We start from the raw sequence: 54,601 nt of genomic DNA, 5'->3' as shown, positions 1-54,601 counted from the left end.
TATAAATGAAATTTTCTGCAAATATACGATTTTTATCTTTTATAAAGGATGAAAATCCTAAATATTTTGCTTTTATCTTCTATAAAAGATAAAAAATGGCGTTTTATTCTCATTTTATGATAATCATAAAGTGATTATTTATCTTCCTTAAGATACCAGCCTTTGATGTATCCGGAATAATGCTTGGCAAACTCCTCCTCAGAGTGTGAGCTTCTGGTTGTTGCAATCATGCTGCTAACCATTCCCATACTTAATATTGCTGCTAAAAACAATGTTCTTTTCTTCATAATTATATTTGTTATATCCTTGATAATATTGCGCAAAATTACAAAATAATTCTGTTACAGACAAAGCCGCTTTCAAAAATCATCATTTTTAGGTATTCCCTAGTTCGGTTTTCCGTAGGTAATCTTCTTGGTGTCCCACTTATCCTTTGGCTGCTCCGGCTCGTCAGGATAACCGATGATGATGCCATTCAGCGGAATCAGATTGCCAGGCAAATTCAATGTTCTGGAAATGCCATTCACTTTCTTCTGGATAGGATAGATGGTTGTCCAGCAGGCTCCCAATCCCATGGCATGAGCTGCCAGGAGAATATTCTCGGAAACTGCCGACAAATCCTGTACCCAGAGTTCCTTGCCCTGTCCCTCTGCCATACGGGTGGTATCAGTGCAGACAAAGATGAAGAGAGGTGTCTTCTTGATATCTTCTGCATGATACTTATTGGATTCTGCATATTTTTGATTTTTGAAAGTTCATACCAAGCAAAAACCGGCCGTCAGAATGCATCGTTTATCATGCGTTCTAATGACCGGTTTGTTTTTATTTCTTTTTCTTTAAAATAGAATATTGACTGTATTTCAAGAGCGAACCTGTAGGACAGACAAAGCGACAGTATGGTCGCATGATTACCGTTGAGAGTGCCACGAAGGTTATGGCAATGGCAATGACCACCCATGATGCCGATTGGAATACAAAGGCAGAGAAGGGTTCATAATCAATCCAGTCGAACCATATACCCGTCCACAAGCACAGCATGAGTATGGCCCAGAGAATCTGGCGGAACATATCCAGGCGTCTGGCTGTCGTTGGTTTCATTCTGACTTTATATCCAACGCATTTTCCTGCAAGTTCCTGCAAAGAACCGAAGGGACACACATGCGTACAATAGTATGATTTCTTGCCGAAGAGAGGATATACGAATGCCGTGATTAGCATGATGACCGGCACTATTAATGCCACTACGTTCATGCCATTTGACATATAGCTGATGATTGATGTATAGTTCAGAAAAGAACCGCACCAGAATCCAAGCACTATGACATTCAGGATTTGCTGAGCTATCCTATATCGTCTGTTCTTGATGAAAAGCGGTACGATGGCTGCCATGAGCACAACAATTAGTCCGGCTATAGCCTTGGCAGAGAAATCAAACTCTGACCATACTGATGTCTTTACAGGATTCTTGGCTGCATACTGAAGACCTCGCTGCACGTTTCCGATGATTGCCTTTGAAGAGAACGTCGCACCAGACACGGCGTCCACCTTCATCTTTTGTGCATCTTCTATAGTCTGCCCATTCCATTTAGTAAGAAGGGCAGAAGCCTCAGTAAAGAAATCGGGAGTCTCAGAATTGGCAAGTGCTCTGATACTCTTTACCCTGCCATCCTGCAAGGTAATCTCCAATGGCACTATGCCTCCGTAGCCTACAATGTCTTTTCCAAGTTCTGTAGTATTCAATTGCACAGAACCATCTTCAAGCACAGCCATGGGCTCAGTCTTTGGTGCAACTGTCTGTTGCTGATTCACATAGCATCCGGTCACCTTGCCGTCTCTTCGGATACTGACAGCCGCAATCATCAGCACACATGCCAGCAGGCAAAGTAGTTGTTGCAGTTTCTCTAAATAATTTCTCATAAAATTTTTCATCGGATTTTCTCCTGTTATTCTTATTATTAATTTATATACCCAATAAGTATGACACAAAAATGGAATTAATTCGACACGAAGTGAGTCATGGTTTCTACCAAAACCATCATTTGGACTTCTAAAATCCGAGATGGTTTATTGTATTAACGGTATTTAACAGCAAAAAAGAATGACATTGTTTTGCAAAAGTAATAAAAACAGGAGCCCACATAGGATAAAGGGTGAAAATATGGATTAGTTTTTCTGCTAATGAAGGAAATTGTTTGATAATGAGATGGTTATGGTTTGATGTGCGAGATAAAAAAGTGGATGTAAAATAGTGGAAAAAGGTAAAATATTATTATTAAGTTTTGGCGTTATCTGAAAAAATGATAATATTTGCATCGGCATTCTGAAAAGAAGTCCAAAAGTTGAAAATGATTTTAAAAAAAATCAAACCTATATACAAATTCTTAAAGCGTAACAAATAATGAAGAATAGATGGTTCTTACTGATATGCTTGTTGCTGTTGACGCATATAGCCAATGCTGCAAAGTATAATTTAGATTCTCTTTATCTATGTCTGTATGAAGCCATCCTGCAGTCGCCTCGTTATGTGGCAGTGCGTGAGGGACGTATAGCCAAACTTGCAAGTCAACTGAATCTCCTACTACCAAAACACGTTGTGCTTTCTGGGTATTGATGGGAAGCACTTGGTTCTTGTTCTGGAGCAGTACGATGCCTTCTTCGGCAATCTGTCTGGCTGCTGCATAGTGGCTGTCAGAACAGAGGAAACCATGAGGACGGTTCGGATTCATGGTGGTGCGATAGAAGAGGCGCAATACGCGGCGCACCTTTTCATCCAATTCCTTGGTGGTGTATTTACCTTCCTGGATACCTTTTATATATGGTACGGCAAGGTAGTAATTATCGTAGGCATTGCTGGCACCCATGGTCAATCCGTTCGTCCATGTGCCGAACTCTATGTCGAGCCCGTTCTTCACGGCTTGGTCGGTATCGTGTGCGCCTCCCCAGTCGCTTACCACTACGCCGTCATATTTCCAGTCGCCCTTCAGAATCTTGTTCAGTGTCCACTAGTTGTGGCAGTTGTGTTCGTTCTTGTAGAGATTATAAGCACCCATGATTACCCAAGTCTTTCCTTTCTCTACAGCAGCCTTGAAGGCTGGGAGATAGATTTCATGGAGGGCACGGTCGCTCACGATGACGTTTACCTGATGACGGTATTCCTCGTCGTTATTGAGGCAGTAATGCTTTACGCAGGCTGATACTCCTTTAGACAGTAATCCTTGGATATAAGGTACAACCATGATGCTTGCCAGGTAAGGATCTTCACCCATATATTCGAAGTTGCGTCCGTTCAATGGGATGCGATAGATGTTCACGCCAGGACCTAGAATCATGTCTTTTCCCCGATACAGTGCCTCTTCGCCTAATGCTTCTCCATAGATTCTGCTCATCTGTGGGTTCCAGGATGCTGCCAGGCAGGTGAGGGCAGGAAAGGCTACGCAGGAGTCATTGGTCTGGCCAGCCTGCTCCCATTCGTCCCACAGTACATCAGGGCGAACACCATGAGGACCGTCATCTGTCCAGAAGTCTGGAAATCCCAAACGGGGAACTCCTGCAGAGGAAAACTTACTCTGTGCATGAATGATGAGAATCTTCTCTTGAAGTGTCATTCGGACAATGGCATCGTCGATGCGTTGTTCTACAGGTTTGGTGTTGTCGAGATAGACGGGCAACTGACCTATTTGTTGTGCGCTGGAGATGGCTATAGCCGCCATCGACAGTGCGCAGGATAGAATGAAGTGTTTCATGTTTCTTGTGAATATTATTTCTTATGAAAATTAAATTGTGAGTTATGAAAATGCGTATCTGTCATTTGCGGATGCAAAGTTACTAAATAATAAGGTATAAACCAAGTGCTTGCAAAGGAAAAGTGGAAAAATATCATCTGTGATTTTTATAAGTGCCTGATAAATAGTGTTGTATGTTTATTCCATCCACTTTCAATGGTATGGAAGATTATGAAAACCTTTTGTTAATGAGGCTGTTATTGCGTTCTAGGGTTGTTTTCGTTCCATTATTCTATTAATGGGGTTAGGAAAGTTCGAAAAAAACTATTAAATTTGCAATCGCAAAAATGCCAACTACAAGACCAATTCTCAGGCTTATGTCATCACCAAGAAGACTGTGACCAGCAAGTCTGTCTTGAAGTTGAACTCTGTTGCAGATGGCGGATTTGCAATTAGCATTCTTGCACAATAAAATGCAGAATTTTGAGTTATTATGAAAGAAAGTTTTTTTGAATAAATAATGTTGCTTATGAAAAGAATGAATAAAATGCTGTTGGCTGCTGCTCTGGCGGCAACCACACTTTCTGTTCAGGCAGAACAGAAGAAGGGACCGGCTTGGTTGAGTGATGCACTTTTCTATCAGATTTATCCATCTTCCTATATGGATACTGATGGCAACGGTATTGGCGATCTGCCGGGTATCACTTCCAAGTTGGATTACATCAAGTCTCTGGGTGTGAACGCCCTCTGGCTCAATCCAATCTTTGAGTCGGGATGGTTTGATGGTGGTTATGATGTCATCGATTTCTACAAGGTGGATCCTCGATTCGGTACCAATACCGATTTGGTTACTTTGGTCAATGAGGCCCATAAGCGTGGCATCAAGGTTTGTCTCGACCTGGTGGCAGGACATTCCAGCACCAAGTGTTCGTGGTTTAAGGAGTCTTCCGAGAAAGATCCTAACCAGCGTTACAGCGACTATTATATCTGGATGAATGATATCCCTGAGAGTGAGAAGAAAGAAATAGAAGCTCGTCATCAGGAGGCAAGTCCGGAGTCTAGTACCCGAGGCAGATATGTGGAGGCTAATGCTCCTCGTGCCAAGTATTATGAGAAGAATTTCTTCGAATGCCAGCCGGCCTTGAACTATGGTTTTGCTCATCCAGATCCAAATCATCCTTGGGAGCAGGGCGTAGATGCTCCAGGACCACAGGCTGTCCGCAGGGAAATACGTAACATTATGGCTTTCTGGTTTGATAAGGGTGTGGATGGCTTCCGTGTAGATATGGCGTCATCGCTTATCAAGAACGACCCCAACAAGAAGGAGGTTTCCAAGCTCTGGAAGGAGATGCGTGCCTGGAAGGATAAGTATTATCCAGAGACCGTCTTGATTTCTGAGTGGGCTAATCCGCAGCAAGCCATTCCTGCCGGCTTCAACATCGATTTCTACATCCATTTCGGTCTCAAGGGATATGCCTCTCTGTTCTTCGACCGCAAGACTCCATGGGGCAAGTGGGAGCAGAGTTACCAGAACTGCTATTTCGACAAGCAGGGCAAGGGTTCGCTTAAGGAATTTAGCGAGAACTATACCAAGGCATATAATGCCACCAAGAATCTCGGCTACATCGCTGTTCCATCTGCCAACCACGATTACCAGCGTCCTAACATCGGTACCCGCAACACGCCAGACCAGCTGAAGGTAGCGATGACCTTCTTCCTCACCATGCCAGGTATTCCGTTTATCTATTATGGTGATGAGATTGGTATGAAGTATCAGATGAATCTCCCTAACAAGGAGGGTAGCAATGAGCGTTCGGGTACCCGTACTCCGATGCAGTGGACCAAGGGCAAGAATGCCGGATTCTCTACGAGTGCACCCGATAAGCTTTACTTTCCTGTAGATACGGAAAACGGAAAGTTGACCGTTGAAGCTCAGCAGGGAGATCAGAATTCTCTGTTGTCATATACCCGTAAGTTGACCGCTTTGCGTCATTCTGCAAAGGCTCTTGACAATGAGGGTGATTGGAAGCTTCTGAACCAGAAGGGGCAGGAATATCCGATGGTATATGAGCGTACTTTGGGTGAGGAGAAGTATGTTGTTGTCGTGAATCCTGGTGTCAAGGCAGCCTCTCTCAGTATCAGCTCCGTAGGTGGTAAGTCTGTTTCTGTTCTTTCCACAGGAAAGGTTGTGTATAAATCAGGAAGAAAGACTGATGTGATTAAAGCTTCAGGCATAAGTGCCGCCATATTCAAGGTGGAAAGATAGAGCTTTTATAAAAACAGAAATGCGTCCGTATTGTGCGGGCGCATTTTTGTTTTACGGTCACGAATCATCTTCATCATGCAGCTTTTACTACACGTCGTTAACCTACTAATACGATGATAGTCTCCTTGCCAAGATACCTTTCTATCAATCTTCCTTCAGATACCAGTCCTTGATATATCCGGAATAATGCTTGGCAAACTCCTCGGCTTGTCCGGGAGCGCAGGTCTTCACTTTCCTGGCTGGAATACCCGCCCAAATCTCATGTGCAGGAACCTTGGTGCCATGGGTAACTACAGCACCTGCTGCAATGATAGCTCCTTCGCCAATATCAGCCTTATCTAGCACGGTAGCATTCATGCCGATGAGTGCCCCTTTTCTAACTGTAGCTCCGTGGACGATGGCCCCATGTCCCACAGATACATCATCCTCCAGAATGCAAGGCATCGTACCGGTTTGATGGATGCATGCACAATCCTGCACATTCACTCTGTTTCCACATCTGATGGCATCCACGTCAGAGCGCAATACTGCACTATACCAGATGCTACAGTCATCGCCAAGAATGCAGTCACCGGTCAGCACTGCGTTCTCTGCGATAAAACAATTCTTTCCCCAACGGGGAGTCTTTCCCTCTACTGTCTTTATAATAGCCATATTGAATATATATTTAAATTTGGGTGCAAAGGTCGCAAAAAATATAGGAATCACCTTATACTATTTCAGATACTTCTTCAGCCACAAATCGAAGAACTGGTCATATACCACGTAGGCATCATCCTGCTGGGTGATGAAATCCTTCTCCAGCAATCCCTTCAGAGCGGAATTTACGGAGCTTGGCGACGGGAGATGATATTTCTTTGCGAAGGCTCCGCTCTTTACGCTTCTGGCTTCGCCCTCTGCAGAGATGGCGATGAAGACATTGCGCTGCTTTTCCGGCATCTGGCGCAGAAGGGTCTCGTAGGTGTCTGATGCCATGTTGAGATTGTAGTTGATGGCGTCATCTACCATATCCAGAGTACAGGTACCCTGCTCGGGAGTCTTGAGGAAGAGAACATTCATTACTCGCTGGATGTATGAAGTGACACCACCGAAACGGGCGAAGAGTTCTCCGATAATGGCAGTATCTAGATGTTTGTTGCGCTCCTCGAACTTGGCTGTGGCAAACTCCTTGTATTTCTCCACATCCAGAGGCTTCAGGTTCATCAGCGTCACGCTCTGATAGAATGGGCGGGCAGGAGATGTGAACATTTCTGCCATCAGATGGCGGTGAGAACCCGAGAAGATGAAGTGGGCATTGGTGCAACGCTGAATGTAGGTACGGAGTAAAGCTTCTATGCGGTTGTCGGCATAGTTGGTGATTTGCTGAAACTCGTCGATGGCAACAAGACATGGCTTGTCGGCTTGGTTGAGATAAGAGAATATCTCATCAAGCGTAATTTCGGGATTTACTATGTTGCCGATGCCTATTCCCCAAACTGGAGCCCCGTTGATATCGAAAGAGATTTCTGAACGGAGAGAAGAGAGTGCCATCAGGAATTTCTCCCAAGCACTTCTGCCTTTAGGGCGAAGTGCGTCTATGATGGCTTTGCCGAACATATTGACCAGGTCGCTGACGGAATTGGTTGAATAGATGTCTATGATAAAAGTATAATAATCTTTTTGGATGACTGGCTGGGCAAAGCAATGGTGAATCAGCTCTGTCTTTCCGATGCGTCGAGGGGAAATCAGAGCCATATTATTCTCATTGGTCAGCATCTCTGTGATGTGCTGGGTTTCTTCCACACGGTCGCAGAAGTATTCCGGACCGGCGTAACCATTTGTTACAAAAGGATTCTTCATTACCATATTTATACCTTATTATATATTCAACGTTTGCAATTCTTTTGCAAAGATAATGCAAACGAGCGCAATGTAAGCTTGCTTACAAATTGCCGAGTGTAGCTTATCTTCTGCAAAGATACAACTTTTATTCCGATTATCATAAAGTGATTATCATAAAATGATAATGAAATAAGGAATTTTATCATTTGATGATTATCATAAATTGATAATTATGACATGGAGACTCCTCTAATGTCAATAGAAAAAGGGTTGCAATCCTCGAAAAGATGGATTGCAACCCTTTATACCTTATTATATATAAGAGTTAAGATAACTCTATCAAATATTCATTTGTGGAAGCTGATTACAGCTGAGCCAACTCTACAACCTTATCTACTGCAGCGCTCAAGCCGTCCTTGTTCTTACCGCCAGCCTGAGCATAGTGAGGCTGACCGCCACCGCCACCCTGAATCAACTTGGCAGCTTCGCGAATCATCTTGCCAGCGTTCAAGCCGTGATCCTTAACCATATCATCGCTGAACATTACGCTGAGCATAGGCTTGTCGTTATAAACAGAACCTACCACGCAGATCATGTTCTCTGGCAATGCCTCGCGAACCTTGAATACCAAATCCTTGGCAGCTGCTGGCTCCATTGGCAATACGGCTGTAACAACCTTCACACCGTTGATTTCTCTTGCATTCTCTACAAGCTTGTCCTTGGCACGCTCTACAGCCTGAGCCTGGAACTTCTCAACATCCTTCTTCAAGGCATCGTGCTCGTCGATGTACTTTCTGATGACACCTTCGAGATCCTTGGCGTTGTTGAACAAGCCCTTCAAGGCTACGATGGTATCCTGCAAACCGTAGATAGCCTCCTCGCAAGCCTTGCCAGTCAAAGCCTCGATACGGCGGATACCAGCTGCTACGCTGCTCTCAGAGATAATCTTGAAGAAACCAATCTTGCCGGTGCTCTTGGCGTGAATACCACCACAGAACTCAGCAGATGGACCGAAGCGAACCACACGAACCTTGTCGCCATACTTCTCGCCGAAGAGGGCGATAGCGCCAAGTTCCTTAGCCTCCTCAATAGGAGTATCGCGGTGCTCATCCAATGGATAGTCGGCACGGATCATCTCGTTTACCATGTGCTCTACCTTGCGGAGTTCCTCATCAGTTACCTTCTGGAAGTGAGAGAAGTCGAAACGTAAGGTGTCCTTATCTACATAAGAACCCTTCTGCTCTACGTGCTCGCCCAAAACCTGCTTCAGGCAGTAGTCGAGCAAGTGGGTAGCTGTATGGTTGGCAGCGCTTCCCTCGCGGCTCTCGATATCTACGCAAGCCATGAAATCAGCGTTTACATCCTTTGGCAACTCCTTTACGATGTGGATGCTCTGGTTGTTCTCGCGCTTGGTGTCGATAACCTGGATGGTCTCATCCTCGTTAACGAGTACACCCTTGTCGCCAACCTGTCCACCCATCTCACCATAGAATGGAGTGTTGTCGAGTACCAACTCATAGAAAGAGTTCTTCTTCTGAGTCACCTTGCGGTAGCGCAGGATGTGGCACTCATATTCTGTATAGTCGTAACCCACGAAGTTCTGGTCGCCTTCCTTCAAAACCTCCCAGTCGCCATTCTCTACGGCAGCAGCATTGCGGGCACGCTCTTTCTGCTTCTTCATCTCCTCGTCGAAGCCTGCAGCATCTACTGTGTAACCATTCTCACGGCAGATAAGTTCTGTAAGGTCGAGAGGGAAACCGTAGGTATCGAAGAGGCGGAATGCGCTTACGCCGTCAAGCTGAGTCTCGCCATGAGCCTTGAGCTCGTCCATATCGCCATTGAGGAGGTTGATACCCTTCTCCAAGGTGCGGAGGAATGAATCCTCTTCCTCTTTCATCACACGGGTGATGAGCTCCTGCTGAGCAGGCAACTCTGGGAAGGCTGCACCCATCTGCTCTACCAAAACATTGACGAGCTTGTACATGAATGCCTGCTTCTGACCGAGGAATGTGTAAGCGTAACGTACGGCACGGCGCAAGATACGGCGGATTACGTAACCAGCCTTGGCATTGCTTGGCAACTGACCGTCGGCGATAGAGAAGGCTACGGCACGGAGGTGGTCGGCGCAAACACGCATAGCGATGTCGATCTTCTCCTGCTCATCCTTACCCTCACCATTCTCACCAGTAGGAGTAGTGAAGCCATACTTCTTGCCAGAGATAGCCTCGATTTCCTTGATGATTGGCTGGAAGATATCTGTATCATAGTTAGAGTGCTTGTCCTGCAACATGCGAACCAAGCGCTCGAAGCCCATACCTGTATCGATAACGTGCATTGGGAGTGGTTCGAGAGAACCATCAGCCTTGCGGTTGTACTGCATGAACACGATGTTCCAGATTTCGATGACCTGTGGGTTATCCTTGTTCACCAATTCGCGGCCAGGCACCTGAGCCTTCTCCTCTGGAGTACGTGAATCCACGTGAATCTCTGAGCAAGGACCGCAAGGACCTGTATCGCCCATCTCCCAGAAGTTGTCGTGCTTGTTACCATTGATGATGTGGTCGGCTGGCACGTGCTTAGCCCAGTAACCAGCTGCCTCGTTGTCGCGTTCCAGACCTTCCTCCTTGCTACCCTCGAATACGGTAACATAGAGGTCGGCAGGGTTGAGTTTCAACACTCCGGTCAGGTATTCCCAAGCCATATCGATGGCGCCTTCCTTGAAGTAGTCGCCAAAGCTCCAGTTACCGAGCATCTCGAACATGGTGTGGTGGTAAGTATCGTGACCCACCTCTTCGAGGTCGTTGTGCTTACCGCTTACACGGAGACATTTTTGAGTATCAACACGACGAACATCCTTGCCTGGGTCTTTCGTACCGAGGATGATGTCTTTCCACTGGTTCATACCAGCGTTTGTAAACATCAGCGTTGGGTCATCCTTGATAACCATAGGTGCTGATGGAACAATTTTGTGGCCCTTACCTTCGAAGAATTTCTTGAAGGATTCGCGCACTTCATTAGCTGTCATCATATTATTTTTGTCTTGATCTTTATTTTTTTTCGAAATTCTTTGCAAAGATAAGAAGAATTGTTTAATTTTGCAACTAAATTAATTATTTTTGAAATTAAAGACGGAAAAAATGGCTATAAATTCAGATAAACCAGCAAAATTATACTATTCAATCAAGGAAGTGGCAGAAGAAATAGGTGTTAATGAATCTTCTTTGAGATATTGGGAGAAGGAGTTCCCTTTTCTGAAACCAAAGGTTTCCGGAAACAAGGTTCGTCAATATACCGAGAAGGATATTGAACAGGTAAAGCTGATCTATAACCTCATTAAGGTGAAGGGATTGAAGATTGCTGCGGCACGTAAGTATCTGAGTCAAAACAGAGCGGGTGCCGAGAAGTCATCTGACGTTCTCGACACCCTTATATCTGTGAGAGATCAGCTCAAGGAACTCAAAAAGCAGCTCGATGGGCTGGTGTAGTACTTTGAATTTTGAACATTGAGCATTGAACTTTATGATTAGCTAGGGTTACCACGCTTCTTCACCGAAGACATTCTTGATGGTAACTTTAGCTGCTTCTTTCTTGGTGAGCTGATGGCTCCAGGCTACTCTGCCCTTGGTTGCTGCACCAGCACCATGGTTGTTGTACTCGCTGTAGCGGGCTGTCTGTTCGTTGCTCTGCTTGCCCCAGTTGTGCCATCCTTCAGGACGGATGTGACTACCCATTTCGCAATTCATGAAGAGGGTAGCTGCATAAGGGCGCCATGGTCTGCCCAGATAAACCTTGTCTACGCCTGGCTCGGCGGTAAGTTTGCACTTGTTGAATACATAGCCAAATTCCTGACCGGCTGGGCTAGAGGCAGCAGTAATGTAGCTGTTGGCCTTGCTGCGAATCTCACAATTCTCAAACCATGCTCTTCCCGGACCAAAGATGAAATCGGTGGTTCCCTCAATATAGCAATCGTAGAAAGCTGAACGGTTGTTGGCTATACCTGTATAAACGGTATCCTGATTGCCTAGCAGACGGCAGTTCTGAACCAGGATATGATCGCCTTCAAGATGCAGGGAGACTGCTTGTCCCAGTTTGGCAGCATTGTTCTCAATCGTGATGTTCTTCAGGGTGATGTAACTGCCCTGTACCTTCAGGGTATAAGTGCGGAATGTACCCATCGGTTTGCCCTTTACTGCAGATTCTGAATCGAGTCCACCTGCAGGCATCTTGATGTTGGCATGATCGTCCCATGTGATGATGGTTTGGTCACGGTCTTCACCGCAGATGATGATGTTGGTGAGCCATGAAGGGATGATGAGCTTTTCCTTATAAACTCCTTTCTTTACATAGATTACCTTGGTGTATTCCATGAAGGCACGACAAACTTCGATAGCTTCGTCGATGGTGCGGAATTCGCCGGTACCATCACGAGATACTACAATCGTGTCGGGATTATCATACTTGTTGGCTGCTGCCAAAGGCAATAGGGTCAACATCATCAAAAATGATAAGAATAATTTTTTCATTGTTTTTAAGTTTGTTGTTTATGATTAAATATGATGGAAGTTAGAAGCTGGAAGTGAAAACTTCCAACTCCTAACTTCTAACTATCTGATTATCGGATTCTCTGTACTTCCTGCAAGTCCTCAATCTTTTTGAGCTGATCCATGATGATCTTTACCTCATCACGATCGTGGATGCGGAGTTCTATGGTACCATCAAAGATACCATTGTCGCTACTGATAGTGAGCTTATGGATATTGATGCCGAGCTGGTCGCTGATAACCTTGCTCACATCAAGCAGCATACCCTTGCGGTCGATACCCTTGATTTCAATGGTTGCATCGAAGAGCAGCTTCTTGTGCATATCCCATTTTGCATCAACGATGCGGTTGCCGTAGCTGGACTTCAGTTTTGCAGCCACAGAGCATGAGCGTTTGTGTATCTCGATGCGGTTCTTGTTGTCAATGTACCCCATGATATCATCACCAGGAATGGCATGACAACAGTCTGTGAAGATAAACTGATTGATGTTCTCTTCTGTAATGATGAGCGGTTTCTTCTTATTGAAATCCTTGCCTACAATAAACAACTCTTGCGGCTTGACAGTTCCTTCAGCTTGTTCCTTGTCTTTGGTTTTGCCAAGGAATGGAATATAGTTGCGCCAGCTGGAGGTTTGCTTTGGCTTTTTGTTTTTTCCTAAGAGCTCATCCAAATCCTTGTAGCCCAAAATGATGCAATGGTCGCCAAGAGACTGGAAAAAGGTTTCATGCTTCTGGATATTATGGTATTCGCAGAGACGGTCGATGACCGATGTTGTCATTTCCATGCCGTTCTTGTTCAGCCAATCCAGGAGAATGCCTTCGCCCTTTTTCTGGATTTCTCTGGAATCGCGGCGCAGGATAGCTTGAATCTTGCTCTTTGCCTTGGCTGTGCTGACAAAATTGACCCATGCCTGCTGTACATGCTGACTCTTGGATGTGAGGATTTCTATCTGGTCTCCACTTTGCAGCTTGTGGCTCAATGGCACCAGCTTGTGGTTTACCTTGGCTCCTATACAGTGGCTTCCCAGGAAGGTATGTATCTGGAAGGCAAAGTCGAGCGCCGTACATCCTGCCGGCATTGTCTTGATTTCTCCCTTAGGAGTAAATACGAAGATTTCCGAAGCATAGAGGTTCAGCTTGATGGCATCGAGGAAGTCCATGGCGTCTGGTTGTGGATCGTCCAGAATCTCCTTGATGGTGCTCAGCCAGTCGTTCAATTCGTTCTCGTCCTCGGTATATTCACCACCTTCCTTGTACTTCCAGTGAGCAGCAAAGCCTTTCTCTGCCACCTCGTCCATGCGGTCGCTCCTGATCTGCACTTCAATCCATCTACCCAGTTTGCTCATCAGGGTAACGTGAAGCGCCTGATAGCCGTTTGCCTTTGGATGGTTGAGCCAGTCGCGGAGACGGTCCGGATGACTCTTGTATATCTTGCTGATGGCAACATAGACATTGAAGCATTCGTTTACTTCGTTGGCTCTGTTCTTTGGTGTCACGATGATGCGAACCGCAAGAATATCGTAGATTTCATCGAAGGATACGTGCTTGTTCTGCATCTTGTTCCAGATGGAATACGGACTCTTTACACGTGCCTTGATCTTGTATTCTACACCCAGTTTGTCAAGCTCTTCACGGATAGGATGGGTAAAATTATCGAAGAGAATATCTCGTTGTGCTTCTGTATCCGCAAGCTTATGCTCTATGTTGGCATATTCCTGTGGATGGTCGTATCTGAAGCTGAGATCTTCCAACTCGGTTTTAATCTTGTTCAGTCCCAAACGGTTGGCGAGTGGTGCATATATATATAAGGTCTCGCCCGCAATCTTGTACTGCTTGTTGGCTGGCTGCGACTGGAGGGTGCGCATATTGTGCAGACGGTCGCAAATCTTGATGAGGATAACGCGGATGTCATCGCTCATGGTAAGCAGCAGTTTCTTGAAGTTTTCTGCCTGTGCAGAAGCCTTGTCGCCGAAGATTCCACCACTGATCTTGGTGAGTCCATCAACGATCTGGGCTATTTTGGTGCCAAAGATATTGGCGATGTCTTCTACCGTATAGTCTGTGTCTTCCACTACGTCATGCAGCAGGGCTGCACAGATACTGGTAGAGCCCAATCCCATTTCTTCGCAAGCGATCTGTGCCACTGCGATAGGGTGCATGATATATGGCTCGCCCGATAATCGGCGCACCCCTTTGTGCGCCTGGCGGGCGAAATTGAACGCCTTGGTTACAATATCTACCTTTTTTCTGTGTCTTGAACTGAGGTAGGTGTTGAGCAAATGTTGAAAGGCATTGCCTATCAATTCATTATCAGCTTGCTCTCTTTCTAGGTCTTTCAAGTTCTGGTCATCCATAATGTACCCTCCCTATAATTATTATTTTACTTTGAGTTTCTTTCCGGCACGAATATGATTGCCGCTAATTTTGTTAAGCTTGCGCAACTTCTTAACGGTAGTTCCATTGCGTGCTGCTATTTCTGAAAGGGTGTCTCCGTTTCTGATGGTTACACTCTTTGTTCTTGTCTTTTTCTTGTTCTTTCCCTTCTTGCTGCGGCTGCTGCGTGAAGAGCGGGATGAACTGCTGCTACTGCGACGGCTATAGCTGCTGCGTGAGCGGCTGACTGATGGCTCGGCGTCGTTTATATCTACAAATGTACGCTTCAGGAACAGTTCGTCTGCCTTGTATGCACAGATGGAATCTTCCTGGTCGATGAAAGAACCAATCAGTGTAGATGGCAATCTTAGCGCCATTGGCTTATTGAGACCGTTGATGATGTCACGACGGTACTGTGGGTTGAGATTGCGGAGATGCTCGATGTTGATGTTGAGAACCTGGGCAATCTGTTCCAGGTGAATATCCTTGTTGACCAGTACGGTATCTGTCTTTACTGGCAATTCTGTTACCATTGGGCAGATATTGTGGTCGCAATAGTAGTTCATGATGTAGTTGGCTGCAATGAATGCTGGGACATATCCACGAGTCTCTTTTGGAAGATATGGATAGATGTTCCAGTAATCAGCATTACCCTTAGCGCGATGGATAGCCTTGTTGACATTGGTTGGACCGCAGTTATATGCAGCAATGACAAGACTCCAGTCGTCGAATATCTTGTAGAGGTCGCTCAGATAGTGTGCTGCAGCGTATGATGCCTTCACCGGATCGCGGCGCTCATCTACCAATGTGTTCACTTCCAGTCCATATCTCTTGCCTGTTGGCAACATAAACTGCCATAAACCTGTGGCTCCTACGCGTGATATTGCCATAGGATTGAGGGCTGATTCGATGACAGGGAGATATTTCAACTCCAGTGGAAGATTGTATGCTTCAAGCGCTTCCTCAAAGATAGGCATGTAGAAATTGCTGGCTCCCAACATGAAGCTTACCGATCTGCGCAGCTTACCGCTGTAGCGGTCGATGAATTTCTGTACCACTTCATTGTATGGCATTTCAATGATGGTAGGCATTCTCTTCAAGCGGTCTACGTATACCTCTTTATCGAATACGGGATTGATGTCCTGATAGTTGCAGGAAGTATCCGGCATGAGATATGTCTGTGTATTGTAAAGATGTAAGAGGCTGTCGAGGTTGTCTTCCATTCCTTCTGGAATTTCAATTTCCTCTGATTTTCCGTCTTTATCAGTTACGGTGATGATGTCGTCGTTTTCTTCGTTTTCTGTTTGAGCATTCATGCCCTGCAATCCCAAAAGCAAGGCGGCTGCCATGATTATAATCTTCTTCATTTCTTTTTTTTCTGTTCTATTTTCTCGTCATTATTTTGTTGTAAGAGATATTTTGTTCATTTTGCTAAAATTTGAGTGAGCATTGTAAGCCGAGCGATGCTGACTTGAACGGATTGTTGGTTCGCTTGTCGTTCATGACCGTAGGCTCCACTCTAAGTGTCAAATCGTCTGAAATGTCAAATTCAGACAGCGATGCGTCTACATAGGCATCAATGACAGAGAATGCGTATACACCAATCATGACAAATACTCCCATATCTCTCCATCTGCGGAATTTATCTTTTCTTTTGCGGAATATTTCCTTGTAACGATCGATGTTTGAAGCGTCAATGGTTGCTCCTAAGTGCAAGAACTGGTTATAGCTTTGCGTGTTAGGATCATCGTCCATGATGTCAAGGTAGGCTTGCGAATAGTCGTGATACATCTGGTTATTCCAGGTGATGGCGTATGCGCAACCTACGAAACCGCCGTATATGATAGGCAGTTTCCAATACTTACGATTGTATATTTGGCCTGCTCCCGGCAAGACGAGCGCCATCCACATAGCTCTTTTTGCTTCTGGGTGCCAGGTGCTCCAGTCGCGTTTTTTCTTAACTGGTTTGAGCGATTGGTTGAGCTTTGCCAGGTTGCTGCTGTCTTGCGCAGTGAGAACAGAGTCGACAGGTATCTTTACCGAGTCGGCAGAGGCGATGGCAGGTACGTTGACATCGGTCTTCTCTCTGTTTTTCTGTGCGTAAGAAAGCGTAGAGCTAACCAGCAGTAAAGCCGTGATACCGATATTTTCTAATCTCATTTATTCTTGTTTCAATTGGTCGAAAACTTTCATGATGCGTTCCAGTTCTTCTTCATTGGCGAACGGAATGCTAATTTTTCCTTTTCCCTTTGACGAGCAGGTGAATTGAACCTTAGTTGCAAGAAACTGTGACAAGCGGTTCTTGATGGCAGTGAATTCCTCAGGCAACTGAGCTTTTGCTGCTATCGTTTTCTTGCCGCTTTCGATGTCTTCACCGTTTTTCAGGTGCTGTACCATTTCTTCCACTTTGCGCACGGAATAGCCGTTTTTCTGAATCTCCTTGAAGAGCTTGATCTGTAGAGACGGACTGTCCAGTGCGAGCAAGGCTCTGCAGTGTCCCATGTCTATTTCTTTCTTCTGGAGTGCCATCTGTACCTGTGCCGGCAACTTGAGTAATCGGAGATAGTTGGCAATGGCTGCTCGGCTTTTGCCTACTCTTTCAGAAATCTTTTCCTGTGTCATTCCTTCGTTCTCCAGGAGATGCTCGTATGCCAGGGCGATTTCTATAGCGTTGAGGTCCTGGCGCTGGATGTTCTCTACGAGCGCCATTTCCATCACGTTCTCATCGCTGATGGTGCGGATGTAAGCAGGAATGGCGGTCAGTCCTGCCAACTGCGAAGCTCTCCAGCGGCGCTCACCTGCTATAATCTGGAAGTGGTTTTCTGCAACTTGGCGTAGGGTGATGGGCTGAATGATGCCTATTGCCTTGATGCTTTCTGCCAGTTCGTGCAAAGCCTCTTCGTCAAATTCGCGTCGTGGCTGGTTGGGATTAGCCTCGATCTGATCGATGGCTATTTCATTGATTGTGCTGCTGCCTTGGGTGCGAACGCCCTCTGTGGATATGAGGGCATCGAGACCGCGGCCAAGCGCATTGCTTTTTGTTCCGTTGTTATATTTCTTGTGTACTGCCATTTTTTAGTTTGAACTTTGAATTTTGAATATTGAACTTTCTTGAAGGGTTCAATTTCCAAATCTTAACTATTCTTGTTGATAATTTCCTTGGCCAATGCCAGATGGTTCTTTGCACCATTGCTTTCTGCATCGTAAAGGATGACAGGCAGACCGTGGCTAGGGCTCTCGCTCAATTTCACATTGCGCTGGATTACGGTTTTGAATACCAGCTCCTGGAAATGTCGCTTTACCTCATCGTAAATCTGGTTGGCAAGGCGAAGACGGCTGTCGTACATCGTCAGCAAGAAGCCTTCGATCTCTAATTTCGGATTGAGTTTACTCTTGATGATTTTGATGGTGTTGAGCAATTTGCTAATTCCTTCAAGAGCGAAATATTCACATTGCACAGGGATAATTACGCTGTCAGCTGCTGTAAGCGAGTTGACGGTGATGAGACCCAGTGATGGGGAACAATCGATGAGTATAAAATCATATTCGTCGCGGATAGGTTCCAGAAGATTTTTGATAACCTTCTCGCGATTCTTAAGATTCAGCATTTCTATCTCTGCTCCCACCAAGTCGATATGGCTAGGAATGATATCCAGGCCATTGATGTCGGTGGTGTAGATGGCATCACGGACATCCGTGTGGTCGATGATGCACTCATAGATAGAGCAATCAACCTCGCTGATATCTACTCCCAATCCACTGGATGCGTTGGCCTGTGGGTCAGCGTCAACCACTAGAACGGTCTTCTCGAGAGTGGCCAATGATGCAGCCAAATTTATCGTGGTGGTAGTCTTGCCGACACCGCCTTTTTGATTAGCTAATGCGATTATCTTTCCCATTTTCTTAGTAAATTTTCGGCAAAGATACAAAAATAATGTGAGAATTGTGTTACTTTAAAGGTTTTTTCGTACTTTTGCACCAAAAAGAAAGATATTTTTATGGAAAATAGGAAACCGTTAGTATTAATTTCGAATGATGATGGCTATCATGCCAATGGAATCAAGACACTGGTCAGCTTCTTGAAGGACTGGTGTGAACTCTTAGTTGTGGCTCCGGAAAGTGCCCGTTCCGGATTCGCCTGTGCCTTTTCGGCTACTACTCCCTTGCGTCTTAAGCGACGTCATAACATGGGCGATGATGTGGTGGTATGGTCGTGTAGCGGAACACCGGTCGACTGTGTGAAACTGGCTTTGGATCAGTTGCTTGATGGTCGCAGACCCGATCTCGTTATCGGCGGTATTAATCATGGGGATAATTCGAGTGTCAACAATCATTATTCCGGCACGATGGGGGTAGCGAAAGAGGGTTGCATGCAGCATATTCCAAGCATCGCCTTCAGTAGTTGCAACTATGATGAAAATGCTGACTTAATGCCTTTGCGTGATGGCGTGCTGAAGGTGGTTAAAATGGTGTTGGAGAAAGGCTTGCCTAAGTATACCTGTCTGAATGTCAATTTTCCAGCCATGCCTCCTTTCAAGGGCTTCAAGGCTTGCCGGATGACGCATGGCTCATGGATCAATGAGGTGGTTCACCGTACGCATCCTCACGGATATGATTACTATTGGATGGTAGGAGAATACTGTAATGACGAGCCTGAGGCTACGGATACCGATCAGTGGGCTGTAAACAATGGATATATAGCCATCACTCCAACTAAGATTGATGTCACGGATTATGATTGGATCAAAAACTTTGAACATTGAACATTGAACTTTATGATGTGCTTTTGCTAGAAAATGACCTTTCATTTATAGCAAGAAAACTAATCATAAAGTTCAATGTTCAAATCTCAAAGTTCAAAGTAAAAAAATAAGTATCATGAAGTATTATTTGATAGTAGGTGAGGCGAGTGGTGATCTGCATGCCAGTAGGTTGATGCGCTCACTGAAAAAAGTGGATGAATTTGCTGAGTTCAGGTTCTTCGGAGGCGATTTGATGGCTGCCGAGGGAGGTACTCGTGTGAAGCATTATAAAGAACTGGCTTATATGGGCTTCGTTCCCGTTCTGTTGCATCTGGGAACCATCTTTTCCAACATGAAGATGTGTAAGGATGATATCGTGAAATGGAAACCTGATGTAGTTATCCTGGTGGATTATCCCGGCTTTAATCTCAATATCGCTAAGTTCTTGAAAAAGAATACGAATATCCCGGCTTATTATTATATTTCTCCTAAGATATGGGCTTGGAAGGAATGGCGAATCCGTAGCATTCGGAGAGACATTGCCGAGATGTTCTCTATCCTGCCTTTCGAGGTGCCTTTCTATGAGAAAAAGCATCACTATCCGATACATTATGTAGGTAATCCTACTGCGCAAGAGGTGAATGAATTCCGTGTCGGATATCAGCAGCCATTTGAGGAGTTCTGTACAGAGAATCAGCTTGATATTCATAGACCAATCCTGGCTTTGTTGGCGGGTAGCAGGTTGCAGGAAATCAAGGATAATCTGCCTGCCATGATTGAGGTAGCTGAACGGTTTGAGGATTTTCAGATGGTTTTGGCTGGTGCGCCTTCCATTGAGGATAAGTATTATGAGCAGTTTGTCAAGGGAACGCCTGTCAAGATGGTGCATAACAAGACCTATCAGTTGCTTTCTCATTCTACGGCAGCTCTGGTAACGAGTGGTACGGCTACGCTGGAAACGGCTCTTTTCAACGTGCCTCAGGTGGTTTGCTACGAGACTCCATTGCCTCGTCTTGTCCGCTTTGCGTTTGATCATATCATGTCGTGCAAGTACATCTCGCTGGTTAATCTGATAGCCGATAAGGAAGTGGTGCAGGAAATGTTTGCCGACCGTTTCAAGATAGATGCCATTGCCGACCAGCTTTATCAGCTGTTGCCAGGTAAAGAGGGTAGAGAACGTATGCTGGCAGAATATCAGGTGGTGCGCGAACGTCTTGGCAATCAGATGGCTCCTGACGAAGCAGCAACCATCATGCATGGCTTGTTGGTTAAGCGCAGAGAGCGACTCCTCCGCCTTGCCAAGGAAAGAGCTGAGGCCGAGGCTGCTGCTGAGGCTGCAAGAAAAAAAGCGGAGGAAGCGAAAAAATTGGCTGAAGAGGAGGCGAAACGTGCTAAACAGGCTGCTGAGCAACTCTGCCAGACGCAGAAGGAAGAAATGGAATAATTGATAGAAAACAAAAAATCCAAGTTAGAGCAAATCTAGCTTGGATTTTTTTTCTTTTATATCGAAAACTTTTGTTGTCTCAAAAACTTATCCGAAAAGCTGCAAGGTATAGAGATAGATTACAGCTGCAGGGATTGCCATGAGGGAGGAGTCGAAACGGTCTAGCATGCCACCATGTCCCGGAAGAATGGTGCCACTGTCCTTCACTCCCAGGGTACGTTTGAAGAGACTTTCTACCAAATCGCCCCAGGTGCCGAAGAACGTAACTACCAATCCCAAGCCTACCCATCCTGGAATGCTCAGGCGATGAGCTGCGCCGTCGTTTGCCAGATAGCCGATGATGATGGCAGCAATGATGACGAAGATGCCACCTCCGATACTGCCTTCCCAACTCTTGGCTGGACTGATACGTGGAAACAGCTTGTGTTTGCCGAAGAGCGAACCGCTACAGTAGGCACCCGTATCGTTGGTCCAGAGGAAGATGAAGATGCTCAAAGGCAAGAGCATGTCATAATGTATCTGTCCGTCGAATGTGGATGTCTCAAACGCAAGTACGTTAATCATTGAGAATGGCAGAGCGATATACATCTGCGAAAGCATGGTATATGCCCAGTCGTTGATGGCGTCCTTGTTGCCCGTGTAAAGTTCTGCAATGAAGAGATAAACGATGGTGAGCAGGTAAGGCACGAAAACGATGAAGTTTGTCACGATGCCGGTACGGAAACCTGCCACGGCAAGAAAGAGATATACGCCTGCCACGGTGGTGATGAAGCGGTTGACAGTTACGTCTTCCTTTCCGTTTACCAGTCCGCAATACTCCCAGATGCTAAGTCCTGTAATGAGGGCGAAGAGAAATACCATCGCTCTAGGATTCAGGAAGCAAGAAACCATACAGGCGACGAAGAGTACGCCTGTAATGGATCTTATCACTAGATTTTTCTGTTTGTCAGTCATGGTTCTGATTATTATTCGTTATTTTTCCCGTTGTTATTCTCACTAGGATTCTCCTTGTCGCTTTCGTTCTCTGGAGTTTCCTCAGAATCGTCAGCGTTCTTCTTAGCCGCTTCGTGCTCTTTGATGGCAGCCTGTACTTCCGGCAGTTCCTTTACTGCATCGTCAATCTTTGGCTGCTCGTCTTCCATGATTTCCTGTGAACGGCTCAACCATGGTCGCTTGCCGAAGATATGCTCTACGTCTTCTGCCATGATTACTTCCTTCTGAATCAGCAGCTCGGCGAGGGCGTTGTGACCTTCCTTGTGCTCCATCAGGATGTTCTTGGCACGGGTATACTGCTCGTTCACCATCTTGAGTACCTCTTCGTCTATCTCGCGGGCTGTTGTCTCTGAGTATGGACGCTGGAATGAATACTCGTTCCGGTTGTAGAAGCAGATATTTGGCAAAGTCTTGCTCATACCCAGGTAGGCTACCATGCCGTATGCACTCTTGGTGGCACGCTCCAGGTCGTTCATCGCTCCTGATGAAATGTGACCCGTGAAGAGTTCCTCGGCGGCACGTCCACCCATCAGTGAGCACATCTCGTCGAGCATCTGCTCCTTGGTGGTAATCTGGCGCTCTTCAGGGAGATACCACGCTGCTCCAAGAGCCTGGCCGCGAGGAACGATGGTTACCTTGATGAGAGGGTTGGCATATTGGCAGAACCATGAGATAGTAGCATGACCAGCCTCATGAAGGGCGATGCTGCGCTTCTCATCGGCAGTCATCACCTTGGTCTTCTTCTCTAATCCGCCTACGATACGGTCTACGGCATCCAGGAAATCCTGTTTGCAGACTGCTTTCTTGTCGTGGCGGGCTGCGATAAGGGCAGCCTCGTTACATACATTGGCGATGTCGGCACCAGAAAAACCTGGAGTCTGACGTGCCAGAAGGTCTACATCTACCGTCTCGTCAATCTTGATAGGCTTGAGGTGAACCAGGAAGATAGCTTTACGCTCGTTCAAACCTGGGAGATCTACGTGGATTTCTCTGTCGAAACGACCCGCACGAAGCAGGGCGCTGTCGAGCATGTCTACGCGGTTGGTGGCTGCCAGGATGATGACACCGCTGTTGGTGCCGAATCCGTCCATCTCGGTAAGGAGGGCATTCAGGGTATTCTCACGTTCATCATTGCCACCCATAGCTGGGTTTTTGCTTCTGGCACGGCCCACGGCATCAATCTCATCGATGAAGATGATGCTAGGTGATTTCTCCTTTGCCTGACGGAAGAGGTCGCGGACACGTGATGCGCCCACACCAACGAACATTTCTACGAAGTCGGAACCGCTCATAGAGAAGAAAGGTACGCCTGCTTCGCCTGCTACAGCCTTTGCCAGAAGAGTCTTACCGGTTCCCGGAGGGCCTACGAGAAGGGCGCCCTTAGGAATCTTACCGCCCAGGTCGGTATATTTTTTAGGGTTCTTGAGGAAGTCAACGATTTCCTGTACTTCCTGCTTGGCTCCTTCCTGTCCGGCAACGTCCTTGAAGGTGATGCCGATGGCATTACCCTTCTCGTACATCTTTGCCTTGCTCTTTCCGACGTTGAAGATTCCGCCACCCATGTTGCTCATGCCGCTGCCCATTCTGCCCGACATCCAATAGATGAAGAGGAAGAAGAGAAGCAGTGGAGCCAGGCTGATAATCAGGTTCCAGAAGTCGTTGTCTTTCTTGTTGTCATAACTGAAAGAACGGATTTTCTTCTCCTTGACCATCTGATTGCCATACCGGTCTACTTCGTCCACAGAACCGAATTGTACTTTTACGTATGGGTTCGGTCCCACGTTCTGTGCGCTCATTTTATATACATCGCGAGTATATTTCGGGTTGATGTATATTTTAAGCGTATTTTCTGTTTTGTTAGCCACTACGCTCAGTACATAGCCTTTGTCAACATACTGTTTGAATTCTGTGTACGTTGCTTCTTTGGCAGCACCTCCGCCTAGGGCATCACCACCACCACTAAAAAACAAAGCTATCAGAGCAATGAGAATAATGGTGTAAAGCCAGTTCATGTTAAATCTAGGCATCTTAGGTCCCTTGCCTCCGCCTTGATTGTTGAAGTTGTTGCTTTGTTCCATATATTAATATGCTTATTATAATAATGTATATCTTTATCCTTGCTTGTACTTATCCTGCAAGCCTGTTCCTCTTAGTCAAGGTTTGGCACATGGGTAAGCTTGGCGTCTGCCCAAAGGTGCTCCAGATCGTAATAGGCTCTCACCTCCGGCAGGAAGATGTGAACCAGTACGTCCACGAAGTCCATGGCTACCCACTGGTCGTTGCCGAGTCCTGCCACGTTGACTGGCTTTTCGCCCAAGTTCTTGCGGCAGATGTCGCCCACTGATTCTGCGATGGCTTCTACCTGGGTAGGGGAGCCACCCTGACAGATGATGAAGTATTTGGCAATGCTGCCATCTATTTCACTGAGGTCTGCGATTACGATATCTTGACCTTTTTTCTCTTGTATACCTTCTTTAATTGTCTCTACGAGTTGCTTAATTGTGTTCATTTATATTTTTACTTGTTGTTTTAATGCTACAAAGATACGCTAATTACATGAAAAATCACTCAAAATCGATAAAAATTGAGTTTTTTTAGAAAAAAGTGGGGAAAAATTTTGGAGATACAAAAAAATGTTGTACCTTTGCAACCGCAAATGAAATCATAACCGATTCTTTTGCTAAGCATATTGGGATATGGTGTAATGGTAACACTACAGATTCTGGTCCTGTCATTCCTGGTTCGAGTCCGGGTATCCCAACTTCGCTTACTTAAGATGGTTTTAATAGAATTTATTGGGATATGGTGTAATGGTAACACTACAGATTCTGGTCCTGTCATTCCTGGTTCGAGTCCGGGTATCCCAACTGGTTAGCATCTTTCAGAAATGGAAGATGCTTTTTTGTTTATAATCCTTGCATGCGAAACTTGGATAAACAACAAAACCCAGGGCAAGCGCCCTGGGTTTTGTTGTTTTATTTGTTCTCGGCATCAATAGCCTTGATCTTCTGCTTGATAATCTCGAGGTCTGCCTTGAGTTTTTCTACCTTACGGTTCATTTCCTCTACGAGGCTGTTGCCCTTCTTGCTGGCTGCATTGAGGAAGCCGAGGTTATTCTCATAGGTAGTAATCTCGTTTCTCAGCTGGTCGTAGCGCCGCAACAACTTGCCACGCTCGTTGTCCAAGGCATTAGTGCCCTGCTCTGCAACATTCTTCAGATTGTTCTTGAAGTTGTTGAGATGACGCTTGCCGTTACTGATGCGCAACTCCTTGTATACCTTGTTCAGTACGCTGTGGTATTCTTCGTACAGCTTGTCTTTCTCCTTGAAAGGAACATGACCAATGGCATTGTATTGTGCGGTCAACTCCTGAACTTTCTTCTGGAAGCCTTCGCCTGCATTTTCGATGAGTTCCTTGAGTTGCGCGATGATGGCACGCTTCTTCTCCAGGTTGGTATGTTCCTCGCTGCGTGTACCGGCATTCTGCTTGTTGCGGGCATCGAAGAACTTGTTGCAGGCAGTCAGGAACTCTTTCCACAGAACGTCGCCCTGCTTGCGAGGTACGACACCTGTTTTCTTCCATTCCTTTTGCAGTGAGATGAGTTTGTCGCCGGTCTTCTTCCACTCTGTGCTGTCGGCTAAAGCTTTAGCCTTTTCCACGAGCTCCTGCTTCTTGGCGATATTGCTGGCATATAGATCCTTCAGTCCCTTGAAGAATTCTGCCTTGTTGCTGAAGAAAGTATCGTTGGCGATACGGAAACGCTCAAAGATCTTCACGTTCATTTTCTGTGGAGCAAAACCGATCTTCTTCCATTCGTGCTGTAACTCAATCACTTCCTTTGTAGCATTCTCCCAGTCAGACGCCTGCTTGTATTCTGTCTGGTTGATGGCCTCAACCTTTTCGCAAAGTGCGGTCTTGTCAGCAAGGTTCTTTTCCTCCTTGGCTCTCAAGTCCTCGAAGTGCTGCTGATGCTTCTTGTTGATGATGGTGCTGGCTGCCTTGAAGCGAGCCCAGATTTCCTCTCTCAGTTCTTTGGCTACAGGACCGATTTCACGATACTGCTGATGGAGATCCTGCAACTGGTGGAAGGCTGAGATGACATCGGTGTCTTCTGCCAGTTTTTCTGCAGCTTCGCACAACTTAGTCTTGGCTTCAAGATTCTTCTTGAAGTCATATTCGCGTGCTTCATTGTTGAGCTTCAGAAGATCGTAGAACTGCTCCACGTAGAGTTGGTAGTTCTTCCATACTTCGTTAGCTTTGTCAGCAGGGATAGCCTTGATTTCCTTCCATTCCTGCTGCAGTGCCTTGAAGTCCTGGTATGATTTGTTAACCTCTTCAGGTGAAGTAGTCATTGCCTTAATCTTCTCGATAATCTCAAGTTTTTTAGCTAAGTTTTCTTGCTTTTCTTCTTCTTGAGCAAGGAAAATCTTAGCTCTTTTTTCCTTGATAATCTGCATTTCTGCCTTAAAGGCTTCTTCAGTATCATCTGGAAGAAGTACATATTTCTCCGGGTCGCCACCTTTTGCGAGATACTCTTTCATCTGAGCATCTCTTTCTGCAAGGTGCAACTTGTAGAAAACTGTCTTTAATAAATCAAGCTCTTCTTTCACAGGAGCTTCTGCACTACGTGCGATTTCTTTTACTCTTTCGAGTACTTCCTGCTTGGAAGAGTATATCTTCTTGGCAGGTTCTTCCATGGTGCCCTGCTGCAGCAGAGCGTTTTCTAGAGAGTCCATCATTTCACTTTGTTTAGTTTATGATTCGAGTTTCTTTGCCGGTAGTCGTTTCCTAAAAAGCGATTCGGCCACACATTGTTATTATTAATAATTTGCAAACTTAAATAAAAAAATCGAATATCTTTGTAAGACATTCGATTTTTTATATTTTTATAACAGTCGCTTATATCTCAGGAAGCCCCACGAGAGACCTGATACTACGAATGAGAGAACCAGGGCGAAGGCGAAGCCGTATGGGCTTTCTTCCATTCCGTTAATCAGGTTCATACCGAAGAGAGAGGAAATCAGAGTTGGCAACATCATGACGATACTGATACTGGTCAAGGTACGCATCGTGGTATTCATGTTGTTGTTGATGATGCTGGAGTAGGTGTCCATGGTTGATTCCAGAATGTCGGAATAGATGCTGGTCGTCTCTCTCGCCTGTGTCATCTCGATATTGACATCTTCAATCAAATCAGCATCCAACTCGTCCACCTGCAACTTGAACTTCAGCTTTGAAAGAAGGTTTTCATTGCCGCGGATTGAAGTGTTGAAGTAGGTGAGAGAGTCTTGCAGGCGGCTGAGTCCTATCAAGCTCTCGTTGTTTACTCCGTGGTCCAGATTGCGCTTGGCTTTCTCGATGAGCGAGTTGATTTGTTTCAATCGTTTCAGATACCATACGGCAGAGGAGAGAAAGAGACGGAATATCATGTCTACATAATCGGTGAATCCCTCGTTGCGCTTCTGCTGATAGCTAACGAAGTCTATCATCATATTGGTCTCGTAATAGCACACGGTTATGGTCACATCGCGCTTGTGGATGATACCCAGAGGCACGGTGGTATACGGCGTACGGCTTCGGATTTCCTTCACGTAAGGGATGCGCAGGATGATGAGCATCCAGCCGTCGTCATATTCGTAGCGGGCACGCTCGTCAGTATCGCTGATGTCCGAGAGGAAATAATCAGGAATCTTGAATTCTTCTTCCAGCAGGCGCTGGTCTTCGTCGGTTGGACATGTTACTTGTATCCAGCAATTTGGCTGCCACTCGTTGAGCACAGTCAGTTTCTTGTCTATATTCCAAAAAGTCTTCATTGTTTGCTATTCTCCACAAAATAAAAGGTTTAGGTATGGAGATTAGCCTGAGGAATCGCCTTGGTGCGATCTTTATGGTTGCTGAATCTCCACGCCTTACTGATTATTGAAATTCTCCGCGTGATAATCGTCCATTTTTGTTAATAATTAATTGAAACTTGTGCAAGGTCGTTGTATCGTATATTACTACGGTATGACAAGCCTCGCGAAATCGCCTGCAAAGTTAATGATTTTAATTGAGAAAAGGGACAAAAAAGCCGAGAAATTTCTTTCCCGGCTTTCTTTTTTAATCTTTTTGTAATTTTCTGCTTGCTTATTTTGCTGGAATTTCAGCCAACAGCTGCTTCATCAGGTTCCAGAAAGGAGCCACGCAGCTAATCTGACAGCGCTCGTTTGCAGTATGAGGGCTGAGCAATGTAGGACCGAAGGAAACCACATCAAGGTGAGGATACTTGCCCAGGATGATAGAGCACTCCAAACCAGCGTGAACAGCCTGAACTACGCCGTCCTTGCCGTTCTGCTCCTTGTAAACCTTCAGTACGTGCTCCAGGATGTCACTCTTAGGGTTAGGGTTCCAGCCGCCGTATGCACCGCTGAATTCAACCTTCATGCCTGCCATGTTGAAGCAGCTCTCCATCATGGTTGCGAGATACATCTTGTAGTACTCGTGGCTGGAACGAGCCAGAATCTTGATGGCTGCCTTGCCTTCGCCAATCTCGATGATGGCGAGGTTTGAAGAGGTTTCTACGATGCCTGGCATAGATGGAGCCATACGCAGTACGCCGTCGTGACAAGCAAAGATGGCATCTACCAGGTTGTCCTGAATCTCCTGAGGAACCTCCTTGGCAGGAGTCTCTACGTTCTCTGTGAAGAACTCTATGTTCTCTGCTACCTCGATACCCTGGAACTCGTCGATGAGTTCATCCTTCCAGTCGGCTACCATGTCGTTCAAAGCCTCTATGTTCTCCTTCGGCAAGGTCAATACTACCTGTGCCTGGAATGGGATGGCATTGCGCATGTTGCCGCCCTGCCATGAAGCCAGACGTGCATCAAGCTCTGAGATAGCCTCACGTACGAAGCGAACCATGCACTTGTTGGCGTTGGCTCTGCCCTCGTTGATCTCGATGCCTGAGTGACCGCCCTTCAAGCCCTTCAGGGTAACCTTAACGGCTGCGTCGTCCTTGTCAGTCTCTACCTCCTGATAGTCGAGTGTTGCTGTGATGTCGATACCGCCAGCGCTGCCGATGACGAACTCGCCCCAAACCTCTGTGTCAAGGTTCAGGAGGATATCGCCGTTCAGCTCGCCCTCAGGAAGACCGTTGGCACCAAACATGCCTGTCTCTTCGTCAGCGGTGATAAGACCCTCTACCGGACCGTGCTGCAAATCCTTAGCTTCCATGACTGCCATGATGGTAGCCACGCCGAGACCGTCGTCGCTTCCGAGGGTAGTATGATTAGCACGAACCCAGTCGCCATCGATGATGGTTTCGATAGGGTCGTTTTCAAAGTCGTGATTGCTCTCAGGTGCTTTCTGAGGAACCATGTCCATGTGAGCCTGGAGGATAACGCCCTTGCGGTTCTCCATACCAGGAGTGGCAGGCTTGCGCATTACGATGTTGCCCGCAGCATCCTGGAATGCCTCTACACCTGCTTCCTTTGCCCAGTTGAGCAAATAAGCTTGAATTTTCCCCAAATGTCCTGATGGACGTGGAACTTGTGTTAACTTGTCGAAGTTGCGCCAGATTTCAACTGGACTCAGATTCTTAATGTCAGCCATAATATTTTTATTTTAATGTTAAATGTTTCATGTTTAATTGGACATACGCCCTAAAGCAAGAGAATTCTTTGCTCTTCACTCTTCGCTTTTAGCTTCTTCGTAAACGCCAGGGCAATCCAGGCATAGATACCCAGAAAGATGACGAGCAGTGTCTGCACCGAGTGGACGATGAGTACGAAGAAGAGGGCATCGTTCTGCTGGATGCCGTAGAGAATGAGCATAGTCTTCACGGCAAAGTGCCACGGACCTGCTCCGTTGGGAGTCGGTACGATGACTGCGATGCTGCCCACGATGAAGGTTACCAGTCCACACATCAGACTGAGATGCGATGTCGCCTCAAAGCACTGGAACGTGAGATAATAGTGGAAGAAGTAACTCAGCCAGATGCCCAGCGTGAGGGCTATATAGAGAGGTACGTTTTTCACGCCCTTCAATGAGATAATGCCCTGCCACAGTCCGCTCAGCGTAGCTTTTACCTTATTATATATAGCGAGTTTCTTCAGCAGGAAGTGCAGCAGGATGAGTACAGCGATGCCGCAGACTACCGTTACGAAATAGCCCGTGGCGGTGAATTTTCCCAGGATGCTGTCCATGCTGGTACCCGTCTTGTCAAAGAAGTTCAGGAATACTGGTATCTGCATCAGAAACACCATTCCGGTGATGAGAAGTATCAGCAGCGAGTCGATGGCTCGCTCCGTAACCACCGTTCCCAGAGCTTTAGGGAAGGATACGCCGTCATATCGTTTCAGCACGGCACATCGTGCAAATTCTCCCGATCTTGGGATGACGAGGCTCAGTGCATATGATAGAAAGATGGAGTTCACGCTTACATGTGTGCGTGCTTTTTCGCCCAGTGGCTCCAATGACTGTTTCCATCTCCATCCCCTGAACAGCTGCGCTGTAATGCCAAAGGGGAACGACAGCAGCATCCAGGTCCAGCTCATCTTGTGGAGCACCACGTCCTCCACCTGCTTGAAGTCGAAACCCCGATACATCCAATAAAGGATGGCACCACCCAGTACGAGCGATAGCCCCACCTTCCAAATGTTGTTTGCTATCTTCTTTATATCCATAATTAGATGCAAAGTTAATACTTTTCTTGTCAATATCGCACGAAAGTGCATATTTTTAGCATAAATAAACGCTTGCCCCTCATTTCTTTCCCTCTTTTTTCTATAAAAGTTTAAAAAAAATGTATTCAATGGGCTATTTCTCGAAAAATAATCGTATTTTTGCAAAAAATATATTTGTAACGTATGAAAGCTGTAAAGCCAAAGAAAAATCTAGGTCAGCACTTCCTTACTGATCTCAACATAGCCAAGCGCATCGCTGATACGGTGGATGCCTGCCCTAATATACCTGTTCTGGAAATCGGACCGGGTATGGGCGTTCTTACCCAATATCTCGTAGAAAAGCCTCGCCCCGTAAAGGCAGTGGAAATCGACTCTGAGTCGGTGGCCTATTTACATGAGAATTTCCCGACGCTCAAGGATAACATCATCGGAGAGGACTTCCTGCGTATGGATCTCAACCAAATATTCGATGGAAAGCAGTTTGTGCTCACGGGCAATTATCCTTACGACATTTCCTCGCAGATCTTCTTCAAGATGCTCGACTACAAGGATCTCATTCCTTGCTGTACGGGTATGATACAGCGCGAGGTGGCACTCCGCATGGCTTCCGAGCCGGGCAACAAGGCATATGGCATCCTCAGCGTGCTCATTCAGGCATGGTATGATGTAGAGTATCTCTTCACCGTAGACGAGGGTGTGTTCAATCCGCCGCCCAAGGTGAAGAGTGCAGTAATCCGTATGACCCGCAACGAGGTGACCGATCTTGGTTGTGATGAGAAACTCTTCAAGCGATTGGTGAAGACCGTGTTCAACCAGCGCCGCAAGATGTTGCGTGTGAGTCTCAAGCAGATGTTCCCTGGTGTAACACCACGTGAGGATTTCTACACCACCGACATCATGACCAAGCGTCCGGAACAGCTCACTATCCAGCAGTTCGTAGAACTGACCAACTATGTGGGCGAAGAATTGAAAAGGTTAGAATTAATAAAATAAAAACATATTATTATGATAGACGTAAAAGAAACTTTGAATTCTGCAGGTGAGCGTATGGAGATGGCAGCAATGTATCTCGCAGAAGAGCTCTCGCATATTCGTGCAGGTCGCGCTAACGTGGCTATCCTCGACGGCGTGCGTGTTAACAGCTATGGCAGTATGGTTCCTCTGAACCAGGTGGCTACCGTAACCACTCCTGATGCCCGTACCATCGCCATTCGCCCTTGGGACAAGAAGGCCATCAAGGACATCGAAAAGGCAATCATGGATAGTGGCGTAGGTATCACTCCTGAGAACAATGGTGAAATCGTACGCCTTGGTATCCCTCAGCCTACAGGTGAGCGCCGTAAGGAACTCGTTAAGCAGTGCAACAAGATTGCTGAGCGTGCCAAGATTGAGGTTCGCAATGTACGTCAGGATATCAAGGAAAAACTGAAGAAGGCCATCAAGGACGGTCTTTCTGAGGACTTGGAGAAGGATGCTGAGAACGATTTGCAGAAGCTTCACGACAAGTACATCAAGCAGCTCGAAGGTTTGATGGACGAGAAGGAAAAGGAAATCATGACAGTCTAAAAAAATAGCTTTTTTAGGCTAACATTATTAATAAATGATAATGAGAGGACTCGTTATTAAGAATACAGGCAGCTGGTACACCGTCAAGACTGACGATGGCCAGCTGATTGAAAGTAAAATTAAAGGCAATTTCCGACTGAAGGGCATCCGCACTACCAATCCGGTGGCTGTGGGCGACTATGTGCAGCTCATCACCAACCAGGAAGGTACCGCCTTCATCTCTTCCATCGAAGACCGCCGAAACTATATCATCCGTAAATCGCCTAATCTCAGCAAGCAGAGTCATATCCTGGCTGCCAATGTAGACCAGGCACTGCTTGTGGTTACGGTGAATTACCCACAGACATCTACCACTTTCATCGACCGATTCCTGGCAGGTGCCGAGGCATATAGAGTGCCAGTCATCATCATCTTCAACAAGACCGATCTTCTTACCGAAGAAGAGCTCCACTATCAGAAGATGATGCGCACACTCTATGAAACCATCGGCTACCAGTGTATTGAACTTTCGGCAGCCACAGGTGAAGGTGTTGACGAATTACGCTCTTTCATCAAGGAGAAGAAATCGCTGCTCAGCGGCAACAGTGGAGTAGGAAAGTCTACCCTCATCAACCAGCTGATTCCTGATGCCGAACAGCGTACAGCCGAAATCAGCGAGGCTCACAACTGCGGTATGCACACCACAACCTTCAGCGAAATGCTGGAGTTGCCGGAAGGTGGCTATCTCATAGATACTCCTGGTATCAAGGGTTTCGGAACCTTTGATATCGAGAAGGAAGAGCTGACCAGTTACTTTAAGGAGATATTCAAGTTCTCACAGGATTGCAAGTTCTCCGACTGCACCCATACCCACGAACCGGGTTGTGCGGTCATCAAGGCGGTAGAGGAGCATTATATCGCAGCCAGCCGCTATCAGAGCTATCTCTCTATGCTCGAGGATAAAGACGAGAATAAGTACAGGGAAGCTTTCTAGAAAGTGAAGAACGAAGAATGAAGAATTTAAAAACGTATTAATGAAGGAACAGAAGGACGTAAGGCAGCGCATCGAGGAAGGTGAGTTTGCTCAGAGTGCCGAGATCAGTGCTAGCTATCTCGACGAGGATATCTTGATTATCGACAATCTCAAGGTTTTGCAGAATCCCGACCCCGTGAGGTTGCAGATGAACATGATTGCATCCTGTCTCAGAGGCTCTTTGAAGGCTGATCTGAACGGACGGGAAGTAGTAGTAGAGAAGGGCGATATTTTTATCAGTCCACCTAATTCCATGCTCTATATCATAGAGGTGTCGTCTAACTTTTTGGGCACTGCAATGTGCGTCAGCAATCATGGCATGATGAACATCCTTCAGTCCAACATCTCGGTATGGAACCGTGCCGTATACATCAGCAAGCTGTCGGTATTGAAGATGAACGAGACCGACCAGGTATTCTATACCAAATTTACCGATCTGGTGCGTCTCTGTCTCGACCCTACTTTCAGCGACCGCAGTTCCTGGAAGCCATATCGTCGTGAAATCGTAGAGACGCTGCTCAAGAGTGCGCTTCTTGCCGTAAGCAATCTGCTTCTCGATGGCTTGCCTAAGGATGCTAGTGTCTCCAGCACGAGTGATCTTTTCGACAAGTTTCTGAAGATGTTGCAGCAGAGCGAAATCAAGCACCAGCCTGTAGAATATTTTGCCCAGCAACTGTGCATTACGCCCAAGTATCTCTCCATTATCAGCAAGCGCCATTCGGGTAAGACGGCGATAGAATGGATTACGGAATATACCCTTGCCGACATCACCTATTATCTCCGTTCTACCACGAAGTCGATTAAGGAAATTTCGGGCATTCTGGGCTTCTCCAACACTTCTTTCTTCGGAAAGTATGTCCGGGAGCATCTCCACATGTCGCCGCTGAAATACCGTGAAAGTTTGAGAAAATAAGAATCCTCAATAGTATATATGCAGTTTGGATATTCAATGGCGCATATATGCAAAAAAAGAAGTCGCTGAAGAATCAGCGACTTCTTTTTGTTTCTAGGGTGGAGCTGGAGGGAATCGAACCCTCGTCCGCACAAGGAAACCATATGCTTTCTACATGCTTATTCCAGACTTCAATTTTCGAGGTATGGCAAGACCTGGACTACCAACCATACCCTTATCCTCTAAAATTTCATCCGGGCAACGAGGCGTACCCGAACTATTTCCGATTTGCCTGCACCGCTTGATCAACAAGATTCGGAACTACATCTGTTGAGCGATGTCCCGTTCCAGCACCTTGTGCCGGAATTAAGTTAACCTACTGTACTTCGATTAAGCAGCGAGAGCGTAGTTATTTTCGCCAATTAATTTTTTGTTCACTATGATTTAGGAGGTAGCCAACGAGCCTCCGCATGCTTACATACCATTTCATCTCGCCGTCAAATCCAGTCAACCCCGAGATTTCTTTGATACTAGGTTGCAAAGATAAAAGGAATTTTTGATATCACCAAATATTTTTGCGTTTTTTTTCAGTTTTCTTCAAAAAAAATGTAAAATCCAAAATATCTGGTGATTTTGGTGGATTCTTACGTACAACATGTGCCTGATAGCTCCATTTTATTTTTTGGGCAATAAGTCCCCTTACCCTCAATCTGACAAGTCAAGGAGTCATTGAAGGAAAATGGAAACTTTAGATATTCAAAAGAATTACCAAAATCAATGTTCAGCAATGGAGTTTGCAATCGCTTCAGAAGCAAATGCTCCTTATCTTGTGAAAAATCGAGAATGGCATCCTTGTCTATCATCTTGATGCGGTTGCTATCGTTTCCAACAAAGAACACCTCTTTCTCTTGTCCAAGATATCTGGAATTGGAGAAATCCCATAGTTGTTCCGAAAAACCAGAACTTTGCGGAACTGTTGCAGTTATAAAGTCATAGTATATGCTGTCACCGCCCTTTGAGAGATTGGCAGTGGCAGTAAGTTCGCGGCTTTGTGCCCCCAAGGAGGCACAATTGCTAACCCTGATGCTAATGTAAATGATTATCTTCTTCATTTTTTTTCTTTTGTTGTTTTAGATATTTCACAGCAATAATTATAGTAACTATTGTGGAAAATGCCAAATAATATATATCAAATAACACCTCATTATATAGGTTGTCTACAACTTCAAAACCATTAGGAACATCAACTAATTTTAAAAATATATAGTCAAAATCTCCATAATGATAGTCTAACATCCAATATATCCATCTCATAAAAATGAGGTAGATATGCAAAGCTACTAAAATTAAAACTAAAATTTTAAATGATTTTCTTTTCATATTCGTTATATGTATATTAAATCAATCTTATCACTTGTCTTTTAGTAACCTTCTTGTACAAAAGATAGATTTTTGGTACTTGCGATAATTTTTAGGAATATCAATATTTGATATTTTTTCTAATGTATCTATCCTACCGGTTTGCGAACTTAATATAATCATTTCTTTTGTATATTTTTTTTACAATAAAAGTAATGCCCGTCATGTCAAGAATGCTGTCTTTTGTAATATTCCATGTCGGAATGTATTGGTAGTCGTATCCATTAAATTCGCTAAAATGCTTTTTGCGCCCATCAAATTGAACACAATTTTCAAACTTGTCAAAATACATATAAACAGATTCTTCTCTACAACAGCCATAATAATTCATGGTATCTGTTGTAGCTCTACCAGCTATATAATGCCAATAGCAATAACTGTCATCTGTAAGAATTTCTTTTATAGTTGCTTTTTTGCAAGATAAGACAGTAGAAAGTATCAGTACTATTGTTCCTAATACGTAATAAGTTCTTTTTTTAGTCGTATACATACTCAAAATGATTATTTCGACGAATAATTTTTCCTATATGCAAAGGTTTTATGGCATTGTTGTACCAAAGTTGCTGGTACTCGCAACTAGGAAGTCTCTTCCAAATGCACCTGCCACGTTCATCATAGCGGTACTCATAGGCAAACTTGCTATTCCCTCCAAGTCCATAGGATGCCGTTTCCACTGGATACCTCAGGCTATTGTAATATGTGACCGTTGTGATGGCTTGGTTGCCAGCGGCATCAAGCATCTGCTTCTCAAGAAGGTAATTCTTGGAAGAGGTCTGTGCTTGTACTGTTAGGTAACAATACAAGATTGGGAGGATAAAAAATTTTTTCTTTTTCATACGCTTGACTTATTATTTATAAACGAAGTTGCATCCTCGCTATTTGATATGCACTTTTTCCGAAAAGGCCTTGCCGTTCACATGGATGTAAAGTACATACTCTCCCAAAGGCAGCCCTGAGCAATCGAAATCTTGCCGATAATCGTTACCAGCCTGCCGTTGCAGGGAAGCAGACTTAAATACCATACCGGAAGTATTGCAGATGAGAAATCTGAGCTGAGCATCTGAGACTAGGGAGTATGACAAACATACCTTCTTGCCATTGACTGATACTTTATAGGAAATGTCACCTTGCTTGGTATTTGATTCCAAACTTATGCCTCGCATTTTATCCTTCAGTTCCTTGTTTTGTTCATCCTCTAGATGGCTCATTCCTTCAATATTGGCAGCATAGGCAAAGGATTGCTCCAAGACTTTGCGTTCTCCCTTTTTGATGGAAGCCTCGATGATTTTCAATATGGGATAACGGTATCCCATGGCGTACCACTCGAAGATTGCAGCTTTGAATTTCATAGGTTCGTCTTGTCTTACCGACATGAGACTGTCCTTTGAAACATCGATGTTGGCAACGATGTTCCTTTGTATTAATAACGTATTGTTGAGAGAATCATTGTATGGCATGATTAATTTTCCCTTTGCCATGGCTTTGGTGCAGCAAGTACCTGATAACACAAGTTTGTTCTTTGAGCAATAAGTCCCCTTGCCCTCAATCTGACAGACCAAGGAATCATTGAGGGGAAATGGGAACTTGAGATATTCAAAAGAATTACCAAAATCAATGTTCAGCAATGGGGTTTGCAATCGCTCCAGAAGCAAATGCTCCTTATCTTGTGATAAATCGAGAATGGCATCCTTGTCTATCATCTTGATGCGGTTGCTATCGTTTCCTACAAAGTACACTTCTTTCTCTTGCCCAAGATATTTGGAATTGGAGAAATCCCATAGTTGTTCCGAAAAACTAGAACTTTGCGGAACTGTCGCAGTTATAAAGTCATAGTGTATGCTGTCACCGCCTTTTGAGAGATTGGCGGTGGTAGTAAGTTCGCGGCTTTGTACCCCCAAGGAGGCACAATTGCTAAACATAATACTAATGTAAATGATTATCTTCCTCATTTTTTTTCTTTTGTTGTTTTAAATATTTCACAGCAATAATTATTGTAACTATTGTGGAAAAAGCCAAATAATATATATCAAATAGTATTTCTGAATGTAAATCTTTTAATACCTTATGAGTATCATTTTGATTAACAGGAAACTCGATATAGTAAAAATGGCCATAATTCCAATCTAGCATCCAATATACCCATCGCATTAATATAATATAAATATGTAGGACTACTAAAATTAAAACTAAAATTTTAAATGATTTTCTTTTCATTTCTTTTGTGTTATTATAAAATTCATGACTATCTTTTCATTAATATGAACTTACTCTTAAATTAAATCAACTAAGAGGCATTCGTTTTGTAAGAATATTCTTCGTAAGAAGACACTCTGCGAGTAGTACTATAAAATATTTTTTCCTTCTTTAATTTTCCATCTTGATATTCAAAGATAATATTAACATCAGTCTTCTTGCCCTTAAACAATGCTTTGGTTAAGAATCCATTATGTATATTTATATACATGCTCTCCAATGGTTCATAACGATATGTTTCTAATTCGGCAAAAAAACGAAATTTCATATTGATTTTTTTATATTTGATGCGATAACTATCCTTATTGAATACAATTGTCTGTCTTTTTTCAACAAAAGCACTATCGTCGGTTATTTCAGAATCAATAGTAGCTAAAAAATACAAAATTCGTTCTTGCAATTGCTTATATTTTATCATATGATAAATATAATTGTTTTGTAAAGACTCATCAAATTCACAATAATAGTATTTTATATATGGATATAATGGCATTTCTACTATACTATCCCCTTGAAGATGAAAGCACAACACGTCATTGCCATCATATACTAAAGAATCTTTAGGAGTATGCTGTTCATAGCAGACTATACTCTGTAACTTTACTTTTTCATAATTTCGTTTTTCTATCAATTCCCCATTATGAAAAGTAAAGAAACTTTGTGCAAGCATATTACAACTTACAAAAAGACATATTATAAAAACATATTTTTTCATTTTAATTCCCTCCAAAAGATAGTTAAACCATACTGGGCAACAGATTGTAATCTTATTTTGTTATTTATAAACGAAGTTGCATCCTCGCTATTTGATGTGCACTTTTTCCGAAAAGGCTTTGCCGTTCACATGGATGTAAAGTACATACTCTCCCAAAGGCAGCCCTGAGCAATCGAAATCTTTCCGATAATCGTTACCAGCTTGCTGTTGTAGGGAAGCAGACTTGAATACAATGCCTAAAGCAGCACTACAGTGGTACCAATTCGCCGATACTATCATATTATGGCAATGCAACTTTTCACAACAATGTATTATTGTCTATTTGATAGATATTTAATATTGTTATGCAAAAATGAAACAATTGTAATACCAACCTATTTTACATGATTAATATATTGAACTTGACCATCGTCTTTCTTGATTACAATGATTGCCGTTCCTCCTGTCTCACCTTTGCTTAGGCTACCTTCTATCACCCAAAAACGATTGTTGATAAGAGTTATTTTAAGTGGGTATTCATTTTTTATTTGATTACCACCATATATGTTTGATAATATCGTATTTGCAATCGTATATGCCATATTTGCATTTTCAACAATTCCATTTTTTTTATTATACACACCATATGGGTCCACCCCATCCCCATACTCAATATCGTTAAAATTACTCCTATAATTTTCTGAGATAAGTGAATCAACGCAATTTCCAATATAAATATATTTATTGGAAATATCAGTACCCTGTCTTGTAAAATGACAGCAAGAATAGCCTATTGCAAAAAAGAAGACTGAAGCCGAAAATAGCACTAAGTTTTTTTCATTTTTATTAAAAAGTTTGATATAAAAAATTATTAACATCTATTTTTTGTACTATAGTTTTTTCTATAGAAATATAATTGATATTATTTTCATTAAGTCTATCAGGATCATTGCTGTCACTTGGCAGCTTGGATTATCCAGCTGTAAGCTGTCTGGCTTACTCTGAGAACATGCACTTGGCACCACCATAAGCAAAAATGCCAATAAAGAAATACTAAAATACTTACTCATAGGCGAACGGACGATAAAAGGTGATTAATGTCTATTAACTTGTGGCAAAGTTAAGGAAAAATACGCAATGTTGTTTTTCGCACAGATGTAAATTATAAAAAAATAACTGTCACCTTAAGGCTTTAACTACCAGTCATTTTGGATATAGGAATACATGACTTCAAGTGGATGGTGTGTCATGGCTACTTTGGGCAGGATGCAGCCCACTGGCGAAGAAGAGTTTTGGACCTAAAAATAATAGTTCTTTGCAAGGTTTGCAGCAAACGTTGCAAACTTTGCAGAAACTAAGACTTGGTACGGAGAGGGTACGGAGCAGGTACGGAGCAGGTCCTGCTTTAAGCAGAAAAAGAGAAGCTTTTTCAAAGCTGTTTTTCTATCCAAGCCATCAGTACCGTTACCGCATATTGCTGCTCTTCTTCTGTCAACTGTCTTCCGGCAGGTATATGATGCCATTTGAAGAAGCATCCACGACAGCAGCAGCCTGTAGCATGCTGGGCTATAAATACAGGATGACCTCTCATCGGCGTCTGCTTGCCGTCATTTGGAATCACAGCAGGAGCAAGGCGTTTGGCTACGAAATCCTCCGCATGTTTACGGATGGTAGCCAAGCCCTTTTCTGCAATATAATCCTTATCCCTCTTCGATAGATGGAATCGACTGCGGAAAGTTGATTTGGAAAGTCTTGCAAACAGCTCTGTCAAGTCGTACTCTTTGCCTGGAGAAGTATGGTTTACCTTGCTTTCTGAAGAGATAGAGTCTTTCTGATGATTCTCTTCCTCTGCAGAAAACAAATCCAGTTCAATATATTTTGGTTGGCTTACTGCTGAATCTTTTCTCATAATTATTCTCTTTTTTCATCCGTTTTTTCAACGCTTCTCTTCTGCGTATTCGGCAAGAAGCCTGCTATGATGCCGAGCAATGGCAGGAAGGCACTCACCTGGAAGATGAATTCAATGCTTGTCTTGTCGGCCAGCCAGCCGAAGAAAGCGGAGCCCAAACCTCCCAAACCGAACATCAGTCCGAAGAAGATGCCAGCTATCAATCCCACTTTATCGGGCATCAGGTCGGTGGCATATACCACGATGGAAGAGAATGCCGAAGCGATAATCAGTCCTGACAGGAATGTACAGATGATGGCCCACGTGAAGTTGACGAAAGGCATGGCGATGGCGAAAGGTGCAGCACCCAGAATGGAGAACCAGATGACATACTTTCTGCCAAATTTATCGCCCAGCATGCCACCTGCCACTGTTCCTATGGCAAAGGCGGCAAGGAATACGAAGAGGCACAACTGTGAAGTCTGTACAGATACACCGAACTTATCTATCAGGAAGAAGGTGAAGTAGCTTGTGATGCAAGCTGTATAGAAATACTTGGAGAACACGAGCATGATGAGGATGAACAGTGCCCAATATTTCACCCTTTTAGAAATATGGGTATTGAGAAGCGGTTGTTTCTGCGGATGGTTCACTACGTAAGCTAGTCGTGCCTTGTACCAGACTCCCAATCTTACCATGATGATGGCGGCGAGCAGGGCAGCAAGGGCAAACCAGGAGATGGCATGCTGTCCGAAAGGCAGGATGATGATGGCGGCAAGCAGCGGTCCTACAGCAGAACCGCCATTGCCACCCACCTGGAAGATGGATTGAGCCAGACTCTTCTTGCCTCCCGATGCCATCTGTGCCACTCTCGAAGCTGTGGGATGAAACACGGACGAACCCAGACCTACGACGCTTACCGCCAGGAGAATCAGAAAATAATTCTCGGCGAAGGCCAGCAGGAGCAGGCCCACCAATGTGAAGCACATGCCGATGGAGAGCGCATAGGGACGGGGATGCTTGTCGGCATACAGTCCTGTGAAAGGTTGCAGGATGGAAGATGTCATCTGGAAGAACAGCGTGATGATACCTATCTGTGCAAACGAGAAGTCGAACTTATCCTTCATAATCGGATAGATGGAAGGGATAATCGACTGAATCATATCATTCAGAAAATGGGAAATGCTGCAGATGATGAGCATGGAATATACTGTGCCCTCTATCATCCTGGGATTACCCTTGATTTTGTTACCTATTGACTTAATATTCATCTCTTTTGTTGTTTGTTTTTCTTACTAATCTTATTTGAAAATCAACATTTTATGTTGTTCTTGTTCTGCTTCAAGCTCCAATAAAAATCTCTTTGTGGCCAATCCTCCGGCAAAGCCCGTCAGGGAATGGTTGCTGCCGATAACCCGGTGGCAGGGTATGAGAATGCTGATGCCATTGGATCCGATTGCTCCTGCCACGGCTCTTGTGCCATTGGGGGTACCCATACTTATGGCTATTTCCTTATAGCTTCTGGTTTCACCGTATGGTATATCGAGCAATGCGTTCCATACTTTTTTCTGAAAATCAGTTCCTACAGGATGCAACGGAATATCGAATGTCTTGCGATTGCCGGTAAAATATTCATCCAGTTGCTTTTTGGTCTGTTCCAGGATATAAGATGTTTCTGTCTTGAACTCAGCCTTTATATACCTCAAAAGTCGAAGTTTATTGCGCTCAGCACATGGCATTTCATTCCAATCACATAGGCACAATTCATCACCCACCGATGCCAAGATGATTTCTCCACAAGGCGAATTGTAATATTGAATGTTTACTTGCTGCATTGTATTAAATACTATTTCATTACTTCTTGAATTTTCATACTTACGACTGAGTCATATTGTACTTTGCTGCAAAAATAACAAAAAATATTGGATTTGGCAAAAAAGTAGGATGGAATATTCTTTTTAACTCAACAGTTTGAAAACTCTAAGGGACATTATATAAAGCTGTCATAGGCATGTATCAAAAAAGAAAAAGGCAATTGTTAGCATTCTAGAAGATGCTTACAACTGCCTTTCCTTTTTATAATATATGGAAACTACTGTTTAAATTCTCTCAAATGAGAAGAAACATCGCTTTTAAGCGAAGTCCTTCATGTTTGTTCTTGCACCATACTCAGCGCAAGCTGCAACTACCATTGCAAATACAATTCCTAATACTATCATAATTTTTCCCTTTCTCTCAAAAAACTGTTAACCAAATTTTTACCTTTTAGCTGAAGCTTTATTGAAAGCATCCTGAGATGCTTCTCAAAGCCAGCTTACTTACCGAGGCTAATCTTCTTGTTGACATTTACAACCTCAGCAAAAAGGGCAGCTACAACTGCCAATGTCATTCCTAATACCATCATCATAATTGTTATCCTTTCTTTACTTTATTATTCTTTATTTTATCTTTTCGAGTGCAAAGGTAATGCCTTTTTGTGTACGCACACGATGTTTTTGGAAGAAATCACAAAAAAGGCTTCATTTCTTGATTTCTGTCAATTCTTGTCATAGAAAAAATGGCAAAATGGCATGCTTTCAGGCTATATGACATGATAAAGTCTCATCCCGGCAGGCAGTAGGTATTGCCACAGCCAAACAAACTTATTATCAGTCTATAAAAAAAAAGTTTGAGGCACAGTTCTTGTGCGTCAAACTTTTGGGATATCCCGATTCTGATGCCTTTACTTCTCTGGGAAGATTTCTGCCAGCTTCTTTGCCATGCGCTCAGCGAGTACGGTGGTATAAACAACCTTGCCCTCCGGGTTGATGAGGTACATGGTAGGAAGCCAGGAAATCTTGTAATCCTTGGAAATCTGGGTTTCCTTCCACTTCTTGAACTCGCTGTACTGCTCCCATTCTACACCGTTTGCCTGAGTGTAGTTGTCGAGTTTCTGCTTGTCGGTATCCATGGATACGCCGATGAACTTGGCACGGGTGCCGTACTTCTGGAACATCTCCTTGACGGTAGGAATCTCTCTGCGGCAATCAGGGCACCAGGTAGCCCAGAAATCCAATACTGTCCATGTTCCCTTCTTGAGAGCAGGGAAGGCTGGGGCCTCTGTTCCTACAGTCAGGAGATTCTTGGCATAGAGTACGTCCACATCCTGTGGGTTCTGGGCTGTTGTTGCGCTGCCCTGAGCGTTGGCTCCGATGACAGATGCTGCCATGAGGAGCAAAGAGAATATTGCTTTTTTCATTTTTCTTTGTTTTTAAAAACTGCTGCAAAGATACGGATATTTTTTTGAAATCGCTATCGGATGAAAGAAAAACATGCCGGGCGCATCTTCAAAAAGATGGCCCGGCATGTTTTTGGGGAGCAGGCTTGCTGGCGTAGGCAACTTTCTAGGCAGTCCCCGTTTTTTTATCTTTGCACCCATCTAAAAGCAGTTTGGCATGAAGCCTGGTGAATTTTTGGAGCAAGGATAATGGGAGGGTAACTGAGATATAGAAGGTAAAACAGAAAAGTCCATGACGGGGGTAAAAACTGTCATGGACTTTTCTGTTTAGCTGATGTAAACTACATGAATTTATTATTGGTCTTAATCATATTTATTCATGGGTAGCAAAGCGCTGCTCAGCCAGCTTTTCATATTTGGTTCCCGGCTTGCCGTAGTTGGCGTATGGCCAGATGCTGATGCCGCCGCGTGGGGTAAAGATACCGGTTACTTCGATATACTTAGGATCCATCAGATTAATGAGGTCCTTCATGATGATGTTCACGCAGTCTTCGTGGAAATCGCCATGATTGCGGAAGCTGAAGAGATAAAGTTTCAAACTCTTGCTCTCTACCATCTTTACATCAGGAATATAGCTGATGCGAATCTCTGCAAAGTCAGGCTGGCCTGTGATAGGGCAGAGGGATGTGAACTCAGGGCAGTTGAAACGTACCCAGTAATCGTTGCTAGGGTGCTTGTTGACAAAGGTTTCCAATACCTCTGGTGCATAATCCATTCTGTATTCGGTCTTGGCTCCGAGAGCCTGCAAACCATCTTCTTTTCTGTCTGTCATATTGTTTTCTGTTAAATGCTTCTATGTTCTATTCTACTTAAAAAATGAAAGTGCTTAGCCGAGGCTAAACACTTTGAATACGTTGTAGGAGATGTTTTCGTCGTAGACGTCTTCTCCCTCATGCTTTTTGATGGCTTTTACTACACGGATGGTGATAGGCAATACCACAATCTCGTAAGCCGTCTTCAGGATGACCTGCCAGAGCATCAGCCAAGGCAACTCCGATGTAGGAACCACACCTCCCAAAGCCAATGGGAAGAAGATGAGGCTGTCGCAGCTTTCACCGGCAATGGTACTCAGAATGGCACGTGCCGAGAAATGCTTGCCACCATCGCGAATCTTCATCACACTCATGACGTATGCATTGGCAAACGAACCGATGATGAAGGCAACGAATGATGCTGCTGCAATGCGGGGAGCCAAACCGAAAATGGCATGGAAGCCGGCATCGTTGGTCCAGTAAGGTGCGGCAGGGATGACATCGCAGATGGCTCCGAGTGCTACGAAGAAGAAGTTCATGGCGAAGCCTGTCCATATCAGCAGACGTGCCTTTTGATAACCCCATACTTCGCATACCACATCATTGATGATGTAGCTCACTGGGAATACGATGAGACCACCGGTTAGGGAAACTGGCCCGAAGGCGATTTGCTTTGTTTCGAGTACGTTTGCTGCAATGAGACAAACGCAGAAGAGAATGCTGAAAAGCATAAACAGCACACTCACTTGAGTTTTTTTCTTGTTCATTTTCTTGTTTTTTACGAGGTTTACCAAGCACTCGAGTTAATAATTGCACGTATGGGAACTACCCATTGGTGCGAAAACGGCTGCAAAATTACAACTTTTCTTCCTATCTGCCAAATATTTATGAAAATATCTTCAATAAATGATGATAATATCTGCAAAAAAATCCCAAGTACTATCACTAGCACTTGGGACGAAATTTATTGTTAAACCAAAATTTATCAACCTAAAAACCTAATCTAACAATCTTTTTATCAACTAACAACCTATTTTATCTGAACAAACTAACAATCTGTTTTGTCTTAACTAACTAACAACTTATATAAACTTAATCTAAACCTAAAACAAACTAATGGAGTTTGGCTTAGATGGAAATCTAAGCCTAAACTGAAACCTAGCTGAGAGTGTTAGCCCACAGTAATCTGTCGAGCTACCTTCTGCTCTTCCTTCTGCATCTTAGGCAACTGGATGGTGAGCACACCGTCAGCTACGCTGGCAGAAATCTTCTCCTTGTTGACATCGTCTGGGAGAATCAGGGTCTGCTCAAACTTAGCGTAAGAGAACTCGCGACGCAAATATACGTGCTCCTCCTGCTCTGGCTGGCGCTTGTTCTCCATCTTGATATGGAGATCACCGTTCTCATTGAGATTTACCTCAAAGTCGTCCTTGCGCATTCCTGGGGCTGCAAGTTCTACTGTATATTTTGTCAAAGACTCCTTTACGTTGATGGCTGGGGCTGTAGTATTAGCCTTCTGCATATTACCCTCGTTGAAGAGTCCGTTAAATACCTCTGGTATCCAAGAATTTCTGTACATCATAATCTTAACCTCCGATTATATTTTAATTATTATTATTCGTTATTATTTAATGTTGTGTAGCGAATTATTTATCCGCTTACATTCTCTCTTTTTGCAATCCTTATACCAAAGTGGAAATTTCTGTCATTTCGGCAGAAAAGCTGAAGAAAAGCAAATAAAAACCCTCCAAACAAAATAAAAAGCCCGACATTCTGTCACGAATGCCGGGCTTCTAATTTTTAACAAGAGAGTCGCCGTTCTTCTCGGTTTCACCGAGAGTCCCCTCGGTTCTTTATTACTCCATGAACTTCTTGGCAGCTCTGAGCTGGTGTCTCATCACGCTCAAGAATTCCTGGCTCTCCTGCAGTACATTCAGGTAGACCAGTGAAATCTGCATCAGAGAATTATCTGAAAGATGCTGGATGCGGTCAATATGCTTCTTGCGAAGTACGCTGAGCTCATCCTTGCAGGCATCTGCTTCGGCGAGAATCTCGCGGTAGTTCTCGTAGCGGTTGGTTTCAATCTGTTCGCAGCTCATACGCATCAGGTCGTTGATCTTCTGGCGTACAGGAGCAAACTCCTTGGTGTATTCTGCTGGGAGTGGGTTGAAGTTGTTGTCCACGTGCTCCTTGATTGGGTCGAGCATACGGCGCAGAGAGTAGATGAACTGCTGGTTGCTGTTGGCTCCCAGATGGAACCAGGTGTTGCGCTCGATGGCAATCTCCATTGGCGATTTCTTCAAACCGAGCATCTCCTGGCGACGGAACTTCTTCAGCATATCCTGCTCCTTCTTCAAGTCCTTGTTGGCATGACGGAGATACTTAGGATTCTCGTTGGCAAGACCATCCATAATCTGGTTGAACTCGTTGAGTGCAAAGTGGCAGACGAAGCTCTGGGTGCGGGATACCTGGCGACGAAGCAGATCCCATACTATTTCTGGATCGTGTGAGCGCATCATCAACTGGAAGGTACTGCCCTTGCTCTCTTCCTTAGCCTTCTTGTTATACTGGATATTGCTGCGGATGAGCAGGAAGATAACCAATGCCATGAAGCAGCTCTGGATACCTACACCTCCGAAGTGCATGATGAGGCAGATAATGGCACAGGCTGCGAAAGCTACACCGGCAGTGATAAACCAACCACCAATTACACTCAATACACCGGTTACACGGAACACGGCACTCTCACGGCTCCAAGCTCTATCTGCCAGTGAAGAACCCATAGCCACCATAAAGGTTACGTATGTAGTAGAGAGTGGCAACTTCAGGTTGGTACCGATGGTGATGAGCATACTTGCCAATACCAGGTTTACAGCTGCACGAACCACGTCGAAGGCAGCGCTCTCTTCCAGCTCTACATCTTTCTTGTCGAAACGGCTGTTGATCCAGTTCATCAGAGCCTTTGGCATAAACTGCTTCAACCATGAATCTGTAGCCTGGCAGTTGCGGACGATGACACGGGCTGCAGAAGAGCTGCCGAACATCTCGTCACCCTCGTCCTGACGGCTCAAATCCACAGAAGTCTTGATTACGTTCTGAGCCTTTTTGGAAGTTGCCATGGCGATGATCATCACGGCACCGGCTGCAAGGAGATATACTGGAGTGGTCTTGGCGCTGTCTATCAGAGAAGTCATCATAAACTGGTCTGGAGCAGCACCGTTGGCATTCGCCATATAGTCCTGATAAGAAGAAAGACCAGCGAGAGGCACACCGATGAAGTTCACCAGGTCGTTACCGGCGAAAGCCATCGCCAGGGCGAAAGTACCCATCAGCACGGTAAACTTGAAGATGTTGATGCGGCAGAGATGCAGGAACTCCATCACGATGGCAGAACTCACGAAGGTGATGCAGAGCAGCAAGCCAAGGTTCTGATCGATATAATTGCGCCACTCAGCTGGCAGGTAAGGACTCTTGCCCAATCCCTTCATGAAGATGAAGTAAGAGAGGGCCGTGAAGGCGATACCACCGAAGATGGCGATGCTGTAGCGTGAATGCTTGCGATAGTTGAAGGTGAAGACGATACGTGAAAGCCACATTACAAAGGCACCGAATACGAAGGCGATGATGACAGATGAGAAGATACCCATGATTACCTCCAAAGCCTTGTTACTGTTGAGCAATACGCCATAGTTCAGACTATCGTCTCCATACATCTTCAGAGTTGCGAGGATGAAGGCACCTCCCAGGAGCTCGAACACCAAGGAGACGGTGGTTGAAGTAGGCATTCCCAGCGTGTTGAACACATCCAGGATGATGATATCCGTCACCATGACGGCTAGGAAGAGCGTCATCACTTCCTCGAAGGTGAAGTGGTCTGGACTCATGATGCCGTGTCGGGCAATGTCCATCATTCCCGATGACATGATGGCTCCTAGTACTACACCGCAGGATGCGATGATGAGCACCGTGCGAAACTTAGCCACCTTAGCTCCGATGGCAGATTGCAGGAAGTTGACAGCATCGTTGCTGACTCCCACGAAGAGATCAAACACTGCCAGAGAGAGCAGGAAGATCACAATACAAAGATAAATCGTACTCATATTTTTTATTAATGTTTATATACCTTATTATATAGGGGCTTGTCTCAACATAGCTAGATACATTTCTCCCCTTGCTTTTCCGGGTGCAAAGGTACGAGTACGATGTTACAGGTGATTTAAACAGGTGTTACAATATTGTTAAGATGTTCTGAAACGAAAGAAAAAACTCTACTCTTAATTCTACTCTTCACTCTTCACAGATGTGGTGTAAATTATTGAATATGAGGTATTTGTGTCTGTGAAGAGTTACGCTGACTCTTCACCACTCTTCACCACTCTTCACCCGATTGATTTTTCTGCTGTTTATAAGGGAAATTGGAGGCTCTGAAAATCGGAAAGTGGCTCAAGTAAACTTTAACAAAGCCTTACGTAAACTTTATCTAAGGCTTAAACCAAGTTCAAAGGAGGCTTAAACCAAGCTTAAAGGAGGCTTAAGCTAAGCTTAATAGAAGCCTGATGCAAGCCACAATAGAAGCCTGATGATGGTCACAATAGAAGTCTGGAACGGGTCTCTATAGAATCCCAAAAGGTGAAGAGTGGTGAAGAGTTGTGAAGAGTCGGCATAACTCTTCACCGCAGTAAGTGGTTTGTATTCAGATGCTTATGCCATATATGTGAAGAGTGAAGAGTGGATTTGAAAGCAGGGCTTACGTACAGAAAAATTCCGTCAGCCTTTATGCTTTTGGCGAAACGTTTTATAGGCATGTAGAAATCTCTATCCCGACGTAGTAATATTTATCTTTAGACGGCAAAAAGTTGCCCGCCTAGGGGCAATGTTGTGCCCTAGTAAGACAATAAGTGAAATGTCCCCATTCGCATTTGAAATCTACAGGATGGCACATGAAACTTACAGACTTTCCATCCGTTCTTTAGTAAGAAAAATTATAATTATCGCTATTCTTGCTTGAAGGGTATGAAGAGAAATGATATGTAAAAAATAAAATGAAACACCGTTTGGAATCTTCATTAAACAAGAAAATTTCAAACGGTGTTTTATTTGTTCTTAAGCCTCTGAAGAAATCTGCAGCTTCCAGCCATCAATTGTACCTGTCTCAGATGAGAAGTTGCAGCCTATCTGGTATGTCTTTCTTTTGTCAGCTGCATACTCACGAGCATATCCTATAGGGTATTTCATATTGTTGCTTTTATTGAATTTTGGGCAAAGTTACGAAAAATATTGGTATATGCAAAAGAAAGCAGAATAAATTGTTTTCCTTTTCGGATAAAAACATTAACTTTGCAACTAAAAGAAATGAAAAGTATGGAAAAACTGAAGAATATCAAGGCGATAGCCTTCGATGCCGATGATACGCTCTGGGCATTACAAAACTATTTCGAGGACGTGGAGCATGAGTATTGCGAGCTGCTTGCGGAATATGGAAAGGAAAAGGATATTTCTGCTGCTCTCTTCGAGACGGAGAGTAAAAATATGGCTGATTTGGGTTATGGCTGCAAGGCTTTCACCATATCCCTGGTAGAGAATGCGGTGAAGGTGAGTCATGGTAAGGTGGAGGCGAATGTCATCGCCCAAATTGTGGACTTGGGTAAGAGCCTCCTGCATCTTGATGCCAAGCCTTTGGAAGGGGTAGAGAAAACCTTGGCTTGTTTCCGTGAGATGAAGAAATATAAGCTGGCAGTCTTCACCAAGGGTGAGTTGATGGATCAGGAGAATAAGTTGTGGCGTTCGGGACTGCAGCGGTATTTTGATGTGGTGACTATCGTGAGCGACAAGACGCCCAAGGCTTATCATCGTCTCTGCAGGGAACTGGATGTAACTCCCGACGAGCTGGTGATGGTGGGAAACAGTTTCAAGAGTGATATTGCTCCTGCATTAAAAATCGGAGCTTCGGCTGTCCATATTCCTTTTCATACCACATGGGCACATGAAAAAATAGAGGAATTTGAACATCCGAAGCTCCGACGTATCTCAAGATTCGAGGAACTCCTCGATATATTATAAAATAATCCGAGGATATTTTTTAATCTTCTCCAGACTCATCATTCAATGATTCCAGCATTTCTGTGAAAGGACCGTGGAAGGTGCTGAAGAGATGGAGAATCTCCTTACGCTGTTCCTCTTCCTCTTCCCAAAGGCTGATTTCTCCCTTCTGATGAGCCTTGATGAGCTTGGCGCAACGCTTGATCTTGCGCTTGTTGTTGCGTGCCTGCAGCTGGTCGCCCTGGATTGGCTTCTGGGTGACGAACGAGAATGCTACAAGCTGGTTCATGAACATGTCGAACATCGGGTCGTCATGACTCCAGTCGCTGTCCTTCAACCAGAACCACTGGAAGGCATACTTCTGTTCCATGGCGATGAGCTGCTGTCCGAGGGTATCCATGTCGGTTCCTTTAGCCATCTGCTCCTTGATGAATGCAACGAGACTCTCTGGATTGATTTCCAATTCAACCTCCTGGGCAATGGAACTGCCAGAGATGTTCACGCGCCAACGGTAGTTCTTGTTCTTGATGAGTGCAGAATGAGCATTCATCATCAGCTGGCTCAGCTTACCTTCTGACGGAATCTGGTCTACCACGGAAAGGCGTTCGCGCTGGTCGCGTACCACCAGCTGTGCACTCTCAGGGCGCAATACGCAGATATAAATCAGTTTGTCATTGTCGAGATGCAATGAGAAACGGTCGTTGGTATCGTTGCCTACGAACTCGTAGCGGTAGTTGTCTATCTGGTCGTGTGCCACTTCTATCTCTCCATGTACTTTGTGGTCTTCAGCGTCATACAGAGAGAATCCGATGTATGGAATCTGCAGGGTGAGAGAGAACGGATTGCCGTCCTCCTCTGGAATGAGAGTCAGGCGCAGACCCTCCTCGCCGAAGTCTTCCTTCTTGCATACGAATCCTTTGTCGGTTTTTTCTGCTTTCTCTACTTTTACCTCACCGTGACGCCAGTAGAAGTCGAATGTAATAGTATTGTCATCTTCGCTAACCACATTGATAAAGTCATCAATATCCTGTCCGAGATAGATGATTTTTGCAGGTTCATATTCCTCTGTGTCGTCATCCTCCAAAGGCTTTACCCACAATTCGCCAGGAATAGGGTCGTCTTCCCATTCTGCATCTTTTGCAGCAGCGGTAGACTTAAAGACCAGGAAAATCATTCGCTGTTCCTCTCTGCTGCCGTCTTCACGACATAGGAAGACCTTCGATTCCTTTGGAATGAAGAAAGGAGTGTCAATGAACGGATTCTTACATAATGCTGTATACTCTACCTCTGTCCAGATAGGTAATTGATGATTTTTCGTATTGTTCGCCATATTCTGCTTGAATAGTCTATAAATTTTGTAACTAGATTTTTGTCTTTTTCTCTGTTATTCCAAAAACGGGTGCAAAGGTACTGAGAAAAGCAGACAAAACAAAATTTCGCAACCATTTTTTGTATTTATTCCCCTATATTTCTCATTTTTGTTCTCTCAGTTTGGCAATTAATAATTAATAATTAATAATTTCGGTGCAGAAAATGTAATAAATGAGGGGAAAAGTCTGATTTCTCGAATTTTTTGTCTAATTTTGCACCTTGGTATGGAATGCCTTGGCTTTTGCGAGCTTGAGAGCATCGGATACACATTAATTATATATAATAGAAAAAAAGAAATTTAATAATAAGAATGAAGAAGAAAATTCAGTTCAGTCTCGTATACCGAGACATGTGGCAGAGTTCTGGTAAGTTCCAGCCACGCAAGGATCAGTTGGCTAAGATTGCCCCAGTTATCATTGAAATGGGTTGCTTTAGCCGTGTAGAGACCAATGGTGGTGCTTTCGAGCAGGTTAACCTCCTCGCAGGTGAGAATCCTAATGATGCAGTTCGTGCATTCTGTAAGCCATTCAACGAGGTGGGCATCAAGACTCACATGCTCGACCGTGGATTGAACGCTCTTCGCATGTACCCTGTGCCAGACGATGTACGTGCCTTGATGTACAAGGTAAAGGCTAAGCAGGGTACCAACATCACCCGTATCTTTGATGGTTTGAACGATGTTCGTAACATCATTCCTTCTATCAAATGGGCTAAGGAGGGTGGTATGACTCCACAGTGTGCACTCTGTATTACCAATTCTCCTGTTCATACTCTCGAATATTATATGAACATCGCCGACCAGCTCATCGCTGCAGGTGCAGAGGAAATCTGCTTGAAGGATATGGCTGGTATCGGTCAGCCTGCATTCCTCGGTAAGCTTACCAAGATGATCAAGGACAAGTATCCTGAGATCATCATCCAGTACCACGGTCACTCTGGTCCTGGTCTCTCTATGGCTTCTATCCTCGAGGTCTGCAACAATGGTGCCGACATCATCGATACTGCCATCGAGCCATTGTCATGGGGTAAGGTTCATCCAGACGTAATCTCTGTCATCAGCATGCTGAAGAACGAGGGCTTTGAGGTTCCTGAGATTAATATGAGCGCTTACATGAAGGCTCGTGCCATGACTCAGGAGTTCATCGACGAGTGGTTGGGCTACTTCATCAACCCAGGTAACAAGATTATGTCTTCATTGTTGCTCGGTTGCGGTCTCCCTGGCGGTATGATGGGTTCTATGATGGCAGACCTCGGCGGTATGCGTCAGACTATCAACAATATCCGCAAGAAGAAGGGTGAGGAAGAGTTGTCTATGGACGACCTCCTGATCAAGCTCTTCGACGAGGTAGAGTATGTATGGCCACGCGTGGGTTATCCTCCATTGGTAACACCATTCAGCCAGTACGTGAAGAACATTTCATTGATGAACCTTCTCACTATGGAGCAGGGCAAGGGCCGCTTCGTGATGATGGACGATTCTATGTGGGGTATGATTCTCGGTAAGAGTGGTAAGATTCCTGGAAAGATTGATCCAGAACTCGTAGAGCTTGCCAAGAAGCAGGGTCGTGAGTTTACAGATGTTGATGCTCATACATTGCTTACTAATGCACTCGACGACTTCAAGAAGGAGATGGACGAGAATGGTTGGGAGTATGGTCAGGACGACGAGGAGCTCTTCGAACTTGCCATGCACCCAGAGCAGTATCGCAATTACAAGAGCGGTCAGGCTAAGAAGAACTTCCTGGCTGACCTCCAGAAGGCAAAGGATGCCAAGCTCGGCAGCACCTTGACACCAGCTCAGCTCGCTGAATTCAAGCACGCCAAGGCTGATGCTATCGTAGCACCAGTTGCAGGTCAGATTTTCTGGGAGTTCCAGGGCGAAGGCGAGTGCCAGCCAGCTGTAGAGCCATTCATCGGTAAGGAGTATAAGGAAGGTGATGCCTTCTGCTACATCCTCGCTCCATGGGGCGAGTTCGAGACAGTTCCTGCTGCATTGGGTGGCAAGCTTGTAGAAATCAATGCTAAGCAGGGCAGCAAGATCCGCAAGGGTGATGTCATCGCTTACATTGAGCGCGAGAATAATTAAGAATTGATAATTAAGAATTAACAATTAGGCTGCGCCGTTGTGGACGGCTACGAATAATTATTAATTATGAATTATAAATTATTAATTGATAAGTATTATCCTGAGGATAATGAGCTTCGTCATATCCTCATTACACATAGTCAATCTGTAGCGCAAAAAGCGCTACAGATTGTTTCGTCTCACCCTGAATTGCGTTTGGATGCCCAGTTTATCGAGGAAGCAGCGATGCTTCACGATATAGGAATCTTCATGACCGATGCTCCCGGCATCATGTGTTTTGGCTCGCAACCATATATCTGTCATGGTAGATTGGGTGCCGAACTCTTGCGTAAGGAAGGTTATGAGCGGCATGCTCGGGTATGTGAGCGCCATACAGGTGCCGGCATCACAAAAGAGCAGATCGAGAAGCAGCAACTGCCTCTGCCTCACCAGGATTTTCTGCCCGAAACAATGGAGGAAAAGGTAATCTGCTATGCTGATAAGTTCTTCAGCAAGACTCATCTCGACAAGGAAAAGAGTATTGAAAAGGCAGAGAAAAGTCTCGCTAAGTTTGGCGAGGAAGGAGTAAAGCGCTTCCAGGAATGGGAGCGGATGTTTGAAATAGGATAGAAGTTCAGTTGGGTGACTTCTTAACAATAATTTCTGAATGAGAAAACAATCAACTATAGCTGCACTGATGTTTGCTGCCATCTCATGCATGATGGTGGCAAACCCGGGTATGCCTTCTAAAAAGAAAGACAAGAAGGCTCAGGTGGATTCTACTGCCGTGGCTGTGGGCGACTCCGTC

Annotated in this window: 49 protein-coding genes, 2 tRNA genes, 1 other RNA gene and 2 pseudogenes (1 of these 54 running past the window's edge); 15 read left to right on the top strand and 39 right to left on the bottom strand. The window is 44.6% G+C overall.

The genetic code is table 11. The annotated features are described in order from the left end of the window. Positions 1 to 134: 134 nt before the first annotated feature. The 4 genes and pseudogenes from ACQRBJ_RS03890 to ACQRBJ_RS03875 form a co-directional block, all read right to left on the bottom strand. Entirely contained in the window at positions 135 to 287 is a 153-nt protein-coding gene (locus ACQRBJ_RS03890) for a hypothetical protein (RefSeq protein WP_441200576.1), read from the bottom strand. 99 nt (positions 288 to 386) lie between these two features. Then, a pseudogene (locus ACQRBJ_RS03885) lies at positions 387 to 719 on the bottom strand (nitroreductase family protein); the annotation flags it as partial. A gap of 103 nt (positions 720 to 822) precedes the next feature. After that, positions 823 to 1,917, bottom strand: coding sequence for an FMN-binding protein (locus tag ACQRBJ_RS03880; RefSeq protein ID WP_445302894.1), 1,095 nt, complete (start codon positions 1,915 to 1,917; stop codon positions 823 to 825). A 650-nt stretch (positions 1,918 to 2,567) separates the two neighbouring features. Further along, positions 2,568 to 3,743 (bottom strand): annotated as a pseudogene (locus tag ACQRBJ_RS03875) (glycoside hydrolase family 3 protein); the annotation flags it as partial. A gap of 310 nt (positions 3,744 to 4,053) precedes the next feature. Here ACQRBJ_RS03875 and ACQRBJ_RS03870 point away from each other — a divergent pair. Together ACQRBJ_RS03870 and ACQRBJ_RS03865 are read left to right on the top strand one after the other, a co-directional pair. Continuing rightward, positions 4,054 to 4,194, top strand: coding sequence for a glycoside hydrolase family 97 C-terminal domain-containing protein (locus tag ACQRBJ_RS03870; RefSeq protein WP_441936073.1), 141 nt, complete (start codon positions 4,054 to 4,056; stop codon positions 4,192 to 4,194). A gap of 66 nt (positions 4,195 to 4,260) precedes the next feature. Then, the gene (locus ACQRBJ_RS03865) at positions 4,261 to 5,988 is read left to right on the top strand and encodes an alpha-amylase family glycosyl hydrolase (protein ID WP_445302897.1); all 1,728 of its coding nucleotides are present in this window, start codon (positions 4,261 to 4,263) and stop codon (positions 5,986 to 5,988) included. A 144-nt stretch (positions 5,989 to 6,132) separates the two neighbouring features. Here the strand turns inward: ACQRBJ_RS03865 and ACQRBJ_RS03860 are convergent, their stop codons facing one another. From ACQRBJ_RS03860 to alaS, 3 genes are all read right to left on the bottom strand, one after another. Then, a complete protein-coding gene (locus ACQRBJ_RS03860) occupies positions 6,133 to 6,642 on the bottom strand; it encodes a gamma carbonic anhydrase family protein (protein WP_287802943.1) in 510 nt (169 codons plus the stop codon). A 60-nt stretch (positions 6,643 to 6,702) separates the two neighbouring features. Then, on the bottom strand, positions 6,703 to 7,827 hold the full coding sequence (locus ACQRBJ_RS03855; RefSeq protein ID WP_445302893.1) for an AAA family ATPase: 1,125 nt from the start codon (positions 7,825 to 7,827) through the stop codon (positions 6,703 to 6,705). Positions 7,828 to 8,173: 346 nt separating this feature from the next. After that, positions 8,174 to 10,837, bottom strand: coding sequence for an alanine--tRNA ligase (gene alaS / locus ACQRBJ_RS03850; RefSeq protein WP_445302892.1), 2,664 nt, complete (start codon positions 10,835 to 10,837; stop codon positions 8,174 to 8,176). Between the two features lie 109 nt (positions 10,838 to 10,946). Between alaS and ACQRBJ_RS03845 the strand changes: the two genes are divergently transcribed. After that, on the top strand, positions 10,947 to 11,294 hold the full coding sequence (locus ACQRBJ_RS03845; protein WP_153125424.1) for a MerR family transcriptional regulator: 348 nt from the start codon (positions 10,947 to 10,949) through the stop codon (positions 11,292 to 11,294). A gap of 48 nt (positions 11,295 to 11,342) precedes the next feature. On the opposite strand, the gene ACQRBJ_RS03840 is transcribed toward ACQRBJ_RS03845, so the two are convergent. The 6 genes from ACQRBJ_RS03840 to ACQRBJ_RS03815 form a co-directional block, all read right to left on the bottom strand. Next, the gene (locus tag ACQRBJ_RS03840) at positions 11,343 to 12,332 is read right to left on the bottom strand and encodes a pectinesterase family protein (RefSeq protein ID WP_294970656.1); all 990 of its coding nucleotides are present in this window, start codon (positions 12,330 to 12,332) and stop codon (positions 11,343 to 11,345) included. A gap of 89 nt (positions 12,333 to 12,421) precedes the next feature. Then, the gene (locus tag ACQRBJ_RS03835) at positions 12,422 to 14,704 is read right to left on the bottom strand and encodes a RelA/SpoT family protein (protein ID WP_445302891.1); all 2,283 of its coding nucleotides are present in this window, start codon (positions 14,702 to 14,704) and stop codon (positions 12,422 to 12,424) included. Between the two features lie 21 nt (positions 14,705 to 14,725). Then, positions 14,726 to 16,090: a lytic transglycosylase domain-containing protein gene (locus tag ACQRBJ_RS03830; protein ID WP_294970660.1), complete on the bottom strand. Its 1,365-nt coding sequence runs from the start codon at positions 16,088 to 16,090 to the stop codon at positions 14,726 to 14,728. 64 nt (positions 16,091 to 16,154) lie between these two features. Then, entirely contained in the window at positions 16,155 to 16,883 is a 729-nt protein-coding gene (locus tag ACQRBJ_RS03825) for a DUF5683 domain-containing protein (RefSeq protein WP_445302890.1), read from the bottom strand. After that, positions 16,884 to 17,795: a ParB/RepB/Spo0J family partition protein gene (locus ACQRBJ_RS03820; protein ID WP_295346031.1), complete on the bottom strand. Its 912-nt coding sequence runs from the start codon at positions 17,793 to 17,795 to the stop codon at positions 16,884 to 16,886. Between the two features lie 62 nt (positions 17,796 to 17,857). Continuing rightward, on the bottom strand, positions 17,858 to 18,622 hold the full coding sequence (locus ACQRBJ_RS03815) for a ParA family protein (RefSeq protein ID WP_153125411.1): 765 nt from the start codon (positions 18,620 to 18,622) through the stop codon (positions 17,858 to 17,860). Positions 18,623 to 18,721: 99 nt separating this feature from the next. Here ACQRBJ_RS03815 and surE point away from each other — a divergent pair, with 99 nt between their 5' ends. Together surE and lpxB are read left to right on the top strand one after the other, a co-directional pair. After that, positions 18,722 to 19,486, top strand: a complete 765-nt coding sequence (surE, locus tag ACQRBJ_RS03810) for a 5'/3'-nucleotidase SurE (RefSeq protein ID WP_445302889.1) — start codon at positions 18,722 to 18,724, stop codon at positions 19,484 to 19,486. 115 nt (positions 19,487 to 19,601) lie between these two features. Beyond that, complete coding sequence (gene lpxB, locus ACQRBJ_RS03805) at positions 19,602 to 20,909, top strand: lipid-A-disaccharide synthase (RefSeq protein ID WP_445302888.1); 1,308 nt, start codon at positions 19,602 to 19,604, stop codon at positions 20,907 to 20,909. Positions 20,910 to 20,996: 87 nt separating this feature from the next. Here lpxB and ACQRBJ_RS03800 read toward each other — a convergent pair whose 3' ends face one another. From ACQRBJ_RS03800 to rsfS, 3 genes are all read right to left on the bottom strand, one after another. Continuing rightward, positions 20,997 to 21,863, bottom strand: coding sequence for a phosphatidate cytidylyltransferase (locus ACQRBJ_RS03800; RefSeq protein WP_153125404.1), 867 nt, complete (start codon positions 21,861 to 21,863; stop codon positions 20,997 to 20,999). 11 nt (positions 21,864 to 21,874) lie between these two features. Then, positions 21,875 to 23,980, bottom strand: coding sequence for an ATP-dependent zinc metalloprotease FtsH (gene ftsH / locus ACQRBJ_RS03795; RefSeq protein ID WP_153125402.1), 2,106 nt, complete (start codon positions 23,978 to 23,980; stop codon positions 21,875 to 21,877). A gap of 71 nt (positions 23,981 to 24,051) precedes the next feature. Beyond that, complete coding sequence (rsfS, locus tag ACQRBJ_RS03790) at positions 24,052 to 24,411, bottom strand: ribosome silencing factor (RefSeq protein ID WP_153125400.1); 360 nt, start codon at positions 24,409 to 24,411, stop codon at positions 24,052 to 24,054. 181 nt (positions 24,412 to 24,592) lie between these two features. On the opposite strand from rsfS, the gene ACQRBJ_RS03785 reads away from it, so the two are divergent. Then, positions 24,593 to 24,663 (top strand) — tRNA-Gln (locus tag ACQRBJ_RS03785). Between the two features lie 35 nt (positions 24,664 to 24,698). Then, positions 24,699 to 24,769, top strand: a tRNA-Gln gene (locus tag ACQRBJ_RS03780). Between the two features lie 108 nt (positions 24,770 to 24,877). On the opposite strand, the gene ACQRBJ_RS03775 is transcribed toward ACQRBJ_RS03780, so the two are convergent. The 4 genes from ACQRBJ_RS03775 to ACQRBJ_RS03760 form a co-directional block, all read right to left on the bottom strand. Further along, the gene (locus tag ACQRBJ_RS03775) at positions 24,878 to 26,641 is read right to left on the bottom strand and encodes a DUF349 domain-containing protein (RefSeq protein WP_445302887.1); all 1,764 of its coding nucleotides are present in this window, start codon (positions 26,639 to 26,641) and stop codon (positions 24,878 to 24,880) included. Between the two features lie 147 nt (positions 26,642 to 26,788). Next, entirely contained in the window at positions 26,789 to 27,715 is a 927-nt protein-coding gene (locus tag ACQRBJ_RS03770; RefSeq protein WP_153125396.1) for a magnesium transporter CorA family protein, read from the bottom strand. 313 nt (positions 27,716 to 28,028) lie between these two features. Continuing rightward, positions 28,029 to 29,492, bottom strand: coding sequence for an aminoacyl-histidine dipeptidase (locus ACQRBJ_RS03765; protein ID WP_294970675.1), 1,464 nt, complete (start codon positions 29,490 to 29,492; stop codon positions 28,029 to 28,031). A gap of 50 nt (positions 29,493 to 29,542) precedes the next feature. After that, positions 29,543 to 30,565: a lysylphosphatidylglycerol synthase transmembrane domain-containing protein gene (locus ACQRBJ_RS03760; RefSeq protein WP_441932689.1), complete on the bottom strand. Its 1,023-nt coding sequence runs from the start codon at positions 30,563 to 30,565 to the stop codon at positions 29,543 to 29,545. A gap of 183 nt (positions 30,566 to 30,748) precedes the next feature. Between ACQRBJ_RS03760 and rsmA the strand changes: the two genes are divergently transcribed. The 4 genes from rsmA to ACQRBJ_RS03740 are packed head-to-tail and all read left to right on the top strand — an operon-like array spanning position 30,749 to position 34,056. Further along, the gene (rsmA, locus tag ACQRBJ_RS03755) at positions 30,749 to 31,558 is read left to right on the top strand and encodes a 16S rRNA (adenine(1518)-N(6)/adenine(1519)-N(6))-dimethyltransferase RsmA (protein ID WP_153125390.1); all 810 of its coding nucleotides are present in this window, start codon (positions 30,749 to 30,751) and stop codon (positions 31,556 to 31,558) included. Between the two features lie 12 nt (positions 31,559 to 31,570). Beyond that, positions 31,571 to 32,131 (top strand): ribosome recycling factor, encoded by a 561-nt coding sequence (gene frr / locus ACQRBJ_RS03750; RefSeq protein WP_294970679.1) that lies wholly within the window; start codon positions 31,571 to 31,573, stop codon positions 32,129 to 32,131. 40 nt (positions 32,132 to 32,171) lie between these two features. Continuing rightward, a complete protein-coding gene (gene rsgA, locus ACQRBJ_RS03745; RefSeq protein ID WP_441935997.1) occupies positions 32,172 to 33,104 on the top strand; it encodes a ribosome small subunit-dependent GTPase A in 933 nt (310 codons plus the stop codon). Positions 33,105 to 33,144: 40 nt separating this feature from the next. Further along, positions 33,145 to 34,056, top strand: a complete 912-nt coding sequence (locus tag ACQRBJ_RS03740) for a helix-turn-helix domain-containing protein (RefSeq protein WP_445302886.1) — start codon at positions 33,145 to 33,147, stop codon at positions 34,054 to 34,056. Positions 34,057 to 34,152: 96 nt separating this feature from the next. Here the strand turns inward: ACQRBJ_RS03740 and ssrA are convergent. The 18 genes from ssrA to ACQRBJ_RS03650 form a co-directional block, all read right to left on the bottom strand. Further along, positions 34,153 to 34,550, bottom strand: a transfer-messenger RNA (tmRNA) gene (ssrA, locus tag ACQRBJ_RS03735). A 129-nt stretch (positions 34,551 to 34,679) separates the two neighbouring features. Further along, positions 34,680 to 35,147, bottom strand: coding sequence for a hypothetical protein (locus ACQRBJ_RS03730; protein ID WP_445302885.1), 468 nt, complete (start codon positions 35,145 to 35,147; stop codon positions 34,680 to 34,682). Beyond that, positions 35,122 to 35,415, bottom strand: coding sequence for a hypothetical protein (locus ACQRBJ_RS03725; protein WP_217761588.1), 294 nt, complete (start codon positions 35,413 to 35,415; stop codon positions 35,122 to 35,124). The genes ACQRBJ_RS03730 and ACQRBJ_RS03725 overlap by 26 nt, the downstream gene beginning before the upstream one ends. A 133-nt stretch (positions 35,416 to 35,548) precedes the next feature. Beyond that, positions 35,549 to 35,944 (bottom strand): hypothetical protein, encoded by a 396-nt coding sequence (locus ACQRBJ_RS03720; RefSeq protein ID WP_445302884.1) that lies wholly within the window; start codon positions 35,942 to 35,944, stop codon positions 35,549 to 35,551. After that, positions 35,931 to 36,290: a hypothetical protein gene (locus tag ACQRBJ_RS03715; RefSeq protein WP_445302883.1), complete on the bottom strand. Its 360-nt coding sequence runs from the start codon at positions 36,288 to 36,290 to the stop codon at positions 35,931 to 35,933. Before ACQRBJ_RS03715 ends, ACQRBJ_RS03720 begins: the two co-directional genes overlap by 14 nt. Before the next feature lie 39 nt (positions 36,291 to 36,329). Then, entirely contained in the window at positions 36,330 to 37,373 is a 1,044-nt protein-coding gene (locus tag ACQRBJ_RS03710; protein WP_445302882.1) for a hypothetical protein, read from the bottom strand. Positions 37,374 to 37,377: 4 nt separating this feature from the next. After that, positions 37,378 to 37,668 carry a hypothetical protein gene (locus ACQRBJ_RS03705; RefSeq protein WP_218416484.1) on the bottom strand — a complete coding sequence of 97 codons (291 nt, stop codon included), beginning with the start codon at positions 37,666 to 37,668 and terminating at the stop codon, positions 37,378 to 37,380. 70 nt (positions 37,669 to 37,738) lie between these two features. Next, positions 37,739 to 38,422: a hypothetical protein gene (locus ACQRBJ_RS03700; protein ID WP_445302881.1), complete on the bottom strand. Its 684-nt coding sequence runs from the start codon at positions 38,420 to 38,422 to the stop codon at positions 37,739 to 37,741. Between the two features lie 374 nt (positions 38,423 to 38,796). Further along, positions 38,797 to 39,279 (bottom strand): YbbC/YhhH family protein, encoded by a 483-nt coding sequence (locus tag ACQRBJ_RS03695; protein WP_445302880.1) that lies wholly within the window; start codon positions 39,277 to 39,279, stop codon positions 38,797 to 38,799. Positions 39,280 to 39,830: 551 nt separating this feature from the next. After that, positions 39,831 to 40,310, bottom strand: a complete 480-nt coding sequence (locus ACQRBJ_RS03690; protein ID WP_445302879.1) for a DUF4186 domain-containing protein — start codon at positions 40,308 to 40,310, stop codon at positions 39,831 to 39,833. Positions 40,311 to 40,312: 2 nt separating this feature from the next. Continuing rightward, positions 40,313 to 41,560, bottom strand: coding sequence for an MFS transporter (locus tag ACQRBJ_RS03685; RefSeq protein WP_217762071.1), 1,248 nt, complete (start codon positions 41,558 to 41,560; stop codon positions 40,313 to 40,315). Between the two features lie 30 nt (positions 41,561 to 41,590). Continuing rightward, positions 41,591 to 42,124 carry a methylated-DNA--[protein]-cysteine S-methyltransferase gene (locus tag ACQRBJ_RS03680; RefSeq protein WP_445302878.1) on the bottom strand — a complete coding sequence of 178 codons (534 nt, stop codon included), beginning with the start codon at positions 42,122 to 42,124 and terminating at the stop codon, positions 41,591 to 41,593. Positions 42,125 to 43,011: 887 nt separating this feature from the next. After that, complete coding sequence (locus ACQRBJ_RS03675) at positions 43,012 to 43,527, bottom strand: TlpA family protein disulfide reductase (protein WP_445302877.1); 516 nt, start codon at positions 43,525 to 43,527, stop codon at positions 43,012 to 43,014. A 352-nt stretch (positions 43,528 to 43,879) separates the two neighbouring features. Further along, positions 43,880 to 44,338 (bottom strand): preQ(1) synthase, encoded by a 459-nt coding sequence (gene queF / locus ACQRBJ_RS03670; RefSeq protein ID WP_295346011.1) that lies wholly within the window; start codon positions 44,336 to 44,338, stop codon positions 43,880 to 43,882. Positions 44,339 to 44,392: 54 nt separating this feature from the next. Continuing rightward, complete coding sequence (locus ACQRBJ_RS03665) at positions 44,393 to 45,085, bottom strand: queuosine precursor transporter (RefSeq protein WP_153125355.1); 693 nt, start codon at positions 45,083 to 45,085, stop codon at positions 44,393 to 44,395. Between the two features lie 404 nt (positions 45,086 to 45,489). After that, positions 45,490 to 45,897, bottom strand: coding sequence for an Hsp20/alpha crystallin family protein (locus tag ACQRBJ_RS03660; protein ID WP_295346038.1), 408 nt, complete (start codon positions 45,895 to 45,897; stop codon positions 45,490 to 45,492). A 277-nt stretch (positions 45,898 to 46,174) separates the two neighbouring features. Continuing rightward, entirely contained in the window at positions 46,175 to 48,418 is a 2,244-nt protein-coding gene (locus ACQRBJ_RS03655; protein ID WP_445302876.1) for an inorganic phosphate transporter, read from the bottom strand. Positions 48,419 to 49,421: 1,003 nt separating this feature from the next. Further along, positions 49,422 to 49,553, bottom strand: a complete 132-nt coding sequence (locus ACQRBJ_RS03650) for a hypothetical protein (protein ID WP_441931588.1) — start codon at positions 49,551 to 49,553, stop codon at positions 49,422 to 49,424. Between the two features lie 126 nt (positions 49,554 to 49,679). Here ACQRBJ_RS03650 and ACQRBJ_RS03645 point away from each other — a divergent pair, with 126 nt between their 5' ends. Next, a complete protein-coding gene (locus tag ACQRBJ_RS03645; protein ID WP_217760956.1) occupies positions 49,680 to 50,378 on the top strand; it encodes an HAD family hydrolase in 699 nt (232 codons plus the stop codon). Between the two features lie 19 nt (positions 50,379 to 50,397). Here the strand turns inward: ACQRBJ_RS03645 and ACQRBJ_RS03640 are convergent, their stop codons facing one another. Next, positions 50,398 to 51,687: a hypothetical protein gene (locus tag ACQRBJ_RS03640; protein WP_441935980.1), complete on the bottom strand. Its 1,290-nt coding sequence runs from the start codon at positions 51,685 to 51,687 to the stop codon at positions 50,398 to 50,400. Positions 51,688 to 52,038: 351 nt separating this feature from the next. Between ACQRBJ_RS03640 and ACQRBJ_RS03635 the strand changes: the two genes are divergently transcribed. The 3 genes from ACQRBJ_RS03635 to ACQRBJ_RS03625 all read left to right on the top strand — a co-directional run. Further along, positions 52,039 to 53,814, top strand: a complete 1,776-nt coding sequence (locus tag ACQRBJ_RS03635) for an oxaloacetate decarboxylase (RefSeq protein ID WP_445302875.1) — start codon at positions 52,039 to 52,041, stop codon at positions 53,812 to 53,814. 66 nt (positions 53,815 to 53,880) lie between these two features. Then, positions 53,881 to 54,423 carry an HDIG domain-containing metalloprotein gene (locus tag ACQRBJ_RS03630; RefSeq protein ID WP_295346065.1) on the top strand — a complete coding sequence of 181 codons (543 nt, stop codon included), beginning with the start codon at positions 53,881 to 53,883 and terminating at the stop codon, positions 54,421 to 54,423. A 37-nt stretch (positions 54,424 to 54,460) separates the two neighbouring features. Next, positions 54,461 to 54,601: the start of a putative LPS assembly protein LptD gene (locus ACQRBJ_RS03625; protein WP_445302874.1), read on the top strand. The gene runs 2,715 nt beyond the window's last position; the window shows 141 of its 2,856 coding nt (coding positions 1–141); the start codon lies at positions 54,461 to 54,463; its stop codon lies beyond the right edge, outside the window.

Source organism: Prevotella sp. SGI.167 (assembly GCF_050313615.1).
In the GTDB taxonomy this organism is placed as follows: domain Bacteria; phylum Bacteroidota; class Bacteroidia; order Bacteroidales; family Bacteroidaceae; genus Prevotella.
Note: the sequence above shows the minus strand (reverse complement) of the source record. Positions and strands in the feature narration are given on the sequence as shown.

Excerpts from the sequence above, each read along its gene's own strand:
- ACQRBJ_RS03890 (WP_441200576.1), bottom strand. The coding sequence starts at position 287 with ATGAAGAAAAGAACATTGTTTTTAGCAGCAATATTAAGTATGGGAATG.
- ACQRBJ_RS03880 (WP_445302894.1), bottom strand. The coding sequence starts at position 1,917 with ATGAGAAATTATTTAGAGAAACTGCAACAACTACTTTGCCTGCTGGCA.
- ACQRBJ_RS03865 (WP_445302897.1), top strand. The coding sequence starts at position 4,261 with ATGAATAAAATGCTGTTGGCTGCTGCTCTGGCGGCAACCACACTTTCT.
- ACQRBJ_RS03860 (WP_287802943.1), bottom strand. The coding sequence starts at position 6,642 with ATGGCTATTATAAAGACAGTAGAGGGAAAGACTCCCCGTTGGGGAAAG.
- ACQRBJ_RS03855 (WP_445302893.1), bottom strand. The coding sequence starts at position 7,827 with ATGAAGAATCCTTTTGTAACAAATGGTTACGCCGGTCCGGAATACTTC.
- alaS (WP_445302892.1), bottom strand. The coding sequence starts at position 10,837 with ATGATGACAGCTAATGAAGTGCGCGAATCCTTCAAGAAATTCTTCGAA.
- ACQRBJ_RS03845 (WP_153125424.1), top strand. The coding sequence starts at position 10,947 with ATGGCTATAAATTCAGATAAACCAGCAAAATTATACTATTCAATCAAG.
- ACQRBJ_RS03840 (WP_294970656.1), bottom strand. The coding sequence starts at position 12,332 with ATGAAAAAATTATTCTTATCATTTTTGATGATGTTGACCCTATTGCCT.
- ACQRBJ_RS03835 (WP_445302891.1), bottom strand. The coding sequence starts at position 14,704 with ATGGATGACCAGAACTTGAAAGACCTAGAAAGAGAGCAAGCTGATAAT.
- ACQRBJ_RS03830 (WP_294970660.1), bottom strand. The coding sequence starts at position 16,090 with ATGAAGAAGATTATAATCATGGCAGCCGCCTTGCTTTTGGGATTGCAG.
- ACQRBJ_RS03825 (WP_445302890.1), bottom strand. The coding sequence starts at position 16,883 with ATGAGATTAGAAAATATCGGTATCACGGCTTTACTGCTGGTTAGCTCT.
- ACQRBJ_RS03820 (WP_295346031.1), bottom strand. The coding sequence starts at position 17,795 with ATGGCAGTACACAAGAAATATAACAACGGAACAAAAAGCAATGCGCTT.
- ACQRBJ_RS03815 (WP_153125411.1), bottom strand. The coding sequence starts at position 18,622 with ATGGGAAAGATAATCGCATTAGCTAATCAAAAAGGCGGTGTCGGCAAG.
- surE (WP_445302889.1), top strand. The coding sequence starts at position 18,722 with ATGGAAAATAGGAAACCGTTAGTATTAATTTCGAATGATGATGGCTAT.
- lpxB (WP_445302888.1), top strand. The coding sequence starts at position 19,602 with ATGAAGTATTATTTGATAGTAGGTGAGGCGAGTGGTGATCTGCATGCC.
- ACQRBJ_RS03800 (WP_153125404.1), bottom strand. The coding sequence starts at position 21,863 with ATGACTGACAAACAGAAAAATCTAGTGATAAGATCCATTACAGGCGTA.
- ftsH (WP_153125402.1), bottom strand. The coding sequence starts at position 23,980 with ATGGAACAAAGCAACAACTTCAACAATCAAGGCGGAGGCAAGGGACCT.
- rsfS (WP_153125400.1), bottom strand. The coding sequence starts at position 24,411 with ATGAACACAATTAAGCAACTCGTAGAGACAATTAAAGAAGGTATACAA.
- ACQRBJ_RS03775 (WP_445302887.1), bottom strand. The coding sequence starts at position 26,641 with ATGATGGACTCTCTAGAAAACGCTCTGCTGCAGCAGGGCACCATGGAA.
- ACQRBJ_RS03770 (WP_153125396.1), bottom strand. The coding sequence starts at position 27,715 with ATGAAGACTTTTTGGAATATAGACAAGAAACTGACTGTGCTCAACGAG.
- ACQRBJ_RS03765 (WP_294970675.1), bottom strand. The coding sequence starts at position 29,492 with ATGGCTGACATTAAGAATCTGAGTCCAGTTGAAATCTGGCGCAACTTC.
- ACQRBJ_RS03760 (WP_441932689.1), bottom strand. The coding sequence starts at position 30,565 with ATGGATATAAAGAAGATAGCAAACAACATTTGGAAGGTGGGGCTATCG.
- rsmA (WP_153125390.1), top strand. The coding sequence starts at position 30,749 with ATGAAAGCTGTAAAGCCAAAGAAAAATCTAGGTCAGCACTTCCTTACT.
- frr (WP_294970679.1), top strand. The coding sequence starts at position 31,571 with ATGATAGACGTAAAAGAAACTTTGAATTCTGCAGGTGAGCGTATGGAG.
- rsgA (WP_441935997.1), top strand. The coding sequence starts at position 32,172 with ATGAGAGGACTCGTTATTAAGAATACAGGCAGCTGGTACACCGTCAAG.
- ACQRBJ_RS03740 (WP_445302886.1), top strand. The coding sequence starts at position 33,145 with ATGAAGGAACAGAAGGACGTAAGGCAGCGCATCGAGGAAGGTGAGTTT.
- ACQRBJ_RS03730 (WP_445302885.1), bottom strand. The coding sequence starts at position 35,147 with ATGAAGAAGATAATCATTTACATTAGCATCAGGGTTAGCAATTGTGCC.
- ACQRBJ_RS03725 (WP_217761588.1), bottom strand. The coding sequence starts at position 35,415 with ATGAAAAGAAAATCATTTAAAATTTTAGTTTTAATTTTAGTAGCTTTG.
- ACQRBJ_RS03720 (WP_445302884.1), bottom strand. The coding sequence starts at position 35,944 with ATGTATACGACTAAAAAAAGAACTTATTACGTATTAGGAACAATAGTA.
- ACQRBJ_RS03715 (WP_445302883.1), bottom strand. The coding sequence starts at position 36,290 with ATGAAAAAGAAAAAATTTTTTATCCTCCCAATCTTGTATTGTTACCTA.
- ACQRBJ_RS03710 (WP_445302882.1), bottom strand. The coding sequence starts at position 37,373 with ATGTTTAGCAATTGTGCCTCCTTGGGGGTACAAAGCCGCGAACTTACT.
- ACQRBJ_RS03705 (WP_218416484.1), bottom strand. The coding sequence starts at position 37,668 with ATGAAAAGAAAATCATTTAAAATTTTAGTTTTAATTTTAGTAGTCCTA.
- ACQRBJ_RS03700 (WP_445302881.1), bottom strand. The coding sequence starts at position 38,422 with ATGAAAAAATATGTTTTTATAATATGTCTTTTTGTAAGTTGTAATATG.
- ACQRBJ_RS03695 (WP_445302880.1), bottom strand. The coding sequence starts at position 39,279 with ATGTTAATAATTTTTTATATCAAACTTTTTAATAAAAATGAAAAAAAC.
- ACQRBJ_RS03690 (WP_445302879.1), bottom strand. The coding sequence starts at position 40,310 with ATGAGAAAAGATTCAGCAGTAAGCCAACCAAAATATATTGAACTGGAT.
- ACQRBJ_RS03685 (WP_217762071.1), bottom strand. The coding sequence starts at position 41,560 with ATGAATATTAAGTCAATAGGTAACAAAATCAAGGGTAATCCCAGGATG.
- ACQRBJ_RS03680 (WP_445302878.1), bottom strand. The coding sequence starts at position 42,124 with ATGCAGCAAGTAAACATTCAATATTACAATTCGCCTTGTGGAGAAATC.
- ACQRBJ_RS03675 (WP_445302877.1), bottom strand. The coding sequence starts at position 43,527 with ATGAAAAAAGCAATATTCTCTTTGCTCCTCATGGCAGCATCTGTCATC.
- queF (WP_295346011.1), bottom strand. The coding sequence starts at position 44,338 with ATGACAGACAGAAAAGAAGATGGTTTGCAGGCTCTCGGAGCCAAGACC.
- ACQRBJ_RS03665 (WP_153125355.1), bottom strand. The coding sequence starts at position 45,085 with ATGAACAAGAAAAAAACTCAAGTGAGTGTGCTGTTTATGCTTTTCAGC.
- ACQRBJ_RS03660 (WP_295346038.1), bottom strand. The coding sequence starts at position 45,897 with ATGTACAGAAATTCTTGGATACCAGAGGTATTTAACGGACTCTTCAAC.
- ACQRBJ_RS03655 (WP_445302876.1), bottom strand. The coding sequence starts at position 48,418 with ATGAGTACGATTTATCTTTGTATTGTGATCTTCCTGCTCTCTCTGGCA.
- ACQRBJ_RS03650 (WP_441931588.1), bottom strand. The coding sequence starts at position 49,553 with ATGAAATACCCTATAGGATATGCTCGTGAGTATGCAGCTGACAAAAGA.
- ACQRBJ_RS03645 (WP_217760956.1), top strand. The coding sequence starts at position 49,680 with ATGGAAAAACTGAAGAATATCAAGGCGATAGCCTTCGATGCCGATGAT.
- ACQRBJ_RS03640 (WP_441935980.1), bottom strand. The coding sequence starts at position 51,687 with ATGGCGAACAATACGAAAAATCATCAATTACCTATCTGGACAGAGGTA.
- ACQRBJ_RS03635 (WP_445302875.1), top strand. The coding sequence starts at position 52,039 with ATGAAGAAGAAAATTCAGTTCAGTCTCGTATACCGAGACATGTGGCAG.
- ACQRBJ_RS03630 (WP_295346065.1), top strand. The coding sequence starts at position 53,881 with ATGAATTATAAATTATTAATTGATAAGTATTATCCTGAGGATAATGAG.